The organism is Streptomyces sp. NPDC006743 (assembly GCF_040703815.1).
In the GTDB taxonomy this organism is placed as follows: Bacteria; Actinomycetota; Actinomycetes; order Streptomycetales; family Streptomycetaceae; genus Streptomyces.
Genome location: NZ_JBEYJA010000011.1, coordinates 55,825 through 112,231, shown reverse-complemented (window position 1 = coordinate 112,231; position 56,407 = coordinate 55,825). Strand labels below are relative to the sequence as shown.

The 56,407-nt window shown below is 73.2% G+C and carries 50 protein-coding genes and 3 tRNA genes (2 of these 53 running past the window's edge); 27 read left to right on the top strand and 26 right to left on the bottom strand.

Going from position 1 to position 56,407, the window contains the following annotated elements; genetic code table 11:
• Nucleotides 1-1,323, top strand: the 3' portion of a protein-coding gene (locus tag ABZ719_RS12645) for a hypothetical protein (RefSeq protein ID WP_366725187.1). 165 nt of this gene lie to the left of the window's left edge; the window shows 1,323 of its 1,488 coding nt (coding positions 166-1,488); its start codon lies beyond the left edge, outside the window; the stop codon is at nt 1,321-1,323.
• 6 nt (nt 1,324-1,329) lie between these two features.
• On the opposite strand, the gene ABZ719_RS12640 is transcribed toward ABZ719_RS12645, so the two are convergent.
• Nucleotides 1,330-1,926, bottom strand: coding sequence for a histidine phosphatase family protein (locus ABZ719_RS12640; RefSeq protein WP_366725186.1), 597 nt, complete (start codon nt 1,924-1,926; stop codon nt 1,330-1,332).
• Between the two features lie 229 nt (nt 1,927-2,155).
• On the opposite strand from ABZ719_RS12640, the gene ABZ719_RS12635 reads away from it, so the two are divergent.
• From ABZ719_RS12635 to ABZ719_RS12605, 7 genes are all read left to right on the top strand, one after another.
• Nucleotides 2,156-3,121 (top strand): phosphatase PAP2 family protein, encoded by a 966-nt coding sequence (locus tag ABZ719_RS12635; protein WP_366725185.1) that lies wholly within the window; start codon nt 2,156-2,158, stop codon nt 3,119-3,121.
• Entirely contained in the window at nt 3,072-4,262 is a 1,191-nt protein-coding gene (locus ABZ719_RS12630; RefSeq protein ID WP_366725253.1) for a hypothetical protein, read from the top strand. The genes ABZ719_RS12635 and ABZ719_RS12630 overlap by 50 nt, the downstream gene beginning before the upstream one ends.
• Nucleotides 4,253-5,848 (top strand): hypothetical protein, encoded by a 1,596-nt coding sequence (locus tag ABZ719_RS12625; protein WP_366725184.1) that lies wholly within the window; start codon nt 4,253-4,255, stop codon nt 5,846-5,848. Before ABZ719_RS12630 ends, ABZ719_RS12625 begins: the two co-directional genes overlap by 10 nt.
• Complete coding sequence (locus ABZ719_RS12620) at nt 5,845-7,221, top strand: AAA domain-containing protein (protein WP_366725183.1); 1,377 nt, start codon at nt 5,845-5,847, stop codon at nt 7,219-7,221. The genes ABZ719_RS12625 and ABZ719_RS12620 overlap by 4 nt, the downstream gene beginning before the upstream one ends.
• A gap of 264 nt (nt 7,222-7,485) precedes the next feature.
• Nucleotides 7,486-7,860: a hypothetical protein gene (locus ABZ719_RS12615; protein WP_366725182.1), complete on the top strand. Its 375-nt coding sequence runs from the start codon at nt 7,486-7,488 to the stop codon at nt 7,858-7,860.
• A 142-nt stretch (nt 7,861-8,002) separates the two neighbouring features.
• Nucleotides 8,003-8,740: a bifunctional DNA primase/polymerase gene (locus ABZ719_RS12610; RefSeq protein WP_366725181.1), complete on the top strand. Its 738-nt coding sequence runs from the start codon at nt 8,003-8,005 to the stop codon at nt 8,738-8,740.
• A tRNA-Lys gene (locus ABZ719_RS12605) sits at nt 8,731-8,804 on the top strand. Before ABZ719_RS12610 ends, ABZ719_RS12605 begins: the two co-directional genes overlap by 10 nt.
• Before the next feature lie 112 nt (nt 8,805-8,916).
• On the opposite strand, the gene ABZ719_RS12600 is transcribed toward ABZ719_RS12605, so the two are convergent.
• Nucleotides 8,917-10,266: a M6 family metalloprotease domain-containing protein gene (locus ABZ719_RS12600; protein WP_366725180.1), complete on the bottom strand. Its 1,350-nt coding sequence runs from the start codon at nt 10,264-10,266 to the stop codon at nt 8,917-8,919.
• A 650-nt stretch (nt 10,267-10,916) separates the two neighbouring features.
• On the opposite strand from ABZ719_RS12600, the gene ABZ719_RS12595 reads away from it, so the two are divergent.
• Nucleotides 10,917-12,821 carry an EAL domain-containing protein gene (locus tag ABZ719_RS12595; protein WP_366725179.1) on the top strand — a complete coding sequence of 635 codons (1,905 nt, stop codon included), beginning with the start codon at nt 10,917-10,919 and terminating at the stop codon, nt 12,819-12,821.
• Nucleotides 12,822-12,907: 86 nt separating this feature from the next.
• Here the strand turns inward: ABZ719_RS12595 and ABZ719_RS12590 are convergent, their stop codons facing one another.
• The 3 genes from ABZ719_RS12590 to ABZ719_RS12580 all read right to left on the bottom strand — a co-directional run bounded on the left by ABZ719_RS12590 (nt 12,908) and on the right by ABZ719_RS12580 (nt 16,361).
• The gene (locus ABZ719_RS12590) at nt 12,908-13,996 is read right to left on the bottom strand and encodes an LLM class flavin-dependent oxidoreductase (protein ID WP_366725178.1); all 1,089 of its coding nucleotides are present in this window, start codon (nt 13,994-13,996) and stop codon (nt 12,908-12,910) included.
• A 176-nt stretch (nt 13,997-14,172) separates the two neighbouring features.
• Nucleotides 14,173-15,327, bottom strand: coding sequence for a glutathione-independent formaldehyde dehydrogenase (locus ABZ719_RS12585; RefSeq protein WP_366725177.1), 1,155 nt, complete (start codon nt 15,325-15,327; stop codon nt 14,173-14,175).
• A gap of 302 nt (nt 15,328-15,629) precedes the next feature.
• Nucleotides 15,630-16,361, bottom strand: coding sequence for a decarboxylase (locus ABZ719_RS12580; protein WP_366725176.1), 732 nt, complete (start codon nt 16,359-16,361; stop codon nt 15,630-15,632).
• 151 nt (nt 16,362-16,512) lie between these two features.
• On the opposite strand from ABZ719_RS12580, the gene ehuB reads away from it, so the two are divergent.
• The 5 genes from ehuB to ABZ719_RS12555 all read left to right on the top strand — a co-directional run bounded on the left by ehuB (nt 16,513) and on the right by ABZ719_RS12555 (nt 19,879).
• A complete protein-coding gene (gene ehuB / locus ABZ719_RS12575; protein ID WP_366725175.1) occupies nt 16,513-17,427 on the top strand; it encodes an ectoine/hydroxyectoine ABC transporter substrate-binding protein EhuB in 915 nt (304 codons plus the stop codon).
• A complete protein-coding gene (ehuC, locus tag ABZ719_RS12570) occupies nt 17,424-18,137 on the top strand; it encodes an ectoine/hydroxyectoine ABC transporter permease subunit EhuC (RefSeq protein ID WP_366725174.1) in 714 nt (237 codons plus the stop codon). The genes ehuB and ehuC overlap by 4 nt, the downstream gene beginning before the upstream one ends.
• Nucleotides 18,134-18,784, top strand: a complete 651-nt coding sequence (gene ehuD / locus ABZ719_RS12565) for an ectoine/hydroxyectoine ABC transporter permease subunit EhuD (RefSeq protein WP_366725173.1) — start codon at nt 18,134-18,136, stop codon at nt 18,782-18,784. The genes ehuC and ehuD overlap by 4 nt, the downstream gene beginning before the upstream one ends.
• Before the next feature lie 52 nt (nt 18,785-18,836).
• The gene (gene ehuA / locus ABZ719_RS12560) at nt 18,837-19,616 is read left to right on the top strand and encodes an ectoine/hydroxyectoine ABC transporter ATP-binding protein EhuA (RefSeq protein ID WP_366725252.1); all 780 of its coding nucleotides are present in this window, start codon (nt 18,837-18,839) and stop codon (nt 19,614-19,616) included.
• Between the two features lie 189 nt (nt 19,617-19,805).
• Nucleotides 19,806-19,879, top strand: a tRNA-Lys gene (locus tag ABZ719_RS12555).
• A gap of 229 nt (nt 19,880-20,108) precedes the next feature.
• Here ABZ719_RS12555 and ABZ719_RS12550 read toward each other — a convergent pair.
• Nucleotides 20,109-20,714 carry a lytic polysaccharide monooxygenase auxiliary activity family 9 protein gene (locus ABZ719_RS12550; RefSeq protein ID WP_037853197.1) on the bottom strand — a complete coding sequence of 202 codons (606 nt, stop codon included), beginning with the start codon at nt 20,712-20,714 and terminating at the stop codon, nt 20,109-20,111.
• A 106-nt stretch (nt 20,715-20,820) separates the two neighbouring features.
• Nucleotides 20,821-21,936, bottom strand: a complete 1,116-nt coding sequence (locus tag ABZ719_RS12545) for an SPFH domain-containing protein (RefSeq protein ID WP_366725172.1) — start codon at nt 21,934-21,936, stop codon at nt 20,821-20,823.
• 188 nt (nt 21,937-22,124) lie between these two features.
• Here ABZ719_RS12545 and ABZ719_RS12540 point away from each other — a divergent pair.
• The 3 genes from ABZ719_RS12540 (at nt 22,125) to ABZ719_RS12530 (ending at nt 26,505) form a co-directional block, all read left to right on the top strand.
• Nucleotides 22,125-22,198 (top strand) — tRNA-Lys (locus tag ABZ719_RS12540).
• A gap of 453 nt (nt 22,199-22,651) precedes the next feature.
• Nucleotides 22,652-24,571 carry a cellulose synthase catalytic subunit gene (locus ABZ719_RS12535; protein WP_366725171.1) on the top strand — a complete coding sequence of 640 codons (1,920 nt, stop codon included), beginning with the start codon at nt 22,652-22,654 and terminating at the stop codon, nt 24,569-24,571.
• Nucleotides 24,568-26,505, top strand: coding sequence for a kelch motif-containing protein (locus ABZ719_RS12530; RefSeq protein WP_366725170.1), 1,938 nt, complete (start codon nt 24,568-24,570; stop codon nt 26,503-26,505). Before ABZ719_RS12535 ends, ABZ719_RS12530 begins: the two co-directional genes overlap by 4 nt.
• A gap of 87 nt (nt 26,506-26,592) precedes the next feature.
• Here the strand turns inward: ABZ719_RS12530 and ABZ719_RS12525 are convergent, their stop codons facing one another.
• The 12 genes from ABZ719_RS12525 to ABZ719_RS12470 form a co-directional block, all read right to left on the bottom strand.
• Nucleotides 26,593-27,633, bottom strand: a complete 1,041-nt coding sequence (locus ABZ719_RS12525; RefSeq protein WP_366725169.1) for a glycoside hydrolase family 6 protein — start codon at nt 27,631-27,633, stop codon at nt 26,593-26,595.
• Between the two features lie 81 nt (nt 27,634-27,714).
• A complete protein-coding gene (locus ABZ719_RS12520; RefSeq protein ID WP_366725168.1) occupies nt 27,715-28,152 on the bottom strand; it encodes a hypothetical protein in 438 nt (145 codons plus the stop codon).
• A 14-nt stretch (nt 28,153-28,166) separates the two neighbouring features.
• Nucleotides 28,167-28,556 (bottom strand): hypothetical protein, encoded by a 390-nt coding sequence (locus ABZ719_RS12515; RefSeq protein ID WP_366725167.1) that lies wholly within the window; start codon nt 28,554-28,556, stop codon nt 28,167-28,169.
• Between the two features lie 112 nt (nt 28,557-28,668).
• The gene (locus ABZ719_RS12510) at nt 28,669-29,448 is read right to left on the bottom strand and encodes an HAD-IIA family hydrolase (RefSeq protein WP_366725166.1); all 780 of its coding nucleotides are present in this window, start codon (nt 29,446-29,448) and stop codon (nt 28,669-28,671) included.
• 116 nt (nt 29,449-29,564) lie between these two features.
• Nucleotides 29,565-30,620 carry a 2-aminoethylphosphonate ABC transporter substrate-binding protein gene (locus ABZ719_RS12505; protein ID WP_366725165.1) on the bottom strand — a complete coding sequence of 352 codons (1,056 nt, stop codon included), beginning with the start codon at nt 30,618-30,620 and terminating at the stop codon, nt 29,565-29,567.
• 93 nt (nt 30,621-30,713) lie between these two features.
• Nucleotides 30,714-31,511: an ABC transporter permease subunit gene (locus ABZ719_RS12500; protein WP_366725164.1), complete on the bottom strand. Its 798-nt coding sequence runs from the start codon at nt 31,509-31,511 to the stop codon at nt 30,714-30,716.
• Nucleotides 31,498-32,412, bottom strand: a complete 915-nt coding sequence (locus tag ABZ719_RS12495) for a 2-aminoethylphosphonate ABC transporter permease subunit (RefSeq protein WP_366725163.1) — start codon at nt 32,410-32,412, stop codon at nt 31,498-31,500. The genes ABZ719_RS12500 and ABZ719_RS12495 overlap by 14 nt, the downstream gene beginning before the upstream one ends.
• Nucleotides 32,402-33,454: an ABC transporter ATP-binding protein gene (locus ABZ719_RS12490; RefSeq protein ID WP_366725162.1), complete on the bottom strand. Its 1,053-nt coding sequence runs from the start codon at nt 33,452-33,454 to the stop codon at nt 32,402-32,404. Before ABZ719_RS12490 ends, ABZ719_RS12495 begins: the two co-directional genes overlap by 11 nt.
• A gap of 1 nt (nt 33,455) precedes the next feature.
• Nucleotides 33,456-34,172 (bottom strand): HAD family hydrolase, encoded by a 717-nt coding sequence (locus ABZ719_RS12485; protein WP_366725161.1) that lies wholly within the window; start codon nt 34,170-34,172, stop codon nt 33,456-33,458.
• Nucleotides 34,173-34,180: 8 nt separating this feature from the next.
• Nucleotides 34,181-35,305, bottom strand: coding sequence for a TIGR03364 family FAD-dependent oxidoreductase (locus tag ABZ719_RS12480; protein WP_366725160.1), 1,125 nt, complete (start codon nt 35,303-35,305; stop codon nt 34,181-34,183).
• A 145-nt stretch (nt 35,306-35,450) separates the two neighbouring features.
• Entirely contained in the window at nt 35,451-36,206 is a 756-nt protein-coding gene (locus ABZ719_RS12475) for a GntR family transcriptional regulator (protein WP_366725159.1), read from the bottom strand.
• Between the two features lie 243 nt (nt 36,207-36,449).
• Nucleotides 36,450-37,586, bottom strand: a complete 1,137-nt coding sequence (locus ABZ719_RS12470) for an ROK family transcriptional regulator (RefSeq protein WP_366725158.1) — start codon at nt 37,584-37,586, stop codon at nt 36,450-36,452.
• Between the two features lie 491 nt (nt 37,587-38,077).
• Here ABZ719_RS12470 and ABZ719_RS12465 point away from each other — a divergent pair, with 491 nt between their 5' ends.
• From ABZ719_RS12465 to ABZ719_RS12455, 3 genes are all read left to right on the top strand, one after another.
• A complete protein-coding gene (locus tag ABZ719_RS12465; protein ID WP_366725157.1) occupies nt 38,078-39,175 on the top strand; it encodes a Gfo/Idh/MocA family oxidoreductase in 1,098 nt (365 codons plus the stop codon).
• Nucleotides 39,176-39,318: 143 nt separating this feature from the next.
• On the top strand, nt 39,319-39,780 hold the full coding sequence (locus tag ABZ719_RS12460; protein WP_366725251.1) for a heme-degrading domain-containing protein: 462 nt from the start codon (nt 39,319-39,321) through the stop codon (nt 39,778-39,780).
• Between the two features lie 183 nt (nt 39,781-39,963).
• The gene (locus tag ABZ719_RS12455; protein ID WP_366725156.1) at nt 39,964-40,842 is read left to right on the top strand and encodes an LLM class F420-dependent oxidoreductase; all 879 of its coding nucleotides are present in this window, start codon (nt 39,964-39,966) and stop codon (nt 40,840-40,842) included.
• Between the two features lie 217 nt (nt 40,843-41,059).
• On the opposite strand, the gene ABZ719_RS12450 is transcribed toward ABZ719_RS12455, so the two are convergent.
• From ABZ719_RS12450 to ABZ719_RS12440, 3 genes are all read right to left on the bottom strand, one after another.
• On the bottom strand, nt 41,060-41,917 hold the full coding sequence (locus ABZ719_RS12450) for a fumarylacetoacetate hydrolase family protein (protein ID WP_366725155.1): 858 nt from the start codon (nt 41,915-41,917) through the stop codon (nt 41,060-41,062).
• 369 nt (nt 41,918-42,286) lie between these two features.
• The gene (yidC, locus tag ABZ719_RS12445) at nt 42,287-43,066 is read right to left on the bottom strand and encodes a membrane protein insertase YidC (RefSeq protein WP_366725154.1); all 780 of its coding nucleotides are present in this window, start codon (nt 43,064-43,066) and stop codon (nt 42,287-42,289) included.
• Nucleotides 43,067-43,185: 119 nt separating this feature from the next.
• Nucleotides 43,186-43,506, bottom strand: coding sequence for a DUF6412 domain-containing protein (locus ABZ719_RS12440; protein WP_051812453.1), 321 nt, complete (start codon nt 43,504-43,506; stop codon nt 43,186-43,188).
• 413 nt (nt 43,507-43,919) lie between these two features.
• On the opposite strand from ABZ719_RS12440, the gene ABZ719_RS12435 reads away from it, so the two are divergent.
• The 5 genes from ABZ719_RS12435 to ABZ719_RS12415 all read left to right on the top strand — a co-directional run bounded on the left by ABZ719_RS12435 (nt 43,920) and on the right by ABZ719_RS12415 (nt 48,406).
• Nucleotides 43,920-44,963 (top strand): SEC-C metal-binding domain-containing protein, encoded by a 1,044-nt coding sequence (locus ABZ719_RS12435; protein ID WP_366725153.1) that lies wholly within the window; start codon nt 43,920-43,922, stop codon nt 44,961-44,963.
• Nucleotides 44,964-45,022: 59 nt separating this feature from the next.
• Nucleotides 45,023-45,466, top strand: a complete 444-nt coding sequence (locus ABZ719_RS12430) for a DUF3592 domain-containing protein (RefSeq protein ID WP_366725152.1) — start codon at nt 45,023-45,025, stop codon at nt 45,464-45,466.
• A 191-nt stretch (nt 45,467-45,657) separates the two neighbouring features.
• Complete coding sequence (locus ABZ719_RS12425; protein WP_366725250.1) at nt 45,658-46,101, top strand: very short patch repair endonuclease; 444 nt, start codon at nt 45,658-45,660, stop codon at nt 46,099-46,101.
• The gene (locus tag ABZ719_RS12420; protein ID WP_366725151.1) at nt 46,089-47,084 is read left to right on the top strand and encodes a DNA cytosine methyltransferase; all 996 of its coding nucleotides are present in this window, start codon (nt 46,089-46,091) and stop codon (nt 47,082-47,084) included. The genes ABZ719_RS12425 and ABZ719_RS12420 overlap by 13 nt, the downstream gene beginning before the upstream one ends.
• 11 nt (nt 47,085-47,095) lie before the next feature.
• Entirely contained in the window at nt 47,096-48,406 is a 1,311-nt protein-coding gene (locus tag ABZ719_RS12415) for a DNA cytosine methyltransferase (RefSeq protein WP_366725150.1), read from the top strand.
• Nucleotides 48,407-48,421: 15 nt separating this feature from the next.
• On the opposite strand, the gene ABZ719_RS12410 is transcribed toward ABZ719_RS12415, so the two are convergent.
• Genes ABZ719_RS12410 through ABZ719_RS12400 form a run of 3 tightly spaced genes read right to left on the bottom strand, consistent with a single transcriptional unit; the run spans nt 48,422 to nt 52,425 of the window.
• Nucleotides 48,422-49,285 carry a DUF6339 family protein gene (locus ABZ719_RS12410; RefSeq protein WP_366725149.1) on the bottom strand — a complete coding sequence of 288 codons (864 nt, stop codon included), beginning with the start codon at nt 49,283-49,285 and terminating at the stop codon, nt 48,422-48,424.
• On the bottom strand, nt 49,282-50,277 hold the full coding sequence (locus ABZ719_RS12405) for a hypothetical protein (protein WP_366725148.1): 996 nt from the start codon (nt 50,275-50,277) through the stop codon (nt 49,282-49,284). The genes ABZ719_RS12410 and ABZ719_RS12405 overlap by 4 nt, the downstream gene beginning before the upstream one ends.
• Nucleotides 50,278-50,280: 3 nt before the next feature.
• Entirely contained in the window at nt 50,281-52,425 is a 2,145-nt protein-coding gene (locus tag ABZ719_RS12400; RefSeq protein ID WP_366725147.1) for a helix-turn-helix transcriptional regulator, read from the bottom strand.
• A gap of 485 nt (nt 52,426-52,910) precedes the next feature.
• Here ABZ719_RS12400 and ABZ719_RS12395 point away from each other — a divergent pair, with 485 nt between their 5' ends.
• A complete protein-coding gene (locus tag ABZ719_RS12395) occupies nt 52,911-53,120 on the top strand; it encodes a hypothetical protein (protein ID WP_366725146.1) in 210 nt (69 codons plus the stop codon).
• A gap of 170 nt (nt 53,121-53,290) precedes the next feature.
• On the opposite strand, the gene ABZ719_RS12390 is transcribed toward ABZ719_RS12395, so the two are convergent.
• Nucleotides 53,291-53,485 carry a hypothetical protein gene (locus tag ABZ719_RS12390; RefSeq protein ID WP_366725145.1) on the bottom strand — a complete coding sequence of 65 codons (195 nt, stop codon included), beginning with the start codon at nt 53,483-53,485 and terminating at the stop codon, nt 53,291-53,293.
• Between the two features lie 87 nt (nt 53,486-53,572).
• On the opposite strand from ABZ719_RS12390, the gene ABZ719_RS12385 reads away from it, so the two are divergent.
• Nucleotides 53,573-56,407: the 5' portion of a DEAD/DEAH box helicase gene (locus ABZ719_RS12385; RefSeq protein WP_366725249.1), read on the top strand. Its footprint extends 1,635 nt past the window's final position; 2,835 of the gene's 4,470 nt are visible here — the first part of the coding sequence; its start codon is at nt 53,573-53,575; its stop codon lies beyond the right edge, outside the window.

Below are 56,407 nucleotides of genomic sequence, written 5' to 3'. Positions count from 1 at the left end.
GGCCGGGTGGAGGCGGGCGAGATCCGCTGCCCGAACTATGCCTACGAACGTGTGTTCCTGCACATGTTCCCCGGCCGCACCCTGACCGACCTGGGGTTCGCGCCCCGTTCGTCCGTGCGCGGGCGGGCGTCGCGCGCCCCCGGGAGCGCCGAAGCGCCCACCGGCGTGCCTCCCGCGCGCACGGACGGCGACCGGCACCGCCCGCCGGACGAGCACCACCGGCACGACCAGCACCACCCGCACGACCGGCACGACCTGTACGACGGGCAAGACCTGTACCACCCGCACGAGGACCACGAGGAGAGCGACGTGCTGCGTCGCGCATTCATGACCCGCGGGGGCGCCACGGTGGCCGCCGCCTCGCTGGGCCCCCTGGGGCTCGCCGTCGACGCGGCGGCCGCGGACCGCGCCGTCCGCCGCGCCGGCGCGAGCGACGCGGGCGCCGTCGAAGAGGCCGTCCGCAGGATCCGGCTGCTCGACGACCGGCACGGCGCGGACGGCCTCTACCGGCGCGCGGCGGCTCCGCTGCGCGCCGCGTACGCCCTGCTCGACGCCGGCGCGACCCGGCAGGCCACGGCCGAACGGCTGCACGCGGGCGCCGGCGAACTCGCCATCTCCGTGGGCTGGCTGGCCCACGACTCGGGCCGCTTCGACGACGCGCGCTCGCACTACGCGGAGGCGCTGGCCACCGCCCGGATGACCGGCGACGCGGCCGTGGAGGCGCACGCGTTCTGCAACACGGCGTTCCTCGCGCGCGACGCCGGGCGGCCCCGTGAGGCGGTGCGGGCGGCGCAGGCGGCGCAGCGCGCCGCCCGCGGGCTGGGCTCGGCCCGGCTGATGTCGCTGCTCGCGCTGCGCGAGGCCGGGGGCTGGGCGGGGCTCGCCGACCGCACCGGCTGCGCGCAGGCCCTCACCCGCGCGCAGGTGCTGTTCGGGCGGGGCCCCTCGGAGGCCGACCCGGAGTGGATGAGCTTCTACGGCGAGGCCGAGCTGGAGGGTCTGGAGGCCCAGTGCTGGTCGATGCTGGGCGACTGGCCGCGGGCGGCGCAGCACGCGGGGCGGGCGGCCCGGCTCCAGGACCCGCACTTCAGCCGGAACATCGCCCTGTACACGGCGGAACTGGCCGACGACCTCGCGCGCGGGGGCCGTCCCGACGAGGCGGCGGCGGCCGGGATGCGGGTCCTGGACCTGCTGGACCAGGTCCAGTCCTCGCGCATCCAGATGATGCTGGCGGGGACGGCGCGGGTGCTGTCCCCGCACCGTCGGGCGAGCGGCGTGTCGGCGTTCCTGGAGCGGCACGCGAGCACGCCCAGGACCGTCTGAGGCGCCCTACGCGGCCAGGTGCCCCACGTCGTTCCAGCTCTCCAGGGCGGGTTCGCCGTACGCCCAGCCGAGCACCGACAGCGACGTGGGGTTGAGGCGGACGCGCGCGGCGAAGTCGAGCGGCAGACCGAGCCACCGGGCGCCGATCGACCGCAGGATGTGCCCGTGGGCGAAGACGAGCACGTCGCGGTCCTCGGCGCGCGCCCAGGCCACCACCTCGTCGGCCCGGGCCGTGACCTCGGCGAGCGTCTCCCCGCGCGGTACGCCGTCGCGCCAGATGAGCCAGCCGGGGTTCTCGGCCTGGATCTGCTCGGGCGTCATGCCCTCGTAGGCGCCGTAGTCCCACTCCATGAGGGTGTCCCAGCACATGGCGCGCTCGCCGAAGCCGGCCAGGTCGCACGTCTCGCGCGCGCGTGCCAGCGGACTGGTGCGGACCTCGACACCCGGCAGGCCGTCGAAGGGGGCCCGGCGCAGGCGCTCGCCGAGCAGTTCGGCGCCCCGCCGGCCCTCCGCAAGGAGGGGCACGTCGGTCCTGCCGGTGTGCTTGCCGGACAGCGACCACTGGGTCTGTCCGTGCCGGGCCAGCAGGATGCGCGGTGCCATGAGCAGCCTTTCCGGGGAAAAAGTGAGATCTTCGGGCGGGACCTTCCCATCATCGCGCACCCTGTGCGGGAGCAACCCGGGGGGCGGTGTTCGCGTCTTCGAGGGCCGGGGCGCCCCGCGCGGGCGGGCGCCGAGACCGTAAAGTGTCACGACCGGCCGGGGACCGACCCATGTCGCCGGGCGCCGCAGCGACGAGTAGTAGAGCGACCTGAAGGGGGAGGGGCATCGGATGCCGCAGACCGAGGCACCGGCACCTGCACCGCGTACCGAGGCGGCCCCGCGGACCCGGCTTCGCTGGTGGACCGAAGTGCCGCTGATCCTGCTCGTCTACGGCTGCTACACGGCCGGCCGGCTGCTGGTCCGCGGTGACGTCTCGGGCGCCGTCGACCACGGGCTGTCGATCCTGCGCCTGGAGAAGGTGCTCCGGCTCAACTTCGAGCACCCGCTCAACCGGTTGTTCACCCGTGAACCCTGGCTCGGCGTCCCGGCCGACTTCTGGTACGCGTCACTGCACTACGTGGTGACACCGATCATCCTGGTGTGGCTCTTCCGCAGCCGCGCGGCCCTCTACCGCACGGCCCGCACCTGGCTGATGACCTCCACGTTCATCGGCCTGATCGGCTTCACCCTGCTGCCGACCTGCCCGCCCCGCCTGCTGTCGCCGGACCACGGCTTCGTGGACACCATGGCCCACTACAGCTCGTACGGCTGGTGGGGCGGTGACGCCAGCGCGCCGCGCGGCATGGGCGGGATGACCAACCAGTACGCGGCCATGCCCAGCCTGCACGTGGGGTGGGCGCTGTGGTGCGGGGTGATGCTCTGGCGGCACGGCGGCACCCGCTGGACGAAGGCGGCCGGTGTCGCCTACCCGCTGCTGACCACCCTCGTGGTCATGGGCACGGCGAACCACTACTTCCTCGACGCGGTCGCGGGGGTCGCCGTGATGGGCGTCGGACTGCTGCTCGGCCCGGTCGTGACACGCTCCGTGGACCGGGCCCGGGCGGTCCTGGCCGCGCGGGTCCCGGCCCTCGCCGGCCGCCCGGGCGGCGACATCTCCCCGATTGTCAGTGGCGGGTGCCAGACTTCGGCGGGTGAGCGAATTCCACGGCAGCGCGAAACACGGCTCGGTTCCCCGGCCGAGCCGGGTGCCTCCTCCCAGGACGCGGAGGACGGCGCTCCGGCACCAGCTCGCTGAGCTGCGCGGCAACGGCGTACCGGCGCGTGCGCTGGACGCCCGCGCGCTGGCGGCCCTCGCCGCCAACCCGGGCTGCAGACGGCGCGCCATCCTGGACGGCGCGGGCGTGGACAAGACGGCGCTCGCGGGCGCGCTGGGCGCGCCGTCCGCGTTCGGTCAGTCCCAGTTCGCCCTCACCCGGGGCAACGCGTTCGAGGCCCGGGTCAAGGCGGACGGCGGCGCGGAGCTTTTGCGGCTGGTGCACGGACGGCTGGACCCCGCCGCGGAGCCGCCGCGCGAGGCGGACGTCCCCGACCTGACCGCCGTCGGTCCCGAGGGGCGCGCGGCGCGCACCGCGCTGGCGCTGCGCGAGGCCACCGAGGCGCGCGCCTGGACGCTGCTGGACCATCCGCTGCTCGCCCTGGACGTGGCGGGCTCCCCCGCCTTCCTGGAGCCGGACGCGGTGGTCGTGCACCCGGACGGCACGTGGACGGTCGTGGAGATCAAGTCCTTCCCGATGCTGGACGGCTCCGCGGACCCGGCGAAGGTCGGCGCGGCGGCCCGCCAGGCCGCCGTGTACGTGCTGGCCCTGGAGGAGGTCGCCGCGCGGCTGGACCAGGAGGCGGCGCCCGCCCCGCGCGTGCGTCACCGGGTCCTGCTGGTGTGCCCCAAGGACTTCTCCAACCTGCCCACCGCCTGCGCCGTCGACGTGCGCAAGCAGCGCGCGGTGACCGCCCGCCAGCTGACCCGGCTGACCCGGCTGCAGGACATCGCGGACCTGCTCCCCGAGGGCGTGTGCTTCTCCCCCGAGCTGCCCCGCGAGGAGCTGGCGGCGGCGGTCGAGGCGGTCCCCGCCTCCTACGCCCCCGAGTGCCTGTCCACCTGCGAGCTGGCCTTCCACTGCCGGGCCCGGTCGCGCGCCGAGGGCGCGGTGACCGCGCTGGGCCGCTCGGCCCGGGCCGAACTGGGCGGTCTGACGAGCGTCGAGGACGTGCTGGCCGCGGCCCACGGCGAGGCGGGCGACCCGGACGACCCGGCGGTGGCCGCGCTGCGCCGGGCGGCGGTGCTGCGGGCGGAGGCGCTGAGCGGCCACCCGCGGGCCGTGTCCGGCCCGCAGGACGCCGGGCGTCCCGCCGTCCGGCGGGAGGCCGCATGTCGCTGATCACCACCCTCGCGCGCCTGGAGGCCGTGCGGTCCGGGCGGGCCGAGCCCGCCGCGACCGTCCGCCACCGGCACCTGTCCGAGCGGCCCCTGGTGTGCGTGCCGCTCACCACCGCGGGCGAGGCGGGCGCCCCGCTCGGCGCGCTCGTCGGCACCGACCGGGACGCGCCACGGCTGCTGGTGGTGCCGCAGCCGCGCGACCGGGATCTGCGGTTCGCGTTCCTCGCCGAGCTGGCCGACGTCGTCCTGCCGTACATCGACTCCTGCGCGGAGGCGGTCGAGGCCGCCGAGCGCAGCGAGACCGACCCGGAGACGGGCAAGCGGGTCAAGGTCGAGGTCGAGCTGTGCGCGGACGCGCCCCAGCTGATCGTGCCCAGCCGCGCGGGCATCGATCTCGTACGCCTGCTCGGACGTTCCATGCGGTTCAGGCGCACCGCCGAGCAGGATCCGGAGGCTCCGCACCCGGCACCGCCGCGTGTGCCGCTGCTCGGGCGGTGGCTGACCCACTTCGCGGAGCGCGCCCGGGTGCCCGGCTCCTCGCTGCTGCTGGCCCTGAGCGACGTCCTGGCCCTGCACTGGACCACCGGCCAGTCCGCCCTGGAGGACCAGCACCTGGGCGCGCTGCTGGCGTGGATCTCCCCGCCGGACGGCCTCTCGGGCGCCGAGGCGGCCCTGCGGGCGGAGCGGGAGCGGGACGCGGCCGGGCAGCTGCTCTGCCCGCCCGCAGGCCCGGCCACCGACCCGGCCTTCGACAACAAGCTCCTCGCCCCGGCCATCGAGCGCTACGACCGCGCGCGCGGTGCGCTGGCCGCCGCCGAGGACGGCCTGGCGGCCGACGAGCGGCTGGGCGCCCTCACCGAGGCCGAGCAGCACATCCGCGACCTGGTCCGCCGCTGCGCCCTGCCCACCTGGGAGAAGGTCTGGGAGGGCCTCGACCTGCTGCGGGCCCTGCCCGAGGGCGCGCGCGTGCGGGAGCGGTGGACCCGCGACCGCTGGTCGTTCACCGGCCACCGCGACCGGGTGCTCGCCGGGGAGCCGCCGCAGCCGCGCCGGGACGACGCGGTCACCGCGGCGAACAAGCTGGCCGCACGCGAGCGGGAGCAGGCCCGGCTGGACGCCCAGCAGGCGCTGGACGACCCGCTGGTCATGGCCGGGCGGCGGCTGGCCGGGGAGGCGTTCGCGGGCGAGGTCACGGACGTGACCATGGCGTACAGCGAGGGCAAGCGCCCCGCCCCGCGCCCGCTGGTCACCGTCCGCACCGACGACCGGCCGCTCCTGGGCGAGCGGGTCAGGGTGTACCGCTCGCTGGACGGCAGGCCGCAGTCGGCGGAGGTCGTCGCCCGCGAGGAGGACGGCACGCTGATCGTGCTGCGGATCCTCGACAAGATGGGCCGCGGCAAGGAGCCCGAGACCGGTTCCGTGCCGGAGAAGGGCGACCGGGTCTGCTTCACGCTCTTCGAGCACGAGCAGCGCGGCGGGGCGAAGCTGCCCGACCCGGAGAACACCCCGTGGACGCACGGCGGCCCGCCGGGCGAGGAGAGCGCGCCGGAGGCCCCGGACCCGGTGACCGAGGAGGACCTGCTGTGACCGCCCCCGCCGAGGAGACCACCGCCGGCCGCGGCACGCCCGGGGGCGGCTTCGACCCCGGTGCGGCGGCCGCCCGCGCCACCGAGGCGATCCTCTCCGACACCCTGCGCGGCGCGCACCGCGGTGTCGTCGTCGACTCCCCTCCGGGCGCCGGCAAGTCGACGCTCGTCGTCCGTGCCGCGCTGGAGCTGGCCGACGCCGGGCGGCCGCTGATGGTGGTCGCGCAGACCAACGCGCAGGTCGACGACCTGGTCCTGCGGCTGGCGCAGAAGAACCCCGAGCTGCCCGTCGGCCGGCTGCACAGCAGCGACACCGACGCCTACGACAAGGCGCTCGACGCCCTGCCGAACGTCCGTACGTCGGCGAAGGCCGCCGACCTCGCCGGGCTCGACGTCGTGCTGTCCACCGCCGCGAAGTGGGCGCACGTGAAGGTCGACGAACCGTGGCGGCACGCGATCGTCGACGAGGCGTACCAGATGCGCTCGGACGCGCTGCTGGCCGTGGCGGGGCTGTTCGAGCGGGCGCTGTTCGTGGGCGATCCCGGCCAGCTCGACCCGTTCTCGATCGTGGGCGGCGAACAGTGGGCGGGGCTGTCGTACGACCCGTCGGCCTCGGCGGTGACGACGCTGCTGGCGCACAACCCGGAGCTGCCCCAGCACCGGCTGCCGGTGTCGTGGCGGCTGCCCGCGTCGGCCGCGCCGCTGGTCTCGGACGCGTTCTACCCGTACACGCCGTTCCGCAGCGGCACGGCGGCCGGGGACCGGCGGCTCACGTTCGCGGTGGCCTCGGACGGCTCGGGCCCCGACCGCGTGATCGACGAGGCCGCCGCGTCCGGCTGGGGTCTGCTGGAGCTGCCCGCCCGGCACACTCCCCGCACCGACCCGGAGGCGGTACGGGCGCTCGCGGCGGTCGTGACGCGGCTGCTGGAGCGGGGCGGCGCGGCCGTCTCGGAGCGGGACCCGGACCCGGCGCCGCTGACCGCCGGCCGGATCGCCGTCGGCACGGCCCACCGCGACCAGGCGGCGGCCGTCCGCGCGGCCCTCGCCGAGCGCGGCGTGCGGGACGTCACCGTGGACACGGCCAACCGGCTCCAGGGCCGGGAGTTCGACGTCACCGTCGTCCTGCACCCGCTCTCGGGCCGCCCCGACGCCACGGCCTTCCACCTGGAGACCGGCCGCCTGTGCGTCCTGGCATCCCGCCACCGGCACGCCTGCATCGTGGTCTGCCGCGCGGGCGTGAGCGAACTCCTGGACGACCACCCGTCCACGGAACCGGTCCAGCTCGGCGTCACGGTGAAGTTCCCGGACGGCTGGGAAGCCAACCACGCCGTCCTCGCCCGCCTGCACGAACACCGGATCACCTGGCGCCCCTGACCCACGAGCCGCCCCCGGACGCAGAGGCCGCCCCGCCCGCCACCCGCCCGGCGACGACCGGCGAACACCCGGCGGGGACCGGACGCCGAACCGGAACCGCCTGAAGCGGAACCCGGGGGCGCGCGGGAACATCCCGCGGGCGCGCGGGCTTGAGAAGGTCCGGGGATGGGCAGGCACCGCCCGGCCCCTCGCGCATACGCGAGACAATGGACGGTGGCCTTCCACAGGAGGGCGTCACCGGACACCGTACGAGGAGGAGAAGACATGGCGGAGCCCACGCCGCGTCGGAACGAACCGCGGCTACGCCCCGCGCCCCTGCTCTTCGAGCCCGCCGCGGCCGCCGCCGACCCCGAGCACTTCTTCGACCTGGAGTCGATCGACGATCCGCGGGCGCTGCTGGAGCGCGCGACCGAGCTGACGCTGGCGTTCCGCGCGGCGGCCGACCGTGCCGTGGAGTTCCAGGCGGTCGCCGCGGCCCAGCTCGCCGACCCGCGCCGCTTCGACCGGCTGAGCCCGGCGGACATCGCCGAGCGGGCGGAGTGGACCGAGGACTACGCCAAGAAGATGGTCGAGTTCGGGCGGGACCTGCTGCGCGGCGCCGAGGGCAGCGCGCACGCCAACCCCGCCGACCCGGTCTGACCGCCCCGGCTCCCCACGACCCCCTCGCACCCTTCCTGCTGGCATATGCCAGCGGGGCAAGATACTCCCTTCGGCCCCTTCGCGTCCCGATTTCCCGCAACCGTGTGGAAGCGGGCCTTCACGGTCGGTAGACGTAACACTCATGAGCCGCACAGGGACACGCCCCTCCCCCGCCCATCCCGATCTCGCGACCGGCAGCCGGTGCGCCCCCGCCGGGGCCGGCGCTCCCGCCGAGCCCCCCGCCGGCGCCTCCGACGTCACGACCCTCACGAGCGTCACCGGCGTCACGGGTGTCACCAAGGTCACCGGTGTCACCCCCGACGGTGCCGCATGGCTCGCCTCCGCCGGGACGTACCCCCGCAGCACGCTCGCCCACTGGCGCGAGCGCCCCGACGCACCGGTCGTGCTGCCCTGCGGCTCGGCCTTCGACGTGGTCAACGTGCCCGCGATCTTCGGCCGGCGCATGCTGGACCGGCTCTGGGACGAGGGGCCCGGCTCGGGACCGGTCGCCGTCCACCGGGGACGGATGCTGCTGTTCGCCTCGCCGGGCACCGCGCACCGGCTGCCCTCGCTGCTGGAGTGGGAGGAGTGGGGCTCCCGGGGCCGGGAGGACGGCGGCGGCCGCACCGGCGGCGTGCCACCGCTGCTGTGCCACGGCAACGGCGACGCGGTGACCGTTCCCGCGCCCGTCGGCTCCAGCGCCGCCGTGCGCTCCGCCTCCCGCTGGCTGGTCGCGCCGGACACCCGCCACCCGTGGCTGCCGGGCCCCGAGATCCTGGTGTGGGCAGCCGTACGGGCGGCGCGGTCGGCCGTACGGATTTCGATTTTTCCTCCCGCGGATCAGGATGCTAATGTCTACGACGTCAGCAGGCGCCGCTAGCTCAGTTGGTTAGAGCAGCTGACTCTTAATCAGCGGGTCCGGGGTTCGAGTCCCTGGCGGCGCACGATGACGAAGGCGATACGGGTTCGCGAGAGCGAGCGCGTATCGCCTTCTTCGTTCTCCCCGGGCTCCGGTGCGGCCCCTCGCCGGTACGGCCCCCGCCTTCGCCCGGCCCCTCAGCCCGGTGTGATCCTCACGGTGTACGCCCCGGAGGCCGTGCGGTCCTCGACCTCCACGCGGACGTGGTCCCCCGGCACGGTGTAGCTCTCCCCCACGCCGACGGGCGCGTCGGCGAGCGGCGGATAGACGGAGCTGTCCGCGCAGGCACTGGTGTGCGGATGGGCGTCGAGCACCTGTACGGCCCCGCCCCCCGACTCCGCGTCTCCGCGCACCCGGTACACCAGCACCCCCGGCCGGCATCCGGTGACGTCGTTGCCCACCGGGGCCCGCGCCTCCACGGCCAGCGCCTGGTCGCTCCTGGTCCGCACCACCGCGAGTTTCGTCCCGCCGCCCAGCCCGAACAGCGCAGCCCCGGCCGCGCCCGGGTCGGCCTCCCCCGCCGCCTCCCCGGGCCCCGGCGCCTCCGTGCCGGGCGGCCCCGCCTCGACGGGCTCCAGCGTCAGCCGGGTCGGCCCGCTGCCGCGCACGCAGGTCACCTGTCGGGGGTCGAGCCAGCCGAGCTTCCACTTGTGCCAGGCCAACAGGTCGGGCGAGAGGGCGAACTGGCTGCCCATCAGGTCCCAGTCGCCCACGTACGTGTCCCAGTCGCCCTTGTCGTCGGACGGCCGGTGGTACAGGTCCGGCAGGTCGAAGACGTGCCCCGTCTCGTGGGCGAGCACCAGCCGGTCCGGCGGGTGCCGTTCGAACACGGTGACCACCCGCCGGATATCCGTACCGTCGGCCCGCAGCGGGGTGTTCAGGTTGATGACCTTCGTGGCGTCGGAGTCGACGCCGGGCGCGTCCGGGTCGGCCACCAGGTAGACGATGTCGTAGCGGGAGAAGTCGACCTCCGGGTCCGCGACGGCGACCGCGTCCCGCAGGTAGGCCGCCCGGTCCTCCGCGTCCCAGTCGCGGTGCATGGCGTACGCCGTGGACGGCCGTGGCATGCGGATCCAGTGCCGCAGCGGATGCGGGCGCAGCGTGAACCTGCCGTAGGAGGCCTGGCGGTAGAAGCGGGTGGTGGCCGGGAAGTGGTCGGCGGCCAGTTCGGCCGGGGTGGTGAGCGGAGCGGCGTCCGGGAAGGACAGGAAGATCATCACGGCGTCGAGCGTCCCGGCCGGACGCACGTAGGAGGGGTTCCAGGTGTCGACGCCCTCGGAGTGGTGGGCGTCGGTCCTGCGGAGCGCGCAGGGCGTGGTCGAGAAGGGCTCGGCGACCGAGGGGCCGCTGAGGATCGAGGTGGCGGCGACCGCCGAGAGGGTGGTGAACACCGCGGCGGTGCTCCGCAGTCGGGGGCGGGTGCGCGCACGGCTCAGCGCCTGGAAAGCGTCACGGCCGAGCGCTTTCAGGGGGAGCTGACGCGGCACAGGGACCTCCGAGTGCGGTTCGCGGGACACCGCACCCAGCCTGTGGGAGTTTGGAGGAGTACGCCCTGTTTGTCTGCACCGGAAGGGTGATCGCACGGGTGACCGGACGCACACGAGGCATGCGGGCACGGCCTGCGGAAGCGTGGCGCCGCACCGTCCCGACGGGAGCGGCGTCCCCGGCCCGCTCACGGAACGTCACAAGCGGTCGCGCGTCTGAAGAACCCGTCCAGGTGTGGGCAGAAACGATCTGGCAGGAGGGGCGCACGCCGGGCGGAAACGGTGAACGGCTGGAAGGGGCACCGCGCCAGCCTCTATGATCGGCACACTTTCCTGGCACTTTCCTGCGCGGACACGGGCCGGGCGGCCGTTCCCCTTCGGCCGGCCACCCGACGAGACCGATACGAAGACCGAGTGCACTGCGGGAGCGAGCGGTGAGCGGAACGTCCGAAGGGCCGACGCCCACGGCAGACTGCATGCAGCCGAAAGTCACACAGAGTGATCTTACGACGGCTACGGGTGCTGAACCGCCCGTGGCCGGCGTCGGCGAGCGTGCCGCCGCGGAACCAGCGTCGGGACACACCTCCGAGCACGCCCCGGAGCGTGCGCCGGTGCTTAGCCCGGTCCGCGGCCCCGAGCCCGGATTCACTCCAATGGCGGAACCCGGGTCCTCGCGGCCGTACTTCACCGGTACGGCCCTCCCCCCGGAGACTTTCCCCGCCGCCCCCTCGGGCCCGGACCCGCAGCCCTTCCGGTCGGTCTTCGACGCCGCCCCGCTCGCGATGGCGGTCGTCGACCGCGAGGGCCTGGTCGTCAGCGCGAACGACACCTTCGGTGTGCTGGTCGGCGCGTCCCCGGAGGAACTCGCCGGGCAGGTGGCCGCCGACCTGGTCGGCCTGGCTTCCGACGCCCGCACCTGGCAGGCCTACCGCGAGGTGCTGCGCGGTAGGCAGGCCCGGCTGCGCTGCACCCGCCGCCTCAAGCAGCCCGACGGCCGCTCGCTGTGGGCCCAGGTCACGGTCGCGCCGCTGCCGCCGGAGAACTCCGCCGGGCGCCCGGGCACCCCTGAGTCCGCGCCCCGAACCCCCCGCGGACTCGCGCCCGACACCCCCGGCGTCCTGCTCCTGTCCGTCGCCGATGTCAGCGCGCGCCGTGAACTCCAGGCCCGGCTGCGGCACCTGCGGATGCACGACCCGGTGACCCGGCTGCCCAACCGCACCCTGTTCTTCGAGCGGCTGTCGGCCGCGCTGGAGGCGGAGGCGTACGAGCGCGGCGGAACCGGCCGGATCGGCCTGTGCTACCTGGACCTGGACGGGTTCAAGGCGGTCAACGACACCCTGGGGCACCGGGTCGGCGACCGGCTGCTCGCGGCGGTGGCGCGGCGGCTGACCGGCTGCGCGGACGAGGCCGGTCACGGGCGCGGCAGCACGCCGCTGGTGGCCCGGCTCGGCGGGGACGAGTTCGCGCTCCTCGTGGAGGACTCCACCGGCACCGAACAACTGGCCGACCTGGCCGAGTCGGCGCTCACCGCCCTCCAGGCGCCGTTCGAGATCTCCGGCCGGCGGCTGTCGGTGTCGGCGTCGATCGGCGTGGTCGAACGGCAGGCGGCGGGGACGTCGGCCACCGCCCTGATGCAGGCGGCCGACACGACCTTGTACTGGGCGAAGGCCGACGGCAGGGCCCGCTGGACGCTGTTCGACCCGGAGCGCAACGCGCACCGCATGACCCGCCAGGCGCTCGTCTCCACGCTGCGCGCGGCCGTGGAGCGGGGCGAGTTCACGCTGGAGTACCAGCCGCTGGTCGCCATGGAGGACGGGCGGCTGCGCGGGGTGGAGGCACTGGTGCGCTGGCGGCACCCGCAGTTCGGCGTCCTGACGCCGAATCGGTTCATCACACTGGCGGAGGAGGACGGCTCGATCGTGCCGCTGGGCCGCTGGATCCTGGCCACCGCATGCCGCCAGGCCCGGCGCTGGCAGCTGGACCACCCGGACGAGCCGCCGATCTTCGTCAGCGTCAACGTCGCGGTCCGCCAGGTGTGGGACTCGGACCTGGTCGAGGACGTCGCCCAGGTGCTGGCGGAGACGGGGCTGGCGCCGGGTCTGCTGCAACTGGAGCTGACCGAGTCCGCGGTGATGGGCTCGGCGGGACGGCCGCTGGAAGCGCTGCGGGCGCTGAGCGACATGGGCGTGCACATCGCCATCGACGACTTCGGCACCGGCTACTCCAACCTCGCCTACCTCAGCCGCCTGCCGGTGTCGGTCCTGAAGCTGGACGGCTCGTTCGTCCGGGGCTTCCAGTACGGGCAGCCGTGCGAGGGGACGGCCCAGGAGGCGGCCCAGGCGGCGAGCCCCGCGGACGAGGTGATCGTCGAGGCGATGATCCAGCTCGCCCACCGGCTGGGGCTCACCGTCACCGCCGAGTGTGTGGAGACCTCCGACCAGGCCAGCCGGCTGCGCCGCATCGGCTGCGACACCGGGCAGGGCTGGCTGTACTCCCGCCCGGTGTCGCCGGACCGCATCTCCGAACTGCTGGACGGCCACGCCTGCGGGCGCCCCTGAGCCTCCGCGAGCGCCCCCGGACCCCGCAGGCGCCGTCGGCCTCCGCGCGGACCCGGGCCCCGGCGGGTGGGCGAGGGGTGTCCGTCCTAGGCGGTGGGCAACCCGTAGGCGTCGGCGATGAGTTCGTAGGACCGGACGCGTACGTCGCCGCTGTGCGCGTTGCTGGTGATCATCAACTCGTCGGCGCCGGTGCGCTTGTGGAGGTCGTCGAGGCCGGAACGGACCTCGTCGGGCGTGCCGTGGATGACGTTGGCGTTCCAGGAGGTGATGAAGTCCCGTTCCATCGGGCTGAACTCGTACGCCTCCGCCTCCTCGGGCGTGGGGACGAGTCCGGGGCGCCCGGTGCGCAGCCGGACCATGTTGAGCGCGGCGGCCAGGACCTGGCGGCGGGCCTCGCGCTCGTCGTCGGTGGCGAGGGCGGCGACGCCGATGAGGGCGTAGGGGGCGTCGAGGACCGCGCTGGGCCGGAAGGACTCGCGGTAGAGGTCGAGCGCCGGGATCGTGTTCTGCGCGGAGAAGTGGTGGGCGAAGGCGAAGGGCAGGCCGAGCATGCCGGCCAGCCGGGCGCTGAAGCCGGAGGAGCCGAGCAGCCACAGCGGCGGGCGGTGCGGGGACTGGACGCCGCCCGGGGAGGTGGCCTGGACGGGGCCGGGGACGGCGTGGATACGGCGGTAGGGGTGGCCGTCGGGGAAGTCGTCGTCGAGGAAGCGGGTCAGCTCGGCGAGCTGCTGGGGGAAGTCGTCGGCGCCCTCGTTCAGGTGATCCGTGCGGCGCAGGGCGGCGGCGGTGGCGCCGTCGGTGCCGGGGGCGCGGCCGAGGCCGAGGTCGATCCGGCCGGGAGCCATGGCCTCCAGCGTGCCGAACTGCTCGGCGATGACCAGCGGGGCGTGGTTGGGCAGCATGACGCCGCCCGAGCCGAGGCGGATGCGGTCGGTGTGGGCGGCGAGGTGGGCGAGGATCACGGCCGGTGAGGAGGAGGCGACGCCGGGCATGGAGTGGTGCTCGGCGACCCAGTACCGGTGGTAGCCGCGGCGCTCGGCGAGGCGGGACAGCTCGACGCTGGTGCGCAGGGCGTCCGTGGCCGTGTGCCCGGCGCCCACCGTCACCAGGTCCAGGACGGAGAGGGGTACGGGTGCGGTGCCGTGTCCCTCGCCTCGGATCTCGTCTGCCGCCACGGGGTGCCTCCTGCTGGTTGGCCGTGCTCGTTCTTCCCGGCGACAACAGGAGACAGTCCCCGTTTATTTCCGCGGCGCTCCTCGCATCCTGCTCACTACTCTCCGTAGGCCTCCTCTTCCCCGCGTCCCGCCCACGCCCCTCGCGGGGGTCGCCGGGCGGGGCCGGGGTGCGCTCCTCACGCCGCCAGGGCGTGTGCCGGGTGGAGGACGACCTTGGTGTAGCCCTCGATCCGCTTGTCGAACTTCTCGTAGGCCTGTGGAGCCTGGTCGAGCGGCAGTTCGTGCGAGACCACGAAGCTGGGCTTGGCCCGCCCGGCGATGATCAGGTCACGCAGCTGGCGGTTGTACCGCTTGACGTTGCACTGGCCGGTGCCCATCTGCTGGCCTTTTTCGAACATCCTGCCGATGGAGACCAGGAGCTGGCCGTGCTTGGCGTGCTCGTCGGGCCCGCCCGGGTCGGACGGGACGTACAGGCCCGGTATGCCGAGCATGCCGGTGGGCCGTACCGTCTCGACGAGCGTGTTGAGGACGACGGCGGGCTCCTCGTGGCTCGCGTCCTTGTGCGACTGGGCCTGGTAGCCGACGGCGTCCACGCCCTTGTCGGTGCCCTCGCCTCCCGTCTGTTCCTTGATCTGCCCGGCCGGGTCGCCCTGGGTGAAGTCGATGGGGACGGCCCCGATCTCCTCCGCCTTGGCCAGGCGCTCGGGCACCCGGTCCACCGAGAACACCTTCGACGCGCCGCGCAGCAGCGCCGAGTAGGCGGCCATCAGCCCCACCGGCCCGGCACCGAAGACGGCCACGGACTCGCCGGGGACGACCTGGGCGAGTTCACAGCCGTGGTACCCGGTCGGGAAGATGTCGGCGAGCAGCACGAAGTCGGTCTCGAACTCCTCCCCCGGCGGCAGTTTCAGGCAGTTGAAGTCGGCGAAGGGCACGCGCAGGCGTTCGGCCTGGCCACCGGTGTAGGGACCCATCGCGACGTATCCGTAGGCGCCGCCGGCGAATCCCGGGTTGACCGTGAGGCAGAACCCGGTCTTTCCGGCGAGGCAGTTCTTGCAGAACCCGCACGCGACGTTGAACGGCATGACGACCCGGTCGCCCTCGGCCAGGGAGGTCACGCCGCTGCCGGCCTCCTCCACGATGCCGAGGTTCTCGTGGCCGAAGACGATGCCCGCCTCGGCGGCCGTGCGGCCCTCGTACATGTGCAGGTCGGAGCCGCAGATCGCGCTCGACGTCACCCGGACGATCACGTCGTTGGGATGCTGGATCCGCGGATCGTCGACATCGCGCACCGTCACGTTGAAGGGCTTTTCGTAGACGACGGCTTTCACCTTCGGTCACCTCCGCGTCATCGCTCCACGACGGCGGCGACGACGGACCGCCACCCGGGCGGGACACGGGCGCGGGACACGGGGGGCGGGCGGGCACGATCACGCGCCGGCGGGTACCGCCGGCGTGCCTGGCGTGCCCGGGCCGGGACCGGGGCGTTCTCGCCGCACCGCCGGACATCTCCAGGTAACGCCTGTGCGAGGCCTCCCGCAAGCGCGCCCGGCGTCCGGCACGGGCCCCGTCCCGGCCTCGCACCGGCCTGCCGCCGACGTCACGCGAAGGTCATACGGACCTCATACGGACCTCATACCTGGACGATCGGTTCCCGGGTGAACAGGGCGCCCAGCCCGGGGGCGTTGACGCGGCGGTCGGTGAGCCGCAGCGCCTCCCAGACGGTCACCTGGTTCGCGGTGAGGACGGGCTTGCCCAGGTCCTTCTCCAGGACCGCGATGTGGGAGGCGGTGTGCAGGGCGGTGTCCGGCAGGAGGACCGCCTCGGCGTCCGGGGTGTCGGCCGCGCGCGCCAGGGCGAGGATCTCCGCCTCGTCCCAGGCCGCCGCCTGCGCCGCGCCGGTGACCCCGGCACTGTGCTCGGCGACCACCTCCACCTGCCCGGCGCGCAGGAACTCGGTGAACAGGGCCGTCACCTCCTGCGGATAGGTCGCCGCGACCGCGACCCGCCGCACCCCGATCTCGCGCACCGCGTACACGAAGCCGAAGGAGGTCGCCGAGGCCGGCATGCCGACCGCCCGGGCCAGGGCGCGCACCTGCTGGTGGGCGCCGTCCCAGCCGTGCACGAAGCTGCCGCTGGTGCTGGCCCAGACCACCGCCTCGGCGCCGGACAGCCGCAGCCCCTCGACGCTGCGCGCCACCTGGTCGACGGCGCCGGTCGCGCGCAGCGCCTCCAGCCGGTAGGCGTCCTCACCGATCCCGGTGTGGACGAGATCGACCCGGATGTCACTGCCCAGGAGCTGCTCGATGCGCGGATAGTCGTCCTCGGCGAAATGGCCCGGGTAGAGGAATCCGAGTGCGGTCATGTCCTGCCTTCCTGGTGCGGTCGCGCTGCCGTGGGGCCCGCCGTGGGGGGCCGCCGGGGGGCGGTGGCCGGGAGCCGTCGCGGTGCGGGTACCCAGCGGGGCGCCGATTTTGCTTCGCATAACTTCAACTCGCTTGGGTAGCGGCGCGCTCATGGCTCCACCACATGGACTTGGAAGAGGCAGACGGACGCCCGGGCGGCCCAGCCGCCGGTCGCTGCTCGCGGGGGTCGCGGCGGCCGGCGCGCTCGGGGCGGCCGGGTGCAGTCGCGTGGCCACGGCGTCCGCCGGCGGCGGCGGTGACCTCCTGGACCGGCTCAGGGCCCAGGGGGTCGTACGGCTCGGCATCGCGGGCGAGATCCCGTTCGGGTACATCGGCAAGGACGGGAAGGTGACGGGCGAGGCGCCCGAGCTGGCCAAGGTGGTCTTCAAGCGGCTCGGAGTGGACCGGGTGCAGCCCGTGCCCACGGAGTTCGGCTCGTTGATCCCGGGCCTGAACTCCCAGCAGTTCGACGTCGTGGCCGCCGGGATGTACATCAACGCGGACCGCTGCGAGCAGGTCCTGTTCGCCGATCCCGACTACCGGATGCTCGACTCGTTCATCGTCCGCAAGGGCAACCCGAAGGGGTTGCACGACTACAAGGACGTCGTGGCGAAGAAGGCCAGGTTCGCCACCGGGACCGGCTACGCGGAGATCCAGTACGCGGTCGAGGCCGGGTACCGGCAGAGCGACATCCTGATCGTGCCCGACCAGGTGGCGGGGCTGAACGCGGTCGAGGCGGGCCGGGTGGACGTCTTCGCCGGTACCGCGCTCACCACCCGCGAGGTGGTGAGGAAGTCCGCCAAGGCCGAGGCCACCAAGCCGTTCGCGCCGCTGGTGAAGGGCGAGCCGCACGTCGACGGCGGCGGTTTCGCCTTCCGGCGGACCGAGACGAAGCTGCGGGACGCCTTCAACACCGAGCTGCGCCGGCTGAAGAAGAGCGGCGAGCTGTTCCGGATCCTGGAGCCCTTCGGGTTCTCGCGGGACGAGATGACGGATCTGACCGCGAAGGAGCTGTGCGGCGGATGACGACAGGACTGTGGGAACTCGTACTCCAGGGCGTGTGGATCACCGTCCAGCTGCTGTTCTTCAGCGCACTGCTGGCCTGTGCCGTCTCCTTCGTGGTCGGTGTCGCCCGCACCCACCGGCTGTGGATCGTCCGCTTCCTGGCGGGCTTCTACACCGAGGTGTTCCGCGGCACCTCGGCGCTGGTGATGATCTTCTGGGTGTTCTTCGTGCTGCCGCCCGCCTTCGGCTGGCAGCTGGTGCCGATGTGGGCGGGCACGCTCGCGCTGGGACTGACCTACGGCGCCTACGGCTCGGAGATCGTGCGCGGCGCCCTGAACTCCGTCGACCCGGCGCAGCGTGAGGGCGGCGTCGCGCTCAGCTTCACGCCCTGGCAGCGGATGCGGCTGATCCTGCTGCCGCAGGCGGTGCCGGAGATGATCCCGCCGTTCAGCAACCTGCTGATCGAACTGCTCAAGGGCACCTCGCTGGTGTCGGTCATGGGCATGGGCGACCTGGCGTTCAGCGGGAACCTGGTGCGGCTCGCGCTGCAGGAGAGCGCCCACATCTACACGTACGTCCTGATCGTCTACTTCGTGATCGCGTTCGCGCTGACCCGGCTGATGCGCGGGCTGGAGAAGCGGCTGAAGCGGGGCGTGGGCAAGGCCGTGCGGGGCGGGGCCGTGACGTCGCCCGAACCCGTGGGCACGCCGGTCGGGGGTGGTGCGGCGTGACCTGGGACTGGGGCGCCGTACGCAACTTCCTGCCGCACTTGTGGGACGGTCTGCTCGTCACGCTGCAGGCGCTGGTGCTCGGCTCGGTGATCTCGTTCGTGCTGGGGCTGGTGTGGGCGCTGCTCATGCGGGCGCCGACCCGGTGGGTGCGCTGGCCGGTGGGGGTGGTCACGGAGTTCGTCCGGGACACCCCGCTGCTGGTGCAGCTGTTCTTCCTCTTCTACGTGCTGCCCGAGTGGGGCCTGACGCTCTCCGCGCTGACCACCGGCGTCCTCGCGCTCGGGCTGCACTACTCGACGTACACGATGCAGGTCTACCGGGCCGGTATCGAGGCGGTGCCCGCCGGCCAGTGGGAGGCGGCGACGGCGCTGAACCTGCCGCGGCGGCGGACCTGGACGGCGGTGATCCTGCCGCAGGCGGTCCGCCGCGTGGTCCCGGCGCTCGGCAACTACGTCATCTCGATGCTCAAGGACACGCCGCTGCTGATGGCGATCACGGTGCTGGAGATGCTCGGGCAGGCGCGCCTGTTCTCGCAGCAGCACTTCCAGTTCACCGAGCCGCTGACCGTGATCGGTGTGGCCTTCGTCCTCGTTTCCTATCTGGCCTCCCTCCTCCTGCGAGCACTGGAGCGACGTCTTGTCCGTTGACGCCACGAAGAATCCCGAGACACCCGAGAACGCCGGGCGCGCGGAGGGCTCCGTGCGCCGGGCCCGGCAGGAACGGGCCGCCGCCCTGACCGGGCGGGGGGAACTGGTCCGGCTGGAGAACGTGACCAAGCGGTTCGGCGACCACACTGTCCTCGACGGCCTGGACTTCCGCGTGGACGCCGGCAAGCACGTCACGCTGATCGGCCCCTCCGGGTCGGGCAAGACGACCATCCTGCGGCTGCTGATGACGCTGACCAGGCCGGACGAGGGCACCATCATGGTCGACGGCGAGCAGCTCTTCCCGGCGCCCGAGAAGCGGGTCCGGGAGATCCGCAAGAAGATCGGCATGGTCTTCCAGCACTTCAACCTGTTCCCGAACATGTCGGTGCTGCGGAACGTCACCGAGGCTCCCGTCACGGTGCTCGGCCTGTCCAAGGACGAGGCGGAGGTCCGCGCGCGGGAGCTGCTGGAGCTGGTGGGGCTGGCCGAGAAGTGCGACGCGCGGCCCGCGCAGCTGTCCGGCGGCCAGCAGCAGCGGGTGGCCATCGCCCGGGCGCTGGCGATGCGGCCGCAGGTGCTGCTGCTCGACGAGGTGACCTCCGCGCTCGACCCGGAGCTGGTCGCGGGCGTCCTGGACGTGCTGCGGGACATCGCCCGCTCCACGGACATCACGATGCTGTGCGTGACCCACGAGATGGGCTTCGCCCGGGACATCTCCGACCAGGTGCTGATGTTCGACTCGGGGCGGGTGGTGGAGGCCGGTCCGCCGGAGCAGATCTTCGGGGACCCGGAGCAGGAGCGGACGCGGGAGTTCCTCAGCGCGGTGCTGTGACCTGCCGCCGGGACCCGGCGGGCCTCCCCGGCGTCGTCCGGCCGTCCCTGTCCGCGGACCGGCGCGACCGGACCCGGTCACGGTCGCGCGCCCCGTCCCGATGGTCCCCGGTGGTGGTCACGAGCACCCCCGGGGACCGGGTAGTATTTTCTTCGTCGCCGGCCGCGGGAAGCGGACGGCGGGAGTCATGCGCCGCTAGCTCAGTTGGTTAGAGCAGCTGACTCTTAATCAGCGGGTCCGGGGTTCGAGTCCCTGGCGGCGCACGCAACGGTGAGGCCGGTTCACACACACGTGAACCGGCCTCACCGCTTTTCGCGCACCCGGCGCTCACGGCAGGAGACCACCCGACGCGGAGAAGACCCCGTGGACGGCGGCCGTGAAGCGCGGACGGGAGGCGGCCCGCGCCGGTCGCGCCGGTCGCTCAGGGAAAGCCCCGAGAACCGCCGGACCGCTCCCGGGCGCGCTCCCGGCGGGCCCCGGGGCCGGGCCGGGTCAGAACGTGACGTCCGAGCAGGCGTAGAACGCGTTGCCCGTGTCGGCGATCGTCCAGACCGCGAGGATGACGTGGTGGCCGCTCAGGCCGCTGGGCAGGGTGCCGCTGTGGCTGAGGGTGGCCGGGGGCTGCTTGCCGCCGTAGGGGATCGTCAGGAACGGGGTCGTGTCGAGGTCCGCGCGGGTCAGGGCGTGGTCCTGGTTCCAGCCCTGCCGGGTGACGTAGTACTTGAAGTCGGTCGTGGCGTGCCGTGCCTCGAACTGCCAGCGGAAGGTGTAGCTCTGACCGCCGGTGACCTTGGTGGTGGGCCAGGCGGCGCCCTGGGGGGTGCGGGCGCCGTCGAGCTGCCCGAACCGGTCCAGGCCGCCCGAGCACAGGTGGCCGTCGGCCGGGCCGCGCGCCGGGAAGCCCTTGGGGCCCTCGACGCTCTGCGGCTCCCACTGGATCTCGCCGCAGCCCCGCACCGTGCCGTCGGCGCAGAGCAGCTGCCTGCTGATGGGGAGGTCGGTGTAGCCGTGGCCGCTGGCGCCGCCGGCGGAGAGCACGAGGGCTCCGGCGGTGGTCAGGCCCAGCACGGCCGCGTACAGCTTGGCCTTGGTGCGCATGGATCGCTCCTGGTGAACGTGTGGGGAAGTTCGGTGAGCAGGACCGTGTGCGTTGGTCTAGACCAAAGACCAGGCTATGGCGACTAATTGAACATGTCCATACCAATCACGGGATGGTTTCCCGGCGTCCGGCGCAGAACGCCACCGTCAGGTCCCGCACCAGCACCTTGCGCTCGCCGTCGTCCAGATCGACCAGCCCGCGCATGGTCAGCCGGGTCACCGTGTCCTCGACCGAGTCCACCACCGAGGTCAGGGCACTGGCCCGGTCGCGGGCGTCCAGGGCGGCCACACCGCGCCGGTGCATGGCGCCGGCGACCTCGGGGGCGTACTCGACACGCGCCGGGCGGACGGAGAACACCTCCAGACCGGCCGGCTCCGCCTCCCGCGCCACCCACCGGGTCAGCGCCTCCCCGGCCGCCTCCACCGCGCCCCGTACGCCCCCGGCGCCGCGCACCGTCACCCGCGCCAGCGCGGCCTCCACGCACGCACGCAGGTACGCCTCGTGGTCGTCGACCCCGAGCACGGCCCGCGCGGTGTCCCGGACCCGCCAGACCACGAGCACCGCCACCCGCAGCGCGATCCCGTCCGCGTCGGCGGCCGGCATGGGCTCGCTGCGCCAGTGCCGCAGTCGCACGTCGACGCCACGGCGCGGCACGAGCGGATTGATCCACAGCAGCCCGGCACGCCGGACGGTCCCGCGGTAGCGGCCGAACAGCCCGAGCACCCACGCCCGCCCGGACCGCCCCCTGGTCAGCCCGCCGAAGCCGAACAGGGCGAGCGCCCCGGCCCCGGCGTACGCGGCCCACTGCGGCAGGCCGAGCCCCGCGCCCGCACCGGACGGCAGCCGCAGCGCGTGGGCGGCGATCGGCGGCAGCACCCCGGCCCACCAGGAGGTGAGCACGCAGCCCGCCGTCCCGCACGCACCGACGAGGACACCGGCGGCACCCGGCAGCACCCGGGCCGGCCGCTCCACCAGGCCGGGATCGGCCGCGGGCGCCGGGCCGGCCGGGGCGGGCACCCGGCGGCGCTGGCGCGGCTGCCCGCCGGTGCCGCGCCTGCTGCCCACCACGGCGGGCCGGAGGGCGTCCGCGGGAGGGTCGCGGTCGAGCCGGCCGGGACCGGGATCGTCCCGGAAGAGCAGGTGGAGAGGGATCTCGGTGGTCGCCTCGTTCTGGATGAGCCGGGGGAAGGAACGATTCGGCCGGTCAGCCGGGAGCTCCATGCGATCCACGTCACACTCCATACGGACTTGTCCGGATCTGTGCACGTTGATCAGTGTCACAATCGGCCCGGAAGTACGCATGCCTGACGGTCCGAATGATGGAAACGCCGCCTTCCGGAGCAGGTCCGCCGCACCGGCCGTGGTCACAGGCACCTCACCGCGTCCTGTAAAGTTGTCCACGTCAGCAGGCGCCGCTAGCTCAGTTGGTTAGAGCAGCTGACTCTTAATCAGCGGGTCCGGGGTTCGAGTCCCTGGCGGCGCACGGTGACGACGGCGGTCGTGTTCGCGGAAAGCGCGAGCATGACCGCCGTCTTCTTTTGCGCGCGCCCACGCCACGCACGGCGGGACTCCCCCGCGCGCCCGCACCCGCCCTCGCCGCCGCTCGCTCGCACTTCTGTGCGCCCGCACCTCTTGCAGGCATATGGGCCTTTGACTCCGCTTCTGGCATTTTGCGATCGCCCTGAGCGGCCGCCCCCTTGCCGCCACCATGCCGGATTCCAGCGGCAGTTGGGCGCCGTGCGGTGTCACGGGAGGCGGCGGGGAGCCGCGGGAGCGGTGCCGGGGGGCGCGAGGTTTTTCGAAAGATCGTTTGAACGCGTTGCCCGATGCGGGGGAAAAGGGCTCCCGTTGCGTCGTCGGCAGCGGAGGCGGGCAGCCATGCAACCGGTACGAAACCGGATCAACACGCGCTGACCGGCGTGTGGGGGGATGAGTCATGACGTCGACGCCGCCGGGCGCCCGGCACCCGCGGGACGCGTCCGAGACGACCCGGCCGCGTGGGCCGGCGCGCCGCACCGGCAGCACCACCGGCGCGTTCCGCGGGATCAGGAGCACCCTGCCGAGATACGACTACGAGCACCACAGCCGCCTGGCGGGCCCGCTCACCCGGCCCGCCCCGGACCGGCCCTACCAGGTGCGGTACCGCTCGCTGCTCTCGCAGGAGCCGCACCGGCTGCGGGCCGCGCTGATGCCGGCCGCCGCGCCGCTGATCTCCCTGGTCCTGCTGGCCTGGCTGATGCGGCCGCAGCACTGGACCGAGCGGGACCACCCGGCCTACGGCTTCCTGCCGGTCCTCGACGGGGTCATGCTCGTCTCGATCGGTCTGATCGAGTTCTTCCGCTGCCTGAACGTGCTGTCCAACGCGCACGCCACCCTGGTCGCCCGCGACCCGGTCCCGGTGGTGCCGGAGGGCGGTACCCGCGTCGCCTTCCTCACCACCTTCGTGCCCGGCAAGGAACCGCTGGAGATGGTCGCACGGACCCTGCGGGCGGCCGTCCGGCTGCGGCACCGGGGCGTCATGCACGTATGGCTGCTCGACGAGGGCGACGACGCCGAGGTGAAGGCGGTCTGCGCGCGCCTGGGCGTGCACCACTTCACCCGCAAGGGCGTCGAGCGCTGGAACCGGCCGAGCGGCCCGCACCGCGCGCGGACCAAGCACGGCAACTACAACGCCTGGCTCCAGGCGCACGGGGACGAGTACGACTTCTTCGCCTCCGTCGACACCGACCACGTCCCGCTGCCCAACTACCTGGAGCGGATGCTCGGCTACTTCCGCGACCCGGACGTCGGCTTCGTCATCGGCCCGCAGGTCTACGGCAACTACGACACCTTCGTCACCAAGGCCGCCGAGTCGCAGCAGTTCCTCTTCCACGCGCTGATCCAGCGGGCCGGCAACCGCTACGGCACGCCCATGTTCGTCGGCACCTCCAACGCCGTGCGGATCAGCGCCGTCAAGCAGATCGGCGGCCTGTACGACTCGATCACCGAGGACATGGCGACCGGGTTCGAGATGCACCGCGCGAAGAACCCGGCCACCGGCCGCAGGTGGAAGTCCGTCTACACCCCGGACGTGCTCGCGGTCGGCGAGGGGCCGAACTCCTGGACGGACTTCTTCACCCAGCAACTGCGCTGGTCCCGGGGGACGTACGAGACGATCCTCAAGCAGTACTGGAAGGGCTTCGGCTCCCTGCCGCCGGGCCGGCTCCTCCACTACACCATGTTGGTCATCTTCTATCCGATGTCCGCGCTGAACTGGATCCTGGCCGCGCTGAGCTGCGCGCTCTTCCTGGGCCTCGGCGCCTCCGGCGTGAACATCGACCCCGCCGTGTGGCTCATGCTGTACGGCAACGCGTCCGCGCTCCAGATCGGCCTGTACGTCTGGAACCGGCGGCACAACGTCTCCCCGCACGAGCCCGAGGGGTCGGGCGGGGTGGCCGGCATGGTGATGTCCGCGCTGTCGGCGCCGATCTACGCCCGCTCCCTGGTGGACGCGGTGCTGCGCCGCCGGAGCGGGTTCGTGGTGACGCCGAAGGGCGAGTCGGCGAGCCCCGACACCCTGTTCGGCACGTTCCGCGTCCACTGGTTCTTCGTCCTGGTCTTCGGCGGCTCGATCGCGGCCGGTCTCGCACGCGGCCACGCCCATCCCGCGATGCTCACCTGGGCCGGGCTCGCCCTGCTCATCACCGTCTCGCCCGTGGCCGTCTGGCGCTGGTCGCTGCGGCGCGCCCGGCGCGCCCCGGCGCCCGCCGGACCGGGGGCGGCTCCGGCGCCCGTGGTGGCGGAGCGGGAGGACGCTCCGCGGGACGCCGTGCCACCGGCGTACGCGGGGCACGGAACGGGAGGACGGAGCGCATGAGGGACCAGGCCGGCCTCCGCCGGGCCCGCCGGATCGGGATCGGGGCGGTGGTGGTGCTCGCCCTGGCCGGGATGAACGGGCCGTGGCTCTACCGCTTCGGCACCGAGCGCTACCACCGGTACAAGATCGACCAGCCCGGGTACAAGGCGGCCAACGGGCACTGGGACGTCGTCGAGTTCCCCAGGGAGTACCGGCAGGACACCATCCACGCCGTGCTGCTGCACACCGGCAAGGTCCTGCTGGTCGCCGGTTCGGGCAACAACCAGGCGAACTTCGACGCCAGGAAGTTCGACTCGCGCGTGTGGGACCCGGTCAGGGGCACCGTCAGGAAGGTACCCACGCCGAACGACCTGTTCTGCACCGGCCACACCCAGCTGGCCGACGGCAGCATCCTGATCGCGGGCGGCACCAAGCGGTACGAGAAGCTCGAGGGCGACGTCACCAAGGCCGGCGGCCTGATGATCGTCCACAACGAGAACCCGGACAAGCCGGTCACGCTGCCCGCCGGGACGCGGTTCACCGGGAAGGCGAACGGCAGGACGTTCGTCTCCCGGGACCCGGTGCTCGTGCCGCGCGCGCGGAAGAACTTCGACCGGGGGACGGGGAAGTTCCTCGGCACCACCGCGGGGCTCGGCCGGATCTACGTCGAGGCGCAGAAGAGCGGCGCCCGCTACGAGACCGGCACCCAGGACAACTACCGGATCCAGGGCCTGGCCGGCGCCGACGCTCGCAACACCTACGGCATCGCGCAGAAGCTCGCCCTGGACAAGAAGGACTTCCAGGGGATCCGGGACACCTACGAGTTCGACCCGGTCGCCGAGAAGTACATCAAGGCCGACCCGATGCACGAGGCCCGCTGGTACCCGACGCTCACCACGCTGGGCGACGGCAGGGTCCTCGGCGTCTCCGGCCTCGACGACATCGGCCAGCTGGTTCCCGGCAAGAACGAGATCTTCGACCCGGGCACGCGGAAGTGGACGTACACCCCGAAGACCCGTCAGTTCCCCACCTACCCGGCGCTGTTCCTGATGCAGGACGGCAGGATCTTCTACTCCGGTTCGAACGCGGGGTACGGTCCCGACGACGTCGGCCGCGAGCCGGGAATCTGGGACGTGGCGAGCAACGCGTTCACCGAGCTGCCCGGGATGAGCGACGCGAGCATGCTGGAGACGTCCGGCACGGTGCTCCTGCCGCCCGCCCAGGACGAGAGGTTCCTGGTCATCGGCGGCGGCGGGGTCGGCGAGTCCCGGCTGTCCAGCAGGAAGACCCGCCTCATCGGCCTGAAGGCGAGGAACCCGCGCTTCACCGACGGTCCCGCGCTGGCCGAGGGCACCCGCTACCCGCAGGCCTCGGTCCTGCCCGACGACACCGTGCTGGTCTCCGGCGGCTCGAAGGACTACCGGGGCCGCGGCGGCTCGGACATCCTCCAGGCCCGCATCTACGACCCGCGGACCAACGCCTTCCGCCGGGTCGCCGACCCGCTGGTGGGACGTGACTACCACGCGGGCTCGATCCTGCTGCCCGACGGCCGGGTGATGTTCTTCGGCTCCGACCCGCTCTACGGCGACAAGGCCGGCACCAGGCCGGGCACGTTCGAGCAGCGCATCGAGATCTACACACCGCCCTACCTGTACCGGGGCACGCGGCCCTCGCTGTCGGGCGGGCCGCGGACCATCGCGCGGGGCACGTCGGGCACCTTCACCTCGCGGCACGCCACCGGGATCAGGAAGGCCCGGCTGATCCGGCCGAGCGCCTCCACCCACGTCACGGACGTGGACCAGCGCTCGATCGCGCTGGACTTCCACGCCTCCGGCGACAAGGTCACGGTGACGGTCCCGAAGAACCGGAACCTGGTGCAGTCGGGCTGGTACATGCTGTTCGTGGACGACGGCCACGGCACACCCAGCAAGGCGCAGTGGGTGAAGGTTCCCTAGGTCTCCCTGCCCGGCCCCGCCGTTCCGCGCGGCCCTTCGGGGTGCCCTCCCTCGCGCGGGGCGTCCCGGGGGACCCGCGCCGCGCGGCTACCCGCTCGCCCGCGCCAACGCGAGCGCGTACGTGTCCCACCAGTCGCCCGCCGCCGGGCCGCCCTTGCAGGTGCCGTCGGACTCACCGGGGCGCTTGACCCACAGATAGGCGTCGACCAGGGGGGCGGCGGTCTTCGTGGTGGGGGCCTCGCCGAGGGCGCGGCCGGGCGGGTTGCACCAGCGTTCGCCGGGATCGCCCTGCGTGTAGGGGCCGTTGCCGTTGCGGCTGGTGTCGATGACGAAGTGCTTGCCGCCGACCTTCGCGGAGAGGTCCTTGCCGTAGGCGAGCGAGGCACCGGTGGAGTAGAAGTTGGAGACGTTGACGGCGAAGCCGTCGGCCCGGTCCACGCCCGCCCGCCGCAGCGGCTCGTAGATCTGGTCGGGCCGGCCCCAGCCGGCGTTGCCCGCGTCCAGGTAGACCCTGGTGTTCTTGAGCGTCTTGAGCGTGGCGACGGCCCCCTCGAGGAGGTCGTAGCGCTCCTCCTGGTACTGCTGCGGGGTGCAGCCGTCCACCATGTGCAGCACCGCGTCCGGCTCCAGGACCACCATGGCCGCGCGGTCGCCGATGCCGCGGGCCACGCCGTCGACCCAGGCGCGGTAGGCGTCGCCGTCGGCGGCGCCGCCGCGCGAGTACCGGCCGCAGTCGCGGTGCGGGATGTCGTAGAGGACGAGCAGGGCGGTGCGGCCGGCCCGGGCGGCGGCCTCGGTGAAGCCGCGCGCCTCCCGCTCGGGGTTCTCCGGTCCGATCCACTCACCGGTCGGCTGTTCGGCGATCTTGCGGATCTGCTCGGCGTCGGCCGTCCGTCCCGCCTCGGCGTAGGCGGCGACCTGGCGGGCGGCCCGGCTGTCCGGGTCGACCCAGAACGGGCCGGCCGCCCGGGGCCGCTGGGTGATCGCGGCCCCCGCACCGCCGGCCCCCTCTCCTCCCCCGCTCCCGGCGGAACACCCGGTGACCAGCAGCGCCGCCCCCAGCAGCACCGCGCACGCCCGGGTCCGCGCCGCGGGGGCGTGCGAGTGCGCCCGCCTCGTGCCGTGCATACGTCTCCCCCTCGGCGCACCGGGCCGTACGGCCGCACCTCCCGCATTCCGCGCGTTCCATGCTGCCAGGCGGCGGCACGCTCACGGGCCGGTTCGGGGCAGGTACACCGAGACGGCGGGGCCGGGGAGTTCGGGGCGCCGGGCGGGGTGGTCCTGGGCGGGACGCCCGACGGCGGCCATGTCGCCGGTCGTCGGCGCGGCCGGCCGGCGCCCTGCCTCGGCGGACGCGCCGCCCCACTGCCACAGCGCCAGCAGCAGCACCACCCAGACCAGCCCAGCGACGAGACGGCCGAGGCCACGGAGACGATCGGTGACGCTCGGGAGACCGGTGCCGCCGGAGCGCGCGGTGACGCACGGGCGTTCGGTCACGCCGGGCCGTGCGGGAACGCGCGGGCGTTCGGTGACGCGCAGGGGGGCGGTGACGCTGGGGAGATCGGTGCCGCCGGACCGCTCGGTGATGTTCGGGAGACCGGCGCCGCGCAGGCGTTCGGTGACGCTCGGGAGTTCGGTGTCGGACATCGTGATCCCGTCCTTCAGTCCTCGTTCCGCCGGCGGCCGTGCGGGTCGGCGCCGTCGTCCCCGGGGCGGGCCGCGCCGCGTGCACCGCGTGCGCCGCGTGCCCGGGGAAGGAGGACGACGGCCGCCGCCGCGGCGCCCGCGAGGACCAGTCCGGTCACCGCGTGCGCCATGCCGGGCGCGGCCGCGACGGCGTGCGGGTCCGCGGGGGCGGAGGGGGCCGGGCGCGCCTGCGCGGGGACGGCGACGGCGCCGCCGGGGGCGGGCGGCGCGGACGCCGGGGCACGGCCGCCGCCGGCCCCAGCCGCTCCCTGGACGCTGCCGGAGGTCGTGGCGGGGGCCATGGCCGGGGCGAAGGCACCGGCCACCAGCAGCCCTGTGCACAGAGTCAGGCGCAGCGAACCCATCGTGACACCTCCGGTACCAGGAGACGTCACGGAGCCCGGGACCGCATCCGCGACCGGCCGTTACTGCTCCGTACGGGTGACCGGCGGGCCAGGGGCCGCGCCGGGCCCGGTGTCAGACGCGTTCCACCAGGTCGGCGATGGAGTCGATGACCTCGGACGGGCGGAACGGGTAGCGGTCGACGTCCTTGGGCTGCGTCACGCCGGTCAGCACGAGGAAGGTGCGCATCCCGGCCTCCAGACCGGCGAGCACGTCGGTGTCCATCCGGTCGCCGATCATGGCGGAGGTCTCGGAGTGGGCGCCGATCGCGTTCAGCCCGGCCCGCATCATCAGCGGGTTGGGCTTGCCCACGAAGTACGGCTTCTTGCCCGTCGCCGCGGTGATCAGGGCGGCGACCGAACCGGTGGCGGGCAGGTCGCCCTCCACGGAGGGGCCGACGTTGTCGGGGTTGGTGGCGATGAACCGGGCTCCGTCGTTGATCAGCCGCACGGCCTTCGTCAGGGCTTCGAAGGAGTACGTCCGGGTCTCGCCGAGGATCACGAAGTCGGGGTCGTGGTCGGTGAGGACGTAGCCGATGTCGTGCAGCGCGGTCGTCAGGCCGGCCTCGCCGATGACGTAGGCGCTGCCGCCGGGCCGCTGGTCGTCGAGGAACTGGGCGGTCGCCAGCGCGGAGGTCCAGATGTTCTCCTCCGGCACGTCCAGGCCCATGCGGCGCAGCCGGGCGTGCAGGTCGCCCTGGGTGTAGATCGAGTTGTTGGTCAGCACCAGGAACGGCCGGCCGGAATCACGCAGCGTCTTCAGGAAGGCGTCGGCGCCGGGGATCGGAACACCCTCGTGGATCAGGACACCGTCCATGTCGGTGAGCCACGACTCGATGGGCTTGCGGTCTGCCATGGGTTTCGCTCTCCTGCCGTACGCGGACCTGCGTGAGCCCCAGCCTAACCAGTGACCGGATCTTGCCGGAACGCTTCAGCGCCGCGCTGTTCCGGGGCCGGGGCCCGGCCGGGCGGTCAGCTGCCGGTGGCCCGCTTCCAGTCCTCGACGTACGCGGTCAGGTTCTCGTCGATGTCGGACCAGTCGGGCCGGAAGACCTCCACGCCCTTCATCAGGGCGGACAGCGCGGTGGCGTTCGCGTCGGTGGCGTGGACGTCCCGGCGGACGCTGAAGCCGCCGCCGATCTCGCTGACCTGCTGCTGGGCCTGCCGGGCGAGCATGAAGTCGAGGAGCTTCCTGCCGTTCTCGGTGTGCGGGGCCTTGGTGACGAGCCCGGCGGCGTAGGGCAGGGCGAAGGTGGTGGGCCTGCCGCCGGGCCGGGCCGGGAACCAGATGCCGAGATTCGGCATGGTCCTGGACTGGGCGTGGTTCATCTGGACGTCGCCGTTGGCGACGAGGAGTTCGCCCTTGTCCACCTTGGGCGCGAGCTTGCCGGTGGAGGCGGACGGGCCGACGTTGTTGGTCTGGAGTTTCTTCAGGTACTCCAGGGCCGCGTCCTTGCCGCCGAAGTCGTGCATGGCCTTGACGAGCACGGCGGTGCCGTCACCGGCGACGCCGGGCGTGGAGTACTGGAGCCGGTTCTTGAACTTCGGGTCCAGGAGCTGCTCCCAGGTGGTGGGGGCGGGCTTCAGCTCCTTCTTGTCGTAGACGAACCCGAAGTAGTTGTTGACGACGGAGGTCCAGGTGCCGTCGGCCGCCTTGTCGGCGGGGCCCACCTGGCCGGCGCCCCGCGGGACGTACTTCTGCAGCAGGCCCTTGCCGTCGGCCTGCTGGATGAACGGGGGCAGGGTGACCAGCACGTCGGCCTGCGGGTTGGCCTTCTCGCGCACGGCGCGCTGCACCATCTCGCCGGAGCCGCCCTCGACGTACTCGACCTTGATGCCGGTCTGCTTCTCGAAGTCCTTGAAGACCCTGTCGTACCAGCCGTCGCCGTTCTCGCCCTTGAGGCCGTCTGCGCTGTAGACGGTGACGGACTTGTCGTCGGCGGCGGAGGAGGAGCCGCCGCAGGCGGACAGCAGGGGGGTGGCGAGCAGGGCGAGCGCGACGGCGAGCTTGAGGGTGTTCCTGGGCATGGCGGGGCGGACTCCTTGCGGCGGCGGACGGCGGAGACGGGGGAAGGAGGGGGCGGGAAGGGAGGGAGGAGGAGGGGAGGGAAGGGGCGCGGGTCAGCGGTGGTTCGCCCGGGTGCGGACGCGGGAGAGGGCCAGCAGGACCAGCAGCGTGACGGCCATCAGCACCACGGCGACGGCGGAACCGGTGAAGAGCGCGCCCCGGTCGGTGGCCGCGAAGATCAGCACGGGCAGCGGGGTCCAGTCGGGCGGGTAGAGCATCATCGTGGCGCTCAGCTCCCCCATGGACAGGGCGAAGCAGAGGCCGGCGGCGGCCGTGAGCGAGGGCAGCAGCAGCGGCAGCCGCACCCGCCACAGCACGTACGCGGGCCGGGCGCCGAGCGAGGCCGCGGCCTGCTCGTAGGCCGGGTCGAGGCGGACGATCGCGGCGGACACGGACTGGTGGGCGAAGGCGGTGACCAGCACGGTGTGCGCGACGATCACGATCCAGCGGGTGCCGTTGAGCAGCATCGGCGGCTTGGAGAACGCCACCAGGACCGACAGTCCGACCACCACCGACGGCACCGCGACCGGCAGGACGAACAGCGCGTCCAGCACCCGGCGGTGGGCTTTCTTCAGGGCGGCTGCGGCCAGCGCGGCCCAGGTGCCCACGGCCAGCGCGAGCAGGCTCGCGACGGTGGCGGTGACGAGGCTGGTGGTCAGTGATCCGAGGGCCTCGCCGCGGGTGGCGGCGCGGTAGTTGCCGGTGGTGAGGCCCGAGGGCAGGACACCGGACCAGTGGGTGGCGAAGGAGGCGCCGAGGACGACGAGGAGGGGCAGCGCGAACAGCGGCAGGAAGAGGACGAGGAACCCCGTCCACACGGCCCGGCGGGCCCCCCGGCTATGCACCAGCACGACGGCTCACCACCCGGTAGAGGCCGTAGAGGCCCACGGAGATCAGGACGTTGACGACGGCGACCACGCACGCGCCGGGGTAGTCGGACTCCAGGATCGCCTTGCCGTGGACGAGCATCGGCAGGGTGGTGACGCCCTTGGCGCCGGTGAAGAGCACGATGCCGAACTCGTTGAGGCACAGCACGAGCACCAGGGAGCCGCCGGCGCCGAGCGCGGGCAGCGCCTCGGGCAGGATCACCTGCCGGACGATGCGCGGGGCGCGGGCGCCCAGGGAACTGGCCGCCTCCAGCTGGGCGGTGTCCAGTTGCGTGAAGGCGGCGAGCAGCGGGCGCATCACGAACGGCGTGAAGTAGGTGATCTCCGCCAGGAGCACGCCCCAGGGGGTGGCCAGGAATTGGAAGGGGCCGTCCGGGGCGCCGCCGGCCTGCGTCCACAGGCCGTTGGCCAGGCCGGTGCGGCCGTAGACGAACAGCAGGGCGAGCGTGATGAGGAAGGACGGAAAGGAGAGGAAGACGTCGATGAACCGGGCGACGGCCTTCGCCCCGGGGAACGGTACGAAGGCGATGACCAGCGCCAGCAGGAAGCCCAGCACCAGGCAGCCGGCGGTCGAGGCGAGCGCCAGCCACACGGTGGTCCACAGCGCCTCGCGGAAGGCGGCCGAGGCGAAGACGTCGGCGTAGGGCTTCAGGGAGGTGCCGCCGGTGTCCGGCCGGAAGGACTGCTGGACGACGAGGGCGAGGGGGTGGAGGAAGAAGACGGCGAGCAGCGCGACCGGGGGCAGCGCCCACAGGAGGCGCCGGGCGCCCCGGGGAGCGCGTACCGCGGCGGAGGGTGCCGGGGCGGCGGCACCCGGGCCCGGCACCCGGGCGGGCGCCGCGGTGGTCAGCGGCTCAGTGCTCATCGCCGCTCACCCCCGCGGCGAGCAGCACCGCGTCCTCGGCGGCGAAGTGCAGGCTGACGGTGTCGCCGCGGGCGGGGGGCCGCCGCAGTTCGGGCACGTCCGCCATCACGGGATGGCCGGCGACGTCGACGTGGAGCCGGTGCGTCGAGCCGCGCCACTGGATCTCGCTGACCGTGCCGGTGAGCCGGTTGGGGCCGTCGCCGAGGCCGACCAGGTGCGGGCGTACGCACAGGGTGCCCCGCGTCCCGGCCGCCGCGCCCGCCGTGTCGAGGGTCAGCTCGGCGTCGCCGAGGGCGGCGCCCCGGGGCGTCACGGTGACCGGCAGCAGGTTGGCGTTGCCGACGAAGGACGCGGTGAACTCGTCGGCCGGGGCCCGGTACAGCTCCCGGGGCGTGCCGCAGGCGCGCAGCCGCGCCTTGTCCATCACCGCGATCCGGTCGGCCAGGGTCAGCGCCTCGATCTGGTCGTGGGTGACGTACAGGATGGACACGTCGGGCAGTTCCCGGTGCAGGCGCGCCAGTTCGGCGAGCATGCCGGAGCGCAGCCGGGCGTCCAGCGCGGACAGCGGTTCGTCGAGCAGCAGGACGGCGGGGCGGATGGCGAGGGCGCGGGCGATGGCCACGCGCTGCTGCTGGCCGCCGGACAGCTCCCGGGGGTGGCGGCGCGCGTGGGCGGCCATCCCGGTCATCTCCAGGGCCTCGCCGACCCGTGCGCGGATCTCGGCCCGGCCGGCCCGGCGGGCCTTCAGGCCGAAGGCCACGTTGTCCTCGACCCGCAGGTGCGGGAAGAGGGCGTACTGCTGCACGACCATGCCGATGCCCCGCCGGTGGGGAGGCAGGTCCGTCACGTCCCGCTCCCCCAGGAGCACCCGCCCCGACACGGGCCGGACGAAGCCGGCGACCGCCCGCAGCGCGGTGGTCTTGCCGGACCCGGACGGCCCGAGCAGCGCCATCACCTCGCCGGGCGCGACGGTGAGGTCGAGCGAGTCGAGGACGACGTTGCCGTCGTAGGCGACCGTGACGGAGTCGAAGCGGATGCTCATCTCACCGTTCTCCCCGCAGCAGGGCGGGCAGGGCGCCGACCGAGTCGAGGACGTGCGTGGCGCCCGCGGCGCGGAACTCGGCGTCGCCGTGCGCCCCGGTGCGCACGCCGGCGACCAGACCCGCCCCGGCGCGCACGCCGCTGAGCACGTCGTAGGAGGTGTCGCCGACGACGGCCACCTGGTGCACGTCCTCGGCGGCCTTGGTGCGCAGGAACGCCTCCAGGACCATGTCCGGGTAGGGGCGCCCGCGCCCGCCCGCGTCGGCCGGGCACAGGGTGAGCGGCACCAGGCCGCGCCAGCCGAGCGCGTCGAGGAGGGCGTCCTGGGTGACGCGGGCGAAGCCGGTGGTCAGGACGACGGTGCGGCCGTCGGCCGCCAGCTCCTCGATCGCCTTACGGGCGCCGGGCACGGGGGCGACGAGCCCGCCGTCGACGAGGTCGTCGTACGCGTTCTCGAAGGCGGTGTTGGCCCGCTGGGCGGCCTCCTCCGTGCCGAACAGGTGCCGGAAGACGGAGATCTTCGACTCGCCCATGGTGGCGCGGACGTAGGCGAGCTTGTCGGCGTGGCCGGCCGAGCCGGGTGCGACGCCCAGTTCGGCGGCGGCAGCGGCGAAGGCCCGCTCGACCAGACCGCCGTCGGCGACGGTGGTGCCGGCCATGTCGAGGACGACGAGCCGGATGTCCGCGGGACGCGCGGTGGTCGTGGGGGTTTCGGTCATGGGTTCTCTCACCAGCCCAGTTCGTTCGCGGTGCGTTCGGCGATCGCCGGGGAGCAGGTCATGCCGCGTCCGCCGGGCCCGGTGACCAGCCAGACGCCGTCGCGGACCTGCCGGCGGTGCACGACTCGGCCCGGGTCGGTGCACTGCGCGTACACCCCGGCCCAGCGCCGGCGGATCTTCGGCAGCGGGCGGCCCAGCAGGGACTCGACGACGGCGGTGAGGTGCTCGTAGGGGTCCTCGACGGTGTCGAACGCGAAGGGGTGCTCGTACTCGTGGGTGTCGCCGATGGTCAGTCCGCCGTCGGCGCGCTGCACCATGAGCAGCTGCATCCGGTGCTCGGCGGCGGTCCGGGGCTGCGGCTGCCCCGCGTCGAGCGCGTCCAGGGCCGCGCCGGCGTACGCCGGGTAGTAGCGGAAGCTGTCGGCGTCGGCGACCGAGGTGGGCAGCGCCTCACCGAGCGGGTCGGTCTGCATCATCTGGAGCCGGACGCGGCGCACCGGCAGGCCGGGTCCCGCCAGTTCCCGGACGAGGCCGCCGAGGTGGGCGCCGGTGGCGAGGACCACCACGTCGGCGGTGTGCACGTCGCCGTGGTCGTCGCGGACGGTGCCCGCGCCGACGACCTCGCGGACCTCGCGGCCCGGCAGGAAGGTGTACCTCGGGTGCCTGAGCAGTTCGGCGCGCAGGGCGCGCTGGGCGGTGCGCGGCTCGACGGCCGCGTCCCGTTCGCAGTACAGGGCCGCGTCGAAGTCCCCACGCAGGGCGGGGTTGAGGGCGCGGGCCTCGGCGGGGCTCAGCAGCTCGTGACCGCGGGCGGCGGCGTCCGGCGCGGCCGCGGCGGCCGCGGCCACGGCGTGTTCGAGGGCGCCGCGCACGGGGGTGAGGGAGCCGTTGGCCCGGAAGCCGAGGGCCGGCACCCGGCCGCCGATCTCCTCCCACAGCTCACGGGCGCGCAGGGCCGTCTCCAGCTCCTCGCCGCTCGCGCGGCCGCTCACCCATATCTGCCCGAAGTTGCGCAGCGAGGCGCCGCGGGCCTCGGCCTCGCGCTCGATCTGCACGACCTCGTGGCCGCGTTCCACTGCCTGCCAGGCGTGCATGGTGCCCACCACGCCGGCTCCGACGACTGTCACTTTCACGACGACGACGTTCCTCTCGGACGGAGAACCGGAAGAGTCCGGCTGACAACGAGAGCCTGAACGAGGCATCACAATTGGGCTAGACCCGTTATCTTTTCGTTACCATCGCGCGGGGGTGGTGGGGAGGCCTCCCGCGGCCGGCGCGTCAGCCGTTCAGGTGGGCGGTGAAGGAGAAGCGGTCCCCGCGGTAGAGGCTGCGCACCCGCTCCAGCGGCCGCCCCTGGGCGTCCCGCGAGACGCGGTGGATCAGCAGCATGGGCAGCGCGGGCGGGGTGCCGATGAGCAGCGCCTCGCGCGGGGTGGCGAGCACGGTCTCGATGCGCTCGTCGGCGTCCCCGAAGGCCAGGTCCAGGCTCTGGAGGTAGGCGTAGAAGGACGAGTCCGGGTCGAAGTCGGTGTCCAGGCGCGGCACGCGCGCCACCGCCACGTAGGTGCTCTCCAGACCGACCCGTTCCTCGTCCGCGAGCAGTACCCGCTCCAGGTGCCAGACGGGCTCCCCGCGGCTCAGTCCGGTCTCGGCGGCGAGGGCGTCCGGGCAGGGGAACCGTTCCAGACCGACGAGCGTGCGCCCCGGCGTACGGCCCTGGCGCCGCACGCCCTCGGTGTAGCTGGCCAGCGAGAGCGGCTGCTCCAGCTTGGGCCCGGCCACGACCGTGCCCCGGCCGCGGCGCCTGAGCTTGCCCTCCAGGACCAGCTCGCGCAGCGCCTGCCGCACGGTCTCGCGGGCGACCCCGTACTCCTCGGACAGATCGCGCTCGGTGGGGATCGGCCGGTCCTCGCCCAGCTCCCCGACGAGGCGGTCGATCCTCGCCTTCACCGCGTAGTACTTGGGGATCCGGCCGTGCTCCGGGATGCCGGAGCGCACCGGGGCGCCGGGAGCCTGGTCGTTCGGATAGTCCACGCAGGGATCGTCCCAGACCGGGGGCGCGCGCTCGGCGCCGCCTCCGGATCGGCACGCCCGGCCCGGCGGCGGCGAGCAGCAGGGCGGCGACCGTGAGCCTGCCGTAGGGGACGACGCGGGCCCGCCGTACGGCGTGACGGGAGCCCGTCGTACGGCCTGCCGCGCGCCCCTGGTACGGGTGGGGCGGGCACGGGCCGGTCATGGGCGGCGGGCCCGGAGGGCGCGTGCGGACGATCGCGGGGCCTACCCCTCCCCCCGCCCGAACAACGGCGCCAGCAGCAACTGTGCCGCACCCTCCGCGACCCCGCGCGCCCCGTCCGGCGCCTGCCGGACCGGCACCGCCGCGCCCGGCAGTCCGCCCCGCCGGGCCCGCGCGGCGACCACCGCCCCCACCCCGGTCACGAACACCTCCGGCTGCTCGGCGACCGTGCGCCCCCCGAGCAGCACCAGGTCGATGTCCAGCAGGCCGACGAGGTTCGCGGCCGCCGCGCCCAGCACGCGCGCCGCCTCCCGGGTGTCCCCGCGCGCGACCGCGGCCAGGCACAGCGCCTCCACGCACCCCCGGTCCCCGCAGGCGCACGGGGGCCCGTCCAGCTGGATCACCTGGTGCCCGAACTCGCCCGCCCCGGTGCGCGCTCCCCGGTGCACGGTCCCGCCGATGACCAGTCCGGCCCCGAGCCCCGTCCCGAGGTGGAGGTAGGCGAAGGACCCGCCGCCCTCACCGGTGACGGCGAGTCCGAGCGCCGCCGCGTTGGTGTCCTTGTCGACGACGACGGGCACGCCGAGCCGCCGCTCCAGCGCGTCCCGCAGCGGGAACCCGTCCCACTGGGGGAACCCGGTGACGCGGTGCAGCACCCCGCGCCCGTGGTCGAGCGGGCCGGGCAGCGCCACCCCGGCACCGAGGAGCGAAGTGGCGGACGCCTCCCGCGCGCCGGCCCCGAATGCCTCCGTGACCAGCGCCTCGACCTGCTCCGCCACCGCCTCCACGACGGCGCCGGCCTCCGCTCCGAGGTCCAGCGGCCGGCGCCGCTCGCCGGTGACGGTGCCGTTCAGGTCGGCCAGGACCGTCCGCACCTCGTCCCGCTCGACGTGCACGCCCACCGCGTGCCCGGCCTCCGGGACCAGCCGGAGCACGGTCCGCGGCTTGCCCCCGGTGGAGGCCCGGCGTCCCGCCTCGGCCGCCAGTCCGCGTTCCCGCAGCCGCGCGGTGATCTTGCTGACGGCCTGCGGGGTGAGTCCGGTCCGCTCGGCCAGCTCCAGCCTGCTGATCCCGGCGGCCCCCGCCCCGCGCAGCAGATCGAGCACGAGGGCGGTGTTGTGGCTGCGCAGGGCGAGCAGGTTGGCCCCGCCGGCCGCACCCCGCACCTTCGCACCCTGCACCTTCGCGCTCCGCGCCGCCTCCCCGCTCACCACGGGGGGACCCCCGACCGCACCGGGCCCAGGGTGCGCACCAGGGCCGGCCGGCGCACCGGCCACTCCGGACCCACGGGTCATGCTGGAATCGCGGGTCGCTTCAGAGCCAGAAGCCGCAGCGGTCACTTCAGGCACACCGGGCCCGCCGGGTCCACCGGGTCCACCGGGTCCACCGGGTCCACCGGGTCCACGGTGCGCACCGGCCGCCGCGCTCATCGCGGCCGCTCCCGGCGCACCGGCAGCCCGAGCGATCCCCGTGGCCTCACCGTCGTCGTCACCGCGCACTTCCACCGTTCCCGTTTCCCGTTCCCGCCCGCCCCCGCTCGCGAGGCACGGTCCCGCCGCTTCCGGCGGTGGGCGTCTTCCTCCGCGTCCGGCCGCTCGCCTCCGCCGCACCGTCCGCCCCCCATTCTCCCCCGCGCTTGCACTTAGGCAACAGCGTTGCGAAAGTAGGAGGCATGACTAGCACCCCCCTCCGCGACCTCCGCGTGGGCCTCATCGGCTACGGCCTCGCCGGTTCCGTCTTCCACGCCCCGCTGATCGCCGCCACCGAGGGCCTGACCCTCGACACGGTCGTCACCTCGAACGAGGAACGGCAGGCGCAGGCCCGCGAGGAGTTCCCGGACGTCCGCCTCGCCGCGGACGCCGGCGAACTGTTCGCCCGCGCCGGCGAGCTGGACCTGGTCGTCGTCGCCTCTCCGAACAAGACGCACGTCCCGCTCGCGACAGCGGCGCTGGAGGCCGGGCTGCCGGTGGTGGTGGACAAGCCGGTCGCCGGCACGGCGGCCGAGGCGCGCGGCCTCGCCGCCCTCGCCGAGGAGCGCGGACTCCTGCTGTCCGTCTTCCAGAACCGCCGCTGGGACAACGACTTCCTGACCCTGCGCGCACTGGTCGAGCGGGGCGAACTGGGCGACGTGTGGCGGTTCGAGTCCCGCTTCGAGCGCTGGCGCCCGAAGCCGAAGGGCGGCTGGCGCGAGTCCGGTGACCCCGCAGAGATCGGAGGTCTGCTCTACGACCTCGGGAGCCACGTGGTCGACCAGGCGCTGGTGCTCTTCGGCCCGGCCACGCAGGTGTACGCCGAGTCGGTCGTGCGCCGGCCGGGTGCCGAGGCCGACGACGACACGTTCCTCGCGCTCACCCACGCGAACGGCGTCCGCTCCCACCTGTACGTCTCCTCGACGGCCGCCCAGCTCGGCCCGCGCCTGCGGGTGCTCGGCTCGCGGGCCGGTTACGTCAAGTACGGGCTCGACCCGCAGGAGGCCGCGCTGCGGGAGGGCGCGCGGCCGGGTCCGGACGGCTGGGGCGTCGAGGCGGAGTCCCTGTGGGGCCGTATCGGCGCCGGGGACGCCCCCTCCGCGGGAGAGTCCCCGGTGTCCGGCGGCGGCAGCCCCGTACCGACCCTGCCCGGCGACTATCCGGCGTACTACGCCGCCGTGGCCGCCGCGCTGCGCGAGGGCGCCCCGAACCCGGTGACCGCCCACGAGGCCGCCGCCGCGCTGGACGTCCTGGAGGCGGCCCGCCGCTCGGCCCGCGACGGCATGGTGGTGCGACTGTGACGAGCGCACCGCAGCCCCCGCAGCCCGCGAAGCCGCCGCAGCCGGCGAAGCCCCCGCAGCCGGCGCACTCGCCCCGGCCTCCGGAGGAGCCCCCGCGGACCCCCCGGACCTCGCAGGCCCCGCAGCCCGCGGCCGCGGATCCGGTGGTCCCCGGGATCGAGGAACTGGAGGCGCAGGAACGCCGCCTGGTCTTCACCCGGTTCACGTACGAGGACGCCTGGGCGCTCGGCTCGCTGCTGGTCGAGCTGGCGCGGGCGCGGCAGGCCCCGGTCGCCGTAGACATCCACCGCGCCGGCCAGCAGCTGTTCCACGCGGCCCTGCCCGGCTCCACGCCCGACAACGACGCCTGGATCGCCCGCAAACGCCGGGTCGTGGAGCGCTACGGCGCGGCCTCCTACCTGGTCGGTGCCCGTTTCCGCGCCAAGGGCACCACCTTCGAGGCATCCTCCCGTCTTGACCCCGGCACCTACGCCGCGCACGGCGGTTCCTTCCCGATCACCGTGGAGGGCGTGGGCGTGATCGGCGCTGTGACGGTGTCGGGCCTGCCGCAGGTGGAGGACCACCGGCTGGTGGTGGAGGCCCTGGAGACGTATCTCGGCCACTAGGGTCTTCCGTCCGCACCGCTCCGGACGCGCGGCCACCGGCCCGCGACCGCCGGGCCGGACTCGCCCGGGCCGGGGAATGACGGGCGCCGTGCGCGCGGTTGGGGTTGGCTGTACGCATCGCCGGTCAGGCAACTGACCGCGCACGCACCTGATCGCGGCACGCGCCCGGAGGGATCGGAACCGATGAGCGACACGGCAGCCCCACTGAAGGAGACGGTCGGACGGTACGGCGTCTGGAGCGTCGGACTCCGCTCGGAGGACCCCGCCCGGCGCGGTGCGATCGCCGAGGCCGCCGCCGAGCTGGAGGAGCTGGGCTACGGCACCGCCTGGCTCGGCGGCAGCAGCGCCCCGGCCAACGCCCGCCCCCTGCTCGACGCCACGTCGGGCCTGGTCGTCGGCACCAGCATCCAGAGCATCTGGCAGCACGACGCCCCGGCGAGCGCGGCCGGCTTCGCCGAGCTGCAGGCGGCCCACCCCGGCCGCTTCGTGCTGGGCATCGGGGTGAGCCACGCCAAGCTGGCCGAGCAGTACCGCCGGCCGTACTCGGCGCTGGTCGCCTACCTGGACGAGCTGGACGCCGCCAAGGTGCCCGCCCACCGCCGGGTGCTGGCCGCGCTCGGCCCCAGGACCCTCGAACTGTCCCGGGACCGTGCGGCGGGCGCGATCCCGTACCTGGTCACGGCCGAGCACACCGCCAAGGCCCGCGAGATCCTGGGCGAGGGGCCGCTGCTCGCCCCCGAGCTGAAGGTCGTCCTCGACGAGGACCCCGAGCGCGCCCGCGCGACGGCCCGCGACTACCTCGCGACGTACCTCCAGCTCCCCAACTACACCAACAACTTCCTCCGCCTGGGCTTCACCGAGGACGACGTCCGCGACGGCGGCAGCGACCGCCTGATCGACGCCGTGTACGCCTGGGGCGACGACAGCCGCATCCGCGCCCGGGTGGAGGAGTTCCAGGCGGCCGGCGCCGACCACCTGGCCCTCCAGATCGTCACCGGCACCACGGACCCCGACGACCTGCCGAGGCAGGAGTGGCGCCGCCTGGCCGCACTGCTCGGCTGAGGGCCGCCCCGAAGGGGCGCGGGGCGGTGCCGGTACGCGGTGTCGGTACGCGGTGTCGGTACGCGGTGTCGGTACGCGATTCCGCCGCGCGGGCGCGGGAAGCCCGCGCCCGCGCGGCGGACGCTAAGAGCTGCGGACAAAAGGGCAGTCCGCTCAGCTCGCGACGCCCCTGTTCGCAGCTCTAAGGCACGCCGTCGCCCGCGCCCCGGCGGAGCGCCTACGCGTCCTTCAGCTCCTGCCGCTGCCGCCCCAGCCCCTCGATCTCCAGCTCGACCACGTCACCGGAGCGCAGGTACGGCTTCGGCTCGGGCTGCCCCATGGCCACGCCGGCCGGCGTACCGGTGTTGATGACGTCACCGGGGTAGAGGGTCATGAAGTGGCTGACGTAGCGCACCACTTCGGCGACCGGGAAGATCTGCTCGGCGGTCGTCCCGTCCTGCTTCAGCTCACCGTTGACCCACAGCTTCAGGGAGAGGGCCTGCGGGTCGGGCACCTCGTCGGCGGTGACGAGCCAGGGCCCGAGCGGGTTGAACGTCTCGCAGTTCTTCCCCTTGTCCCAGGTGCCGCCCCGCTCGATCTGGAACTCGCGCTCGGACACGTCGTGCGCCACCGCGTACCCGGCGACGTGCGCGAGGGCCTCCTCGTCCGTCTCCAGGTAGCGGGCCGTACGGCCGATGACGACGGCCAGCTCCACCTCCCAGTCGGTCTTGGCGGAGCCGCGCGGTACGAGCACGGTGTCGTACGGCCCGACCACGGTGTCCGCCGCCTTGAAGAAGACGACGGGCTCGGCGGGCGGTTCGGCGCCGGTCTCGCGGGCGTGGTCGTGGTAGTTCAGCCCGATGCACACGACCTTGCCGATCCGGGCGAGCGGCGGACCGATCCGCAGCCCCTCCGCGTCCAGCACGGGCAGTACCCCGGCGTCGGCGGCGCTGCGGATCCGGCCGAGCGCGGCGGCGTCGGCCAGCAGCGGGCCCTCGATGTCCGGGACGACGCCGGACAGGTCGCGCAAGGTGCCCTCGGCGTCCAGCAGCGCGGGCCTCTCGGCCCCGGCCGTACCGACTCGCAGCAGCTTCATGTTCCCCAACTCCCTCGATCGCGGGCAGCCCGGCCGAGCGACGCGACCTGAGTGCGGCGGGCGCAGCCGTCGGAGGACTGTTCGATCCTCCAAGGTCGCGTTCCACTCCGCAATACCCCGTTCACGTACTGGACCGTAGGGCCGCCCGCGCGGCGGACGGGCGGGCCGGGCCCGTAGGCATCTCCCCGGTGGCCGGGCCGGATTCCGTAGGCACCTCCCGGCGGCTGAGTCCGGCCCGCGCGGGGCACCTCCCGGCGGCCAAGCCGAACCCGCAGGCATCTCCCCGTGGCCGCCAGGCCGGATCCCGTAGGCACCTCCCGACGGCTGAGTCCGGCCCGCGCGGGGCACCTCCCGGCCGCGCGGGCGCGCTCAGCGGTAGAGCACCGCCCGCTCCACGGCGCTCCAGGTGGTGCTGGTCACCACGTACAGCGCGGCGGCCAGCGGTACGACGGCCACGGTGACCAGCGTGGCGAACGACATGAACGGCATCACCCTGCCCACGGCGGCGAGCCCGGGAACCCGCTCCTCGCCGCCCGCGCCACCTGTGCCACCCGCGAGGCCCGCGCCACCCGCGAGGCCCGCGCCGTCACCGAGACCGGCCGACGCCCGCCGGGCCCGCAGGAAGTTGAAGGTGGCGACGACGGCCACGACCGCGAACAGCCCGGCGTAGACGAGTCCGGCCGCCCCGAAGGGACCGCCGCCGGCCAGGGCGTCGCTCCACCGCCCGCCCAGCGGCGCGGCCAGCAGCCGGTGGCTGAGCAGCCCGTTGGCGTCCCCGCCGATCGTCGTGCTGGAGAACAGGTGGTAGAGCAGGAAGAAGGCCGGCATCTGGAGCAGGCCGGGCAGGCAGCCCGACAGCGGCGACACCTTCTCCTCGGCGTGCAGCGCGAGCACCGCCTTCTGCAGCCGCTCCGGATCCTTGCGGTACTTCGTGCGCAACTCGGCGAGGCGCGGCTGGAGCGCGGTCCGCGCCTTCTGCCCGCGCGCGGCCGCCCGGGAGAGCGGGTGGACGAGGAGCCGTACGAGCGCGGTGACCAGGACGATCGCGGCGGCGGCGGCGGAGGCGTGGAACACCGGCTCCAGCAGGCCGGCGAGGTGTTCGACGCCGCCGGCGAAGGCGGAGAAGACGGACGCGGGGATGACGGACATGGGTGAGGAGCCCTCCGGGGGTCTCGTCGTGCCGGGAAAGAAGACGTGGCGGCATGACGACCCGCGGCGCAGGAACACGCATGGGACAGGGGGCCTGGACAGGCGTGACGCGAGGTGCCCTACGCGGCGGCGGTCGCCGGAAGGGCCCGTCCGGGTGCCCGGGGCCGTCGCCGGCCCGCGGCATCGGGATCGCGCTGCGGCAGGAACGCCGTACGCCGGTCCCGCTCCCGCATCGCCGTGCGCACCCGCGTGGGCGCCACGGCGGGCGCGCACCGCGAGCCGAGCAGCGCGCACGCGACGAACGCGGCACCGGCGGCGACGGTCACGGAGAGGCTGCCCGTGTCGAGCAGCGAGAGCTGGAGGACCAGCAGGGCCAGCACGAGCAGGGACCCCAGCACGGGGGCGAGCGGCGCACCGAGCCGGTGACGAACACGACGGATCACGACCGGCCCTCCCCGCTCCCTCGGTCCCACACCTGGGTATCACTCGTCATCACTGGTTCCTACGGTTATACAGGACCGCCCCGGAAGAGCCGCAAGGGATCCCGGCGGGTACGGAGGGCACGCGGACCGCGTGAGCGCGGGCGACATGAGCGGGGGCGGCGTGAGCGGGGGCGGCGGAGCGCGGAGGCTGCGGAGCGCGAAGACCGCGGGGCGAGGAGGCAGCAGCCACGCGGGCGGCAGGGCACGGAGCCCCCGGGGGCAAGCGGGCCGCAGAACGCGGAGACCCCGGTCACGCGGGCCGCACGGCACGGAGGGGCCGCAGGGCACGGAGCGTACGTCCCCCACGAGGGCCGGGCGGCCTGCCCGCGGGTACCTCATCTTCGCCACCGCCCGGCAGTACGGTGTCCCTCATGCGCCCCGACACGCCCGCCGAAAACGCCGAGAACGCCGAGAACGCCGAGACCGTCGACCACACCGCCGAAGCGGCCCGCCTGGAGCGGACCGCGGGCCTGTACCCGGAGGACGCCGAAGCCCTCCTGCTGCGGGCCGCCGCCCACCTGGAGCTGGCCGGGGACCGCCCCGCCGCGACAGCGCTCTACGACCGCCTGCTGGCCTCCCCCGCCCCCCTGGAGAACGCCACACTGGTGCGGGCCCTGAAGGCGGCCAACCTCTGGGAGTACGACCACGAGGCGGAGGCCCGGGCGATCATCGACGGCGTCCGCGCGGCCGCGCCGCGCGACCCGGCCCCCTGGGTGATCGTCGCGGAGTCGCTGGAGTCGCACGACGAACTGGAGGCGGCGCACGAGACGTTCACGGAGGCCGTGACGCTCCTGCTGACCGACGTCCCCGAGCCCCCGTACGCCACCCATCCCCTCCTCTTCGGCCGCCACCGGGTGCGCCGCATGCTCGGCGCCTCCCACGACGAGTGGGACGCCCTCGCCGACACCCTGCACTCCCTGCCGGTCTCCCTGGACGAACTGCACGACCCCAAGCGGGTCTGGTCCCTCGGCTCGGAGAACCCGGCCGAACTCCAGGCGGAACTGGTCCGCCTCCGCGCGGAACTGGGCGCCTACCGCGAGGCCCTCTCCCGCCCCTTCCCGGTGGCGGTCCTGCACTGGCCGGCCGGCGAACTGGAGGAACTGGTCGCGGCCTACGCCGACCTCGCCGCGGAGTACCCGTCGCACGAGACCCACCTCGCGACGATAGAGCGCTCCCTGCGCGAACTGTCCGCCTCCGGCACCGCCAACCTCGGCATCGTCACGGGCACGGTCCCCTCCTACGAGGCCTTCGCCGCCTCGGAGGGCTCCTCACCGTCCGACACGGCCCTGCTCCCCCAGTACGCGACGACCCTGGCGGCCCGGGGACGCGCGGTGGCCTGGCCCCCGCAGCGAGCGGCACAGTGCTGGTGCGGCTCGGGACGGGCGTACGGGGAGTGCCACGGCCGGGCGTCCTGAGCCGGACGCCCGCCCCACGCTCCCCCGGCAGCGGCAGGACCGGAAGGGACCATGCCACCATGCCCCCGCTCTGGCGCGTACTCGCCCTCCTCCTGGCCGCCCTGTGGACCCTGGTCGGCGCCCACGGGACCCGCGCCGCCCTGCGCGCCCGCCGCTCCGTACGCCGTCTGGGCGTCCCCGGCGTACGGACGAGCGGCGAGGTCGCCAACGGCCCCCGCCGGGTCGGCCCGTCCTACCACCCGCCCCAGATCCGCTACCAGGCCCCGCCCCCCGACCGCCCGCACGCCCCCGCCGACCACACCTACCGCCAGGTCCCCCTGAACGCCGACGCCCCCAACGCCCTGCATCGCGGCGCGATCGTCCACGTCCGCTACGACCCGTCGGACCCGCGCCGCGTGGTGGTGCTCCGCACCCGCAAGTCCCTCTCCCCGACGGCCAACCTCATCTGGTGCACCTGCTTCTGCGCGACGGGCCCGGCCTTGGGGGCGCTGGCACTGCTCTGAGGATCGCGAGGACAGAGCGGTGGGGGTGACCATGAAGGGGGAAGGGGGCTCCGCGCGCCGCGAGGTGCGAGCGAGGTCGGTCTCACCCGCTCTCGGTCACCGGCCGAACGCGATGCGGACGTGCTCGTCCCCGTGATGGAATCGACCTCGGGACCGAGTCAGGATCGTGAGGCACAGCCGTCTTGAGCACAATGAAGCCGTCGTCGGCCGCCGTCTCGGCGCGCATGAGCAGGCAGGCCAGCAAGGACACGGCCGCCGAACTGACGGTCCGACGCCTGCTGCACGCGGCCGGCCTGCGCTATCGCGTGGAGTACCCGGTGCCGGGCATGGCACGGCGGCGCATCGACGTGGCCTTCACGCGGGCCAAGGTCGCCGTACTGATCGACGGCTGCTTCTGGCACGGTTGCCCGGAACACGCTACGCAGCCAAAGGCCAACGCCCAGTGGTGGCGCACGAAGCTGGACCGGAACATGGCTCGCGATCGGGAGACGACGGAGCATCTGGCCTCGGCGGGCTGGACGGTGTTGCGGTTCTGGGAGCATGAGGATCCGGAAGAGGTGGCCGCTCGGGTGAGAGCGGCTGTGGAACGGCGTCTGGCCGAACGGGCGGGAAGGTGTGGCACGTGGGGGGACTGACCTTCGTGGACGTGTGCTCCGGAGCGGGTGGACTCGCGCTCGGCCTGGAGGCAGCGGGATTCGAACCGCGTCTGCTCCTGGACGACGACGAAGACGCCGTCGCGACGCTGCGGGCCAATCGACCGCACTGGAACGTGCTCCGCGCCGATCTGCTCGACTTCGACCCGGCCGAGCATCCCGAGAGCTACGACGTGGATCTCCTCTCGGCGGGGTTGCCGCGGGTCAAGTCGAGTGCGACCGCCCGACGGGCCGAAACAGGGTCGGAGGAACGCCTGTTGGAGGCCACGGTCTACCTGGCCCACGCCATCAGACCGCGAGCGGTGATCATCGAGAACGTTCCCGATCTCGCCCATTCGGACAGGTACGACCGCTTCCGTGCCTTCGCGCGTGCCGAACTGGCTCACCTGGGTTACGAGTTCAGTTGGTTCGTCGTGAACGCCATCGACTTCGGGGTGCCGCAGAATCGCAGACAGGGCGTCCTGGTGGCCGTAGAACGGCAGTGGGCCGAGGCCTTCCGGCCGCCGGCGCCCACGGTGGGGGAACCGCGAACGGTCGGTGCCGCCCTGGGCGCGTCCATGGCCGCGCGCGGTTGGCGAGACGCCGCCCGGTGGGCGGCCCAGGCCGATCAGCCGGCTCCCACCCTGGTCGGAGGCTCGAAGAACCGAGGCGGTGCCGACCTGGGGCCGACCGGCGCCAAGCGGAAGTGGGCGACCATGGGCGTCAACGCCCACACCGTGGGCAACGAGGTTCCAGGCCCCGACTTCGTGTGGGACCCTCAGCTCGGCAGGGACAACATGGTGAAAATCACAGTCGAGCAAGCGGCCCTCCTTCAGGGGTTCCCCGGGTCGTGGGAGGTCAAGGGCCTGAAGACCGCCCGGTACCGCCAGATCGGACACGCGACACCGCCGCCCGTCGGCCAGGCGCTGGGTCGGGTCGTCGCCGAAGCTCTGCGCGGGGAGCCGGTGGCCCCCGCCGCCGGCTAGACTTCCGCCACATGACCAGCACGCCGCCCCACCCGTCCATCCTCGACAAGCCCTTTGTCCTGGACCTCTTCGCAGGGCCCGGTGGGCTGGACGTCGCCTGCCACAGGCTGGGTGTCCCGAGCCTCGGGATCGAGTGGGACAGGAGCGCGTGCCTGACGCGCTACGCGGCCGGCCTGGACACCCTCCATGCCGACGTGAGCGCGGTCCGCAGGGAGGCCTTCGAGTCGCTCCCGCCGGAGATCAACGTGCTCGCCGGCGGCCCTCCGTGCCAGACGTACTCGGTGGCCGGGAAGGGTGCGGGACGCAAGGCACTGGAAGAGGTCAAGCAGTTCATCGACCGTCTCATGGCGGGCGATCCGGACGAGGAGATCGACAAGGAACTGGGGAACCTCAGCGACCCGCGCACCGCGTTGGTGCTCGAGCCGCTCCGGTACGCGATCCAGGCGACCCGGAGCGCGAATCGGGGGTGCCGGCCGTACGACGTCATCGTCGTGGAGCAGGTCCCCGCCGTGAGGGCGCTCTGGGACCGCTACGCCGAAGTCCTGCAGGAGATCGGCCTCCCTGACGGAACCAAGTACAAGGTCGTCGTCGACGTTCTGGACACCGAGACCTACGGAGTACCGCAGACGCGGTCCCGTGCCGTGCTGATCGCCCGTCGGGCAGGGCTCGGCGAGCCCTCGCTGCCCGGAGCGACCCACCGCGCCTACGAGGCCAAGGAGTGGAACCGCAGGAACGGCGGCATCGCGGCGCCGGCGACTCAACCGACCCTCTGCGACGCGGAAGCCCTCGACCCCCGACCGCGCCCCGAAGAGGACGGCGACCTGGAGCCCTGGACGTCGATGGGCGATGCCCTCGCCGAGCCGGTCGGCACGCACCCGGGGCGCAGGACGCCCTTCCTGGTCCGGTCGAACTACGGCAGCTCCGGAGTTCCCGGACGGCGCGGCGTACGGACCGACCGCCAGCCCGCCACCACTGTCACCGGTCGTATCTCGCGCTTCGTGGTCTTCGAACCCGTCGGCGACCACCACCCCGACATCGTCCGGGAAGGTCCGAGGTTCAGCATGAACGAGGCGGGGATGCTGCAGAGCTTCCCGTCGGACTACCCGTGGTCGGGTACGGCCCAGGCCCAGCAGGTGGGCAACGCCGTGCCGCCCCTCTTCGGGGCACATCTCCTGAGCGCCGCGCTCGGTCTTCCCGCGCCCACCCCGGAGGAGATGCGCAAGCCGTGGGTGCCCGCGACGGAGGAACAGCGGGCCAAGCTGCGGAGCCACGGTTGCGGGGCGGCGGACGACTGCACCGCCCGCTGCCCACGCCCCGAGTAGCCGGACGCCGCCGTATCAGTTCTCGCTCTTCCGGCCCCTGACCGGGGCGGTCTCGAACAGCTCGGCGAAGTAGTCGGTGAGCGCCGTCACGGACTCCTCCGGGACGGGGTCCTCGTCAGGGCCTTCCGGGAGGACGTGACGCGAGACCGGTGGGGCCGTCTGCGCCTCCTCGATCCAGTCCCGCAGACGGGCGGGGTCCCGGGGCTCGTCCGGTGCGAGGACGTCGTAGATCAAGGTCGCTCCGGCCGCGTTCACGGCAGCGCTCAGACCTTCGATCTCCCGCCCGGTGGTGACCTTCCCGTCCTGGAGAAGGCGGACCAGGGCCTGAGCGGTGGGGCGGTGGTCGAGCAGGTCCTTCCGGAGAACGGTGTGGATGAGGTCCTGGTTGCCACAGGCGATCTCGACCGGCCTGTAGTCCGGCCCGTTCCGGAAGATTTCGGCGGACCACCACAGACGGGAGAAGCACTGCCGATCCGCAGGACCCCGGAAGCGCTCCGCGGCGACGCGTTGCGCCGAGTCCGACAGATGACGCCACACGACATAGTCAGGGGCTACGGCCAGCGCCAGGTGGTTCCACCGGCGCTTGTCCGCCGCTTCCCTCCGCGTCAGACGCAGGGTGGCATGGAGCCGTGGCGCGAGCCAGGCGTCGGCCTTGGTGCGCTCGTTGCCGAACTCGAACATGGCGTCCTCGACCAGGCTGCGGATCGGCTCGACCCACCACCTGGCGTCGTCCTCGGGAAGCGGCTCGACGGCCTTGGCGAGGTCGATGCCACTGTGGACCTCTTCGCCCCTGAGCAGTCCCTCGGTGAGGAAGGTGTCGACGGCCGAGCCGGAAAGCAGCGCCAGGCGCTCCGGTACGTGGTGGGGCTGGGTGATCACGACTCGCTCTCCCTGTTCGTCCGTTCCAGACCGCGGATGACGTAGCCCACCGCCCTGGCGGCCTCGGCGCGCCGAACCGCCGCGTAATGGATGCGTGTCTGCAGCTCGCCCCAACCCGACTCACCCGTGCGTCGGCGGTGGACCTGGCGCAGTGCCTCCTCGACGTGCACCCCGGGGACGACGTCCGGGAGCATCTCCCGCAGCACCTCGCCCTGCCAGTCGGTCGGGAAGACCGGGCTGCCGCCCGGTTCCACCTCGAGGTCGCCGATGGCGCCGTGGAACACCGCCGTCCAGACGTCGGTGGCCATCTGGGCGACGAGGAGATCACGCACCTTGCTCTCGACGCCGGAGCCGTTGCCGTCCAACAGCCCGACGATCCCGTCGATGTCGGTGTTGACGTAGACGGTGGGGACCCTTGCCGTGGTGTCCACCAGCCAGGGCGCGTCGGCGTAGGCACGCAACCATTCCCTGGCGCTCTTGCTGAACGACGCCTTCTGGACATCCAGCCGCAAGCCTCTGACCGGTTCGTCCGAGACGGTGTCGACAGCCCAGCTCCGGTCGGTCTCGGTGATCGACCGCCCCCGCACCCCGTCGACCGTCCCGACGGCGTACGCGCTGAGGGAGGCTCGTCCCAGGTGGTCGTCGCGGAGCAACTCCAGGGAGCCCGACCAGTCGCGGCTGTCCTCGGTGTCACGCGTGAGGACCGTCGCGGTGCGGACGTTGGTCTCCCCGTCGGTCAACACGGCGAGGACACGCAGATCGGACCAGGCCGCGTCCGGGGCGTCGGCGCCGGGCGGCAGCGTGGCCGAGACACCGATCGTGGCGCTCACCCAGTCCGTGCGGCCCGCGACACCGAGGGCGACTGCCTGCTCCTGGACCGAGTAGGCGCTGGTGTCGAGTGGATCACGAGTGCCGTCGGACAGCTTGAGGGAGACCGACGTCACCCTGAGCGTGATCGGGCGGCCGAGTCGCTTGTACGGGTAGATCTTCACGCGTCACGCCCCTTTGCCGGTGAGCAGTTCGACGACGAGGCGGGTGAGCGTGGTCCTCACCGGGTGGCTGGAGACGTCCGTGGCTCCTCGGAACGTCGCGCGGCGCGTGCCGGGCGGGAAGCGCAGGGTCCCGTTCTCCACCTCGCAACCCTCCACGGCGACGAGTTCCGCCCAGTCGAGGCGCGGGCGCCCCCCGGAGCGGACGTCCAGTTGGGCGACCGGCACCATCGGAACGATCTCGTCGCCGCGGGGGATCTTCACCTCGGCCGTGATCAGCCACTCCCCCTGGTCACCGATGGTCGCATCGAGCCCGTCCAGCACCGGGACCACCGGACCCGAGGGCACCTTGGCCTTGGGCCGGCTCTTGACGGTCAGCGCCTTGCGCAGTGCCTCGCCGCCTTCGCCCCGGCCGCGCTTCGGGCGAGCGACGAGTTCCCTGACCGCGCTGTTGACTTCGGTGGTCAGGTTGTTGATCCGCCGATAGGCGGAAGGGGACCAGCGCAGGATCAGCTCCTCCGTCTGCCCCCAGCGGTCGTGCTCGGGCGGTTCGGCCGCCCGCAGGAACTCCTCGGCCTCCTTCGCGAAGGGGGCCGACTCCCCGGCGGCCTCGCCCACCAGGAGAACGGCCTGGAAGGGGTTGGTACCGATCGGCAGGTTGGGGACCGTGGCCTTCTTGACCGTCATACGGTTGCCGCGCAGCGAGTGCACCTGGTTCTTGGGGGTGTCCTTGTCACCGGCAGCCTCGGTGACCAGCAGGACCGCCTGGTGGGTCCCGAGGGTCCCGCGGGCGCCTCCGGCCAGCGGCAGTTTCAGTGGAACGTTCCTGGTCGCGACCTGTCCGGCCTCGGTGAGTCGATCCACCGCGGTGCCCTCGTAGTGCGCCCGCAGGGCGCGGGTCCGGGAGGGCTGCTCGACGGACGGGTCCACCTTCGTCTCCGGTACGACCTCCTCACCGTTGCGCAGGGCTCGTACCGAGACCTCCAGCAGCGGAAGTCGCCCGCCCCCGCCGATCATGGCCGCCCAGAAGTCGCGACCCAACGCCTCGACCAGGCGGCCGTGCATTCTGCCGATGTCGCGTGTGTCCTCGGGGCCCTCCTCGGCCCGCGGCTTCCCGTCCTGGTCGTCGCTCTCCCCTTCGAGGCTGGCCACGTCGTGTGCGCCCACGATGAGGAAGGACGTACCGGGCTCGTCGCTGTCCCGGCTCAGATGCAGGTGGGCCACGGTCTCCTCGTCCGCCCACCAGGAACGGGCCACCTCGGCGCCCGGTTTGTCGGGGTCGGGGCGCCCGAACCATGCCGGGCCCGCGTAGACCTGTCCGTCGACTTCACGCCAGGGCAGTTCGAGACGGCCGATCATCCGTCGCTCGGTACGCCCCTCGTGCGGCACGGACAGAGTGGAGTTGATGAGTACGAGGCCGAGCGCGCTGGTGGCCCACAGCGTGGCCTTCCCCAGTCCGTACGAACCACCAGCGGCGGGGCCGGACTTCAGGCTCTCGAGCTGCCGTCGGACGACGGCGGCGAACTTGCCGTCCTCGTAGTCGTCGCCGGTGAGTCCGGAGGCGTTGTAGTCGTCGACCCGTAGAAGGATCAGGCGGCCCTTCTCGTACATGTCCCGCACACCGGCGTCGACGACCCGGCCCACCTTCTGGTTACCGGCGAGCTCGGAGACGGCGGAGTAGTGCGGGAAGAGATCGTTCCAGAGGATCGCGTCCCGGAAGGCTTCCAGGTGTTCGCCGGTCAGCTCGTGCAGCGTGTAGCGGACCCGGACCGGGCGGCCGTTGTCCGCCAGGCGCTCGTCGAGGCTGTTCTGGCACGTTTCGCGCGCGAGGACCTGGACATCGGCGTCGAAGGCGAAGGCGGCGGCGTTGCCCATGTCCCGGCCGCCGTCGGGGTAGCCGGGTCGGTGGTACCAGGTGACCGGGAGGCCGGCCTGGGTGTCGGTGGTGCGGGTGTGCACCGTGCCGACGTCAGTACCCAGTGCCTTGGCGATGTCGGTCATCACCGTCGGGCGCGGCGTCGACCGTCCGGCGATCCATGCGGAGACGGCGGCTCGGGTCAGCCCCAACTCCTTGGCCAGTTCGGCCTGCGTCTTCCCCGCGAGCCTGAGCTGCCGGGACAGCCACGGCCCGAACTCCTCACCTGTCTCCACGCGTCACCTGTCTCTTCCTAGGGCGTGAGAGGAGGCTAATTTGACGATCGCGATCACGTCAACCAAAAGTTAACCGCGCAGAGACATCGGCAGGTTCACTCACCCTGTCCGAATAGCCCGGTTCGCCGCCTATGTGACCCTATGTCCACCCTGCACAAGCGGAGGCCCTCAACTCCTTTTGTGTGAAACGACGTTGAGACTTGCCGACACCTCAAAACCCCGATAGGTTCGTCACGTTGGAAAAGCCAACTCGCTCACGAACCGGTTTGTCCGGGGGCCGGGCGACTGGCCAGAGTTGTGCCCGCATGCGCTCAACGAACGCATGGGGAAACGTTTTTGGTAAGTTCTGGCGGCCGGGGGGATCCAGCCGCTACCGTGATCGGCGGGAGTGAATCCCGCGACAGAAACCATTCGCTTCACGGGGGCGTTACCCGATTACACCCCTGCGCGAATCACAGGACATCAATCGACAGGGGTGGGAATCGATGAACGAGGACGACTGCTTTCCGTTACTGCTCTCCCAGCGGGAGCGCAGCACCTTCGAGCTGGGTATTCACCTGGGGGCGAGCAAGACCGAAGAAGCGGACTTCTCGAACCGCCATGAACTGCCCTCCGACGAGGATCTCCCCGGAGGATTTCCCGACGCGACCCATGGTGTTCCGGTACCGCCGGACGCGAGCCGTCCTGTCGCCTGACCTTTCGCACTCAACCCGTGTGACCTGCGCACTCGCTCATCGGAACGACGTTCCGACCGCCGGTGCGCGATGAACCACGGGCCGGCTCGCACAGTCGGCGAGCCGGCCCGTCTCCCAGACTTTCTCCCACCTTCGATGTCAGGAGCGCAGCGACCGTGTCGTCCCCGTCCTCAACGGTGATCGAAACCGTCCTCGAACAGTCCGCCCGCGTTCTTCAGACCTATGCCGTGGACCCCGGCCTCGTGGCCGAGCACGCCAATGGCGAGCGCCGCATCACACAGGGCGGATACGGCGACCGCCAGCTTTTCGAGCTCGTCCAGAACGCGGCCGACGAAATCGCCGGCGAACCCGGTGGACGCGTCCACGTGGTTCTCACGGATACCCACCTGTACTGCGCCAACGAGGGAGATCCGGTCACTCCGGAGGGGGCCGAGACCATTCTTCGAATGAGCATGTCGAAGAAGCGCGGCGGTCAGATCGGACGGTTCGGGGTCGGGGTTAAGTCGGTCCTCGTGGTGACCGACGCTCCGGAATTCTTCAGCCGTACCGGGAGTTTCGGATTCGACCGCGCCTGGTCCTACGCGCAGATCAAGGCCGTGCCCGGGGTGACGGAGCGCTACGGGCCGGAGTTCGACGCCCCCGTCCTGCGGATGGCCCGCCCGCTCGACATGCAGGCCGAGCGGGCCTCCGACCCCGTGCTGGACAAGTTGTCGACCTGGGCGACCACGGTCGTCCGGCTCCCCCTGTTGCCGAAGGCCGACGACCGGCTCGGCAAGGACATGCACGGCAGTCGTGGCAAGGACCACGGTGAACCCCGCGAGGAGTTCCCGGTCGGGTTCCAGCTCTTCTCGCCGCACGTCGCCAAGGTCGTGCTGGAGGACCACCGCCCCAGGCCCATGGCGCGCCGGACGCTGACCGCCCAGCAGTCCGGCGACCTGCACACCGTGACGGAGGAGCGCACGGGGAAGGCTCTCTCCACGGAACGGTGGCGCGTGTTCACCACCACGCACGAGCCGGGTCCCGCGGCCCGCGCGGACGCCGGAGAACTGCACGACCGAGTCGCGCTCGACCTGTCCTGGGCCGTCCCCGCCCTGGAACGGGACGCCGACAGCGGCCTGTACGTCAGCCCCCGCTCTCGTGGTCGCGGAAAATTCTGGTCCTTCTTCCCCACCAAGTACGAGATGTCCCTGAGCGGCATCCTCAACGGAGCGTGGAAGACCAACGAGGACCGGCAGAACCTGCTCGACTCCTCCCCCTTCAACCAGGAGATGATCAGGGTGTCGGCGAAGCTCGTCGTCGACTCCCTCCCCGGACTGGCCCCGACCGAGGACCCGGCCGCGTACCTCCCCCTGCTGCCCGGCCGTGTCAGGGAGTCGATCAGCTGGGCCGACGAGTTCCTGACCCGGGAGATCTGGGCCCTCACCGCCACGTGTCCCTCGCTGCCCGATCAGGACGGCGTCCTGCGCACCCCTGGGCGACTGCGCATCCACCCGCGGCTGGACAAGGACCTGAAGCAGCTGACGCGGTGGCTGCGGATGTGGCACGAGTGCCCCGGTCGGCCCTCGGACTGGCTGCACCCGAGCGTCGAGGCGGACTCGCTGCGCTCCGGCAAGGTCGAACACGTCCTCGCCGCCGCCGGTCACGAGCGGGCCGGGGTCCGCGACTGGCTGGAGGCCCTCGTCGCCAACGGCACCGTCGAGGCGTCGGCGGTGGCCGTCCGCATCCTGGCCGACATGATCGAGAGGGGCTCCTCCTTCGCCGACGAGGCCCGCAAGGCCCGCGTCGTGCTGACCGAGGAGCACGGGTTGGTCGCGCCGGTCCACGGCAAGGTGTTCCGTCGGGCCGAGCACCAGGACGGGCTGCGCGAGTCCACGGTCTACGTCGTCGACGCGCTCGCCCATGACCCGTCGCTGGCGCACGCGCTCAGCGTCCTCGGCATCCGCGAGGCCGACGCCGAGGGCCGATTCGTCAGCGTCCTCGACCAGGGCTTCGACCACTACGGGCAGTCCGACTGGGAGCGCTTCTGGGAGCTGTTCCGCCAGGCCGGTATCCGCCCGCTGGCCCACAAGGTCCTGGAGCGGGTGCCCGATCCGCACTCGACGCTCCGGGTGCGGACCGCCGACAAGCACTTCCGGCCGGTCGCGGACTGCATGCTGCCCGGTGTCGTGGTGGACGCCGAGCGCGATCCCGGCGTCGCCGTCGACCTGACGTTCCACTCCGACGACACTTACTTCTTCTCCCTGATCGGCCTGCGGGACCGGCCGGCCGGTGGCGTGCAACCGCGGGCGGACGAGGCCTGGTTCGAGGAGTACCGAGCGGCCGTCCACGCTTCCTACCTGCGTTCCCTGGACAGCCGCGCCCCGCGGCCCTCGCTGAACCGGATGAAGGTCGAGGGCGCCGCGATCGGTGGACCGCTCCATCTCTTCCGCGACCTGTCCGAGGCGTCCCGCGCCGCCTTCCTGAAGGCGCTGCCCGACGAGGCCGTGGTGGACAACTGGACGCGTCAGTTCGGCGCTCAGACCGGCACTCGGCAGGCGGTGATGTCCCCGATCCGGTGGATGCTGCGCAAGCACGGCAGGGTCGCCACCTCCCAGGGGATCAAGCCGCTCGCGGAGGCCGTCGGCCCTCAGCTCGCCGCCTACCGCGACGTGCTCCCGGTCGCCGACATCTCCCCCGAGAAGGCTCGCAAGCTGCGGCTGCCCACCACCGTGGAGGAGGTCCCCGCCGACCGCTGGGACGCGCTCCTCGACGAGGTGTCCCGCAGCGAGGACGACACCTTCGTCGGCGCCACCTACGTGATGCTGACCCGGTTCGGGGCCGACTTCCCCGAGGACTCGCTGACCCGTTGCAGGATCGGTGACACCTGGGGCACCCGCCCCGACGACGAGATCACCCTCGCCGTCGGCACCGCCGAGTACCGGGCCCTGCGCGCCGAGCAGCTCCCCGCCCTGCTCGTACCGACCACCGAGGACGCCGAGCTGATGATCGCGAAGTGGGGCATGCTCCGCTACGCCGACGTGATCAGTCGGGAGACCCGCGAGGTGCCCGAAGGCGACCCCGTCCCCCTCGTCGAGCTGTTCCCCGCCCTGCGGCAGCGCCTGAACAGCGGCAACCGGAACAGCACGGTGCAGCGATGCGTCGAGTTGGAGGAGGTCACGCGCACGCCCAACGGCACGCACGCCTCCCCCCTGGACGCCGTGCGTCAGGACAGCACGGTCAAGATCCGCGTGCCGGTGGAGCCGGAGCCCATGCTGCGGCTGATCGACCGGGAACTCGGCCTCGGCCTC

Excerpts from the sequence above, each read along its gene's own strand:
- ABZ719_RS12640 (WP_366725186.1), bottom strand. The coding sequence starts at position 1,926 with ATGGCACCGCGCATCCTGCTGGCCCGGCACGGACAGACCCAGTGGTCG.
- ABZ719_RS12635 (WP_366725185.1), top strand. The coding sequence starts at position 2,156 with ATGCCGCAGACCGAGGCACCGGCACCTGCACCGCGTACCGAGGCGGCC.
- ABZ719_RS12625 (WP_366725184.1), top strand. The coding sequence starts at position 4,253 with ATGTCGCTGATCACCACCCTCGCGCGCCTGGAGGCCGTGCGGTCCGGG.
- ABZ719_RS12615 (WP_366725182.1), top strand. The coding sequence starts at position 7,486 with ATGGCGGAGCCCACGCCGCGTCGGAACGAACCGCGGCTACGCCCCGCG.
- ABZ719_RS12610 (WP_366725181.1), top strand. The coding sequence starts at position 8,003 with ATGAGCCGCACAGGGACACGCCCCTCCCCCGCCCATCCCGATCTCGCG.
- ABZ719_RS12595 (WP_366725179.1), top strand. The coding sequence starts at position 10,917 with ATGGCGGAACCCGGGTCCTCGCGGCCGTACTTCACCGGTACGGCCCTC.
- ABZ719_RS12580 (WP_366725176.1), bottom strand. The coding sequence starts at position 16,361 with ATGACCGCACTCGGATTCCTCTACCCGGGCCATTTCGCCGAGGACGAC.
- ehuB (WP_366725175.1), top strand. The coding sequence starts at position 16,513 with ATGGCTCCACCACATGGACTTGGAAGAGGCAGACGGACGCCCGGGCGG.
- ehuC (WP_366725174.1), top strand. The coding sequence starts at position 17,424 with ATGACGACAGGACTGTGGGAACTCGTACTCCAGGGCGTGTGGATCACC.
- ABZ719_RS12550 (WP_037853197.1), bottom strand. The coding sequence starts at position 20,714 with ATGCGCACCAAGGCCAAGCTGTACGCGGCCGTGCTGGGCCTGACCACC.
- ABZ719_RS12545 (WP_366725172.1), bottom strand. The coding sequence starts at position 21,936 with ATGGAGCTCCCGGCTGACCGGCCGAATCGTTCCTTCCCCCGGCTCATC.
- ABZ719_RS12535 (WP_366725171.1), top strand. The coding sequence starts at position 22,652 with ATGACGTCGACGCCGCCGGGCGCCCGGCACCCGCGGGACGCGTCCGAG.
- ABZ719_RS12530 (WP_366725170.1), top strand. The coding sequence starts at position 24,568 with ATGAGGGACCAGGCCGGCCTCCGCCGGGCCCGCCGGATCGGGATCGGG.
- ABZ719_RS12525 (WP_366725169.1), bottom strand. The coding sequence starts at position 27,633 with ATGCACGGCACGAGGCGGGCGCACTCGCACGCCCCCGCGGCGCGGACC.
- ABZ719_RS12520 (WP_366725168.1), bottom strand. The coding sequence starts at position 28,152 with ATGTCCGACACCGAACTCCCGAGCGTCACCGAACGCCTGCGCGGCGCC.
- ABZ719_RS12515 (WP_366725167.1), bottom strand. The coding sequence starts at position 28,556 with ATGGGTTCGCTGCGCCTGACTCTGTGCACAGGGCTGCTGGTGGCCGGT.
- ABZ719_RS12510 (WP_366725166.1), bottom strand. The coding sequence starts at position 29,448 with ATGGCAGACCGCAAGCCCATCGAGTCGTGGCTCACCGACATGGACGGT.
- ABZ719_RS12505 (WP_366725165.1), bottom strand. The coding sequence starts at position 30,620 with ATGCCCAGGAACACCCTCAAGCTCGCCGTCGCGCTCGCCCTGCTCGCC.
- ABZ719_RS12495 (WP_366725163.1), bottom strand. The coding sequence starts at position 32,412 with ATGAGCACTGAGCCGCTGACCACCGCGGCGCCCGCCCGGGTGCCGGGC.
- ABZ719_RS12490 (WP_366725162.1), bottom strand. The coding sequence starts at position 33,454 with ATGAGCATCCGCTTCGACTCCGTCACGGTCGCCTACGACGGCAACGTC.
- ABZ719_RS12485 (WP_366725161.1), bottom strand. The coding sequence starts at position 34,172 with ATGACCGAAACCCCCACGACCACCGCGCGTCCCGCGGACATCCGGCTC.
- ABZ719_RS12465 (WP_366725157.1), top strand. The coding sequence starts at position 38,078 with ATGACTAGCACCCCCCTCCGCGACCTCCGCGTGGGCCTCATCGGCTAC.
- ABZ719_RS12455 (WP_366725156.1), top strand. The coding sequence starts at position 39,964 with ATGAGCGACACGGCAGCCCCACTGAAGGAGACGGTCGGACGGTACGGC.
- ABZ719_RS12450 (WP_366725155.1), bottom strand. The coding sequence starts at position 41,917 with ATGAAGCTGCTGCGAGTCGGTACGGCCGGGGCCGAGAGGCCCGCGCTG.
- yidC (WP_366725154.1), bottom strand. The coding sequence starts at position 43,066 with ATGTCCGTCATCCCCGCGTCCGTCTTCTCCGCCTTCGCCGGCGGCGTC.
- ABZ719_RS12435 (WP_366725153.1), top strand. The coding sequence starts at position 43,920 with ATGCGCCCCGACACGCCCGCCGAAAACGCCGAGAACGCCGAGAACGCC.
- ABZ719_RS12430 (WP_366725152.1), top strand. The coding sequence starts at position 45,023 with ATGCCCCCGCTCTGGCGCGTACTCGCCCTCCTCCTGGCCGCCCTGTGG.
- ABZ719_RS12425 (WP_366725250.1), top strand. The coding sequence starts at position 45,658 with ATGAAGCCGTCGTCGGCCGCCGTCTCGGCGCGCATGAGCAGGCAGGCC.
- ABZ719_RS12415 (WP_366725150.1), top strand. The coding sequence starts at position 47,096 with ATGACCAGCACGCCGCCCCACCCGTCCATCCTCGACAAGCCCTTTGTC.
- ABZ719_RS12395 (WP_366725146.1), top strand. The coding sequence starts at position 52,911 with ATGAACGAGGACGACTGCTTTCCGTTACTGCTCTCCCAGCGGGAGCGC.